The organism is Ureibacillus sp. MALMAid1270 (assembly GCF_049202975.1).
GTDB lineage: Bacteria > Bacillota > Bacilli > Bacillales_A > Planococcaceae > Ureibacillus.
This window is the reverse complement of record NZ_JBMIRP010000046.1, coordinates 1-50027: the sequence shown is the minus strand read 5'-3', so window position 1 is coordinate 50027 and position 50027 is coordinate 1. Positions and strand designations below refer to the sequence as shown.

Below are 50027 nucleotides of genomic sequence, written 5' to 3'. Positions count from 1 at the left end.
TCTGTGGTTATTTCATCGTTGCTTTAACCATATCAGAAATGGATTCTTTTTTCATTTATTTGATGCATGGACCATTTAGCTCAATACCTTGATAGATAAGCATTATTTGGTTATCAAAGATTTTTTATGAATAATTCAGGTAAAATTAATATATAGAAGGAATTTTTGGAACTATCTAGAAATACATATATGAAATGTAAGAATACTTTTAGGAGCTGAATATTTTGCATAAAAACAAAGAGGAGCTATTAATCCATCTTGAAGACTCTATTGATTTTGCAAAAAAATTAGGACGAGTATCAGAAGAACAATGGAGAACACCAATTGCAAAAGATAAGTGGACTATTGCTGAAGTATTCGGTCATCTTACACCATGGGATGAATTTGTATTAAATGACCGTCTGCCGTTTTTTCAATGAGACAACATTGCCAAAGGGACCAGATGTAGATGAGTTAAATCGTCAATCTGCTGAAATTAGCAGAAATAGTAGTAAAGAGGATACTATTGCAAACTTTATCAACGTCAGAAGAAATCTTATTATAGCCATTAATAACATTGATGACGAATTATGGGATAAAGAGAAATCGTTAGGTGATCGTACTATTACGCTTTATGAATATCTTGATGGTTTCAAAGAGCATGATTTACATCACTTTGAACAGATAAATAAAATCAATAATGTTAAACAACATTTATAATATACAACTATGAAGGAGGTTATAAAAATGGATGTTAGATTTCCAATTGGACCGTTAGAGGTTCCAGAAAATGTAACACTAGAGAATGTTCAAGAATGGTTAAAAGATATTGAAACTTATTCTACTCGATTAAGTGAAACGGTCGGTTCTATAAATGAAGAAGATTTTAGTAAAACATATCGAGAAGGTGCTTGGACAGTTCTTCAACTTGTTCATCACATTGCAGATTCTCAACTGAATATGTATCAACGTCTAAAACTAGCTTTAACAGATGAAAATCCATCGATACCACCATTTGATGAGGAAAAGTGGGCGATTCAACCAGATACAAAACTACCTGCAGAAGTTTCTATTAAAATGTTAGAGGGAATTAATGCACGAATCGTTTATTTAGGACAAAGCCTAACTGAAGATCAGTTAAAACGAGTATTTACACATCAGACAAATGGTGAAATAACAGTAGCAAGTAAGCTTGCCAAACTAAGATGGCATGAAGAACATCATTTGGCACATATCAAACTTGCATTAGCAAAATAAACTACTTCCAACTAAGAATGACTTGTCAGCTTTGATAAGTCATTTTTAGTTTAGGGAAAAGAAGTAGATTTAATAGTAGTTCGCATAGATTAATTCGGGGGGTTAGAGAGTGGATACAAGCATTACGTATTGGATTCGTAAAAGAGCTTATATTACACCTGATAGGGTTGCTCTAATAGGGGAGAATAAAAAATTCACGTATCAAGAGTTATTACTAGAAATTGAGCGAGTATCTAGTTTTTTGGATCACGTCATGCAACTTAAAAAAGGTGATCGCATTGCGATACTATCGCAAAATCGAGCAGAGTATTTTATTACATACTTTGCAATTGCTCAGTTAGGTTTAATAGCTGTTCCGTTAAATATCCGCTTAAGTGCATCAGAACTAGCTTATCAAATTCAAGATAGTGGTGCTAAGGCGATTATTTACGAAAAAGAACAAGAAGCATTATATAAACAATTAAACGATCTTGTTCATTTTGAAAATTCACAAATATTTGAGGGTGGTTTTTCATCATTCTCTACAAAAAAAGTAGAGGTAGATTTTGAAATTAATAGTTCAGAGGATCCTTATATTATTTGTTATACTTCAGGCACTACAGGTAAACCAAAAGGTGCTGTACTTACACAAGAAAATATGTTTTGGAATGCTCTAAATAACCAGTATGCCTTAGACTTAACATCTTCCGATAGATGTCTTGTCATTTTGCCACTATTTCATATAGGAGGTATTGGATTATTTGCTTTTCCTACTTTCCTTGCTGGTGGAAGCGTTATCATTCCTGGAAAATTCCAACCGAAACAAGTATTAAAGCTAATTGAGGATTTAAAAGTAACTGTGATGATGGGAGTTCCAACTATATATAATGCATTAATAACTGAAGAAACATTCAAAAAGACGGATTTTACATCGTTAAGAGTGTTCTGTAGTGGTGGCGCACCATGTCCAGTTGAATTATTACATGCTTATCATGAACAGGGATTGCCGTTATACCAGGGATTTGGAATGACAGAAACATCTCCGACAGTGTTTATGCTTTCAAAAGAAGATTATAAGAGAAAAATAGGTTCCATTGGCAAACCAGTAATGTTTTGTGAAATTGACCTTATCGATGATCATGGCAACTCCGTTAAGCAAGGGGATGTTGGTGAGTTAATCATCAAAGGTAAAAATGTATTTAAAGAATATTGGGGATTACCAGACAAAACAGCAGAATCGATCAAAAATGGTTGGTTTTATACAGGTGATCTCGCATATAAAGATGATGAAGGATTTATCTATATCGCGGGAAGAAAAAAAGACATGATTATTTCGGGTGGAGAAAATATTTACCCATTGGAAGTAGAGCAAATTATAGGGGAAATGAAAGAAATTAATGAAGTGGCCGTCATCGGCATTCAGGACGAAAAATGGGGAGAAGTACCGGTTGCCATGATTTCACTAAAGGCAGGACATCAATTATCAGAGATTGATATTCAAAATTACTGTGCTAGTAAACTTGCAAAATATAAAGTTCCAAAAAAAGTTGTATTCCTAGAAGATCTACCGAAAAATGCGACAGGAAAATTAGATAAAAAAGTCATGCAACTACAAATTGAAAAGGTGGAATTAACATGATCGGGGTAGAACATACAAGTATTTTTGAACCAGAAACAGTTGTAAGTGCAAGGGAATTAGAGGGATTAACAGGCATTCCGGAAAAAGTGATAATTGAAAAGTTTGGCTTAATTGAAAAAAGAGTAGCCTCTCAAACAATGCACGCCTCTGATTTAGCAGTAAATGCAGCAAAGAATATTTTAAAGAATGTGGATCCTAAATGTATCGATGTAGTCATTTACTTTGGTAGTCCTTATAAAGATTACCAAGTATGGACAGCATCTTCAAAAATTCAATATGAATTAGAAACTACTAATGCATACGCATTTGAACTAATGAATGTTAGTTCTTGTTTCCCGATTGCTCTAAAAGTTGCTAAGGATATGCTTGTTTCAGATGAAAGTATACAAAAAATTTTACTTGTAGGAGGATCTAAGGAATCAGGATTGATAAATTACGATAATCCTAGATCAAGATTTATGTTTAATTTTGCGGATGGTGGTGCTGCAGCGTTAGTTACAAGAAATGCTACCAAGTCTCGTATACTAGGTTCCTACATTATGACAGATGGTTCATTTTCAAAAGATGTGTTAGTTCCTGGGGGAGGTTCTGTACATCCTGTAAGTAAAGAAGTTGTAGAAGAAAAAATGTACTTTTTAGATGTACCTGATCCGTTAAGTATGAAAGAAAGACTAGACCCAGTTTCTATGCCAAACTTTATAAAAGTCATTACGAAAGCACTAGAGAAGAGTGGTAAGCAACTGGAGGATATAAAAATGTTACTCCCTCTCCATACAAAACGATCAATGTATTTGGAATTACTAAATAGTTTAGGACTTAAAGAAGAACAAAGTATCTATTTAGATCGCTACGGTCATATGTCTGCATTGGACCCTTGTTATGGGTTGTATATTGCAGAAAATGGAAATCGACTAAATAAAGGGGATATCATCGTAGCTGTTTCAGCAGGTACAGGATATTCATGGGCTGCAACCGTTATAGAATGGTTAAAATAGTCGACTTCACACTTTATTGTGAGTGTGTTAAACTGTTTTTAACTTATGAATGAAGGGAAGATGGGCGGACGATGGATAAATAATCTTATTTTTATGCTTTGAAATAGAATAAAAATTTATTTCAAATTAAAAATAGGATTAGTCTGCCCATTTTTCTAGCTTTACTTGGGTTCATTTAATATATTCTTTATGACAATTACTTCAGCAACGCCTAGCTGGGGTATGGATTGTTTGGCTCATAATTTTAATGAGCCAAACAGATTTGTTATGAAGTTAAAAGACTAATCCTTCCGAAAAATCAGGAGGATTTTTTTCTCCCTTCAAAAGGAGTTGTCGTTTAACATCGTTGATAATAGTGATAGTTTTTCATACAATAATAATTGGTAATGTTTTGCATTATGTAGAATCATTATTAGAAGGATGTGATGATATGGCTCATAAATACAATGCGCCAGATACTGGAAAAACTCATGCAAAGCCTATGAATAATATGGCGATACTTTGTATGAGATAAGAACCTAATCATCGCCAAGTAAACGTCTATTATTCATGTACGCTTTGCCCTTAGCTTAATTAATTAAGAAAAGGAGAGTTCCAATGCGTTACGTGAATGCAAATGATATTTTACCGAAACATCTTCTTGAAGAATTACAATCGTATGTACAAGGAGATTTAATTTATATTCCAAAACCAGAAGAACAAAGAATTAAATGGGGAGCTGCTTCTGGAGAACGGAAAAGGTTAGATGAACGAAATAAAACCATTAAAACGTTATTTAAAAATGGTACTTCTTTAGAAACACTTTCTATAGATTTTTGTTTATCAATCGAAACAATTAAAAAAATAGTTTACAGAAAATGAAAAGGTTGGTTAAAATCCAACCTTATTTTTATCCTGGAAGATTCACTTATGGCAAGTTTAATTATAAAAAAAGTAGTCAATTGAACTTGAGAAGCTTTTTCTGTAATCTATAGCGGAAGGAGTGTACGCTATGAAATTTATGAATGTAGAACAGTTTCAGTTCGTTAAAAAACAAGCCAAAAAGATATTAAATGCCAATACAACATCAAAAGATCAAAATGTCATTCAAGCAATCCAAGCAATGGTGCAAGAAGAGATAAATAATAAAATAACATTTCAAGATATCAAACAGCAACTTGTACTTCAACGAATTTTCACCCTACAAACGAAGGAACAATTGGAACAATTTTTAGAATCGATTAAACAATACGTTGAGCCATATAAAGTTCCAACTGACAATCAAATCAAAAAGTTATTCCCAAAAGATAAAAAAGTAAAACTTCCTAATTTAGATACAATCGATTTACAAGAAATTTCCTATTTAAGTTGGGTCGACTCAGGGACTAATCGAAAATATATAGTCTATTATGATGAGGGTACTCTGGTTGGAGTGCGCGGAGTTTTTAGCCATTCTGAAAAACAAGGAGTTTGTTCAGTTTGTAATCAGCATGCAAAAGTTGGTCTATTATTAGTATCTAAAAGTGGTACAGTACAAGGTACTTATACAAAAAGAGGAAACTATTTATGTGAAAATAGCGAAACATGCAACGAAGCATTAACTGATATGAACAAATTAAAAGAGTTTGTAAATAATTTAAGGTAAGTTAACTGAGGGGTGTCATAAATATGATGATGTTATTATTTTATTAATATTTATTCCCGGGAAATAATTTAAACTATATTAAAAGAGGGAATAAATTATTATGTCATATACATCAACAGATCCAAAATCGAATTGGAAGAAAAATATTACACTTTTTTTAAGTAGTCAAACGATTTCAATGTTTGGTTCATCATTAGTACAATATGCGATTATGTGGTATATCACTTTATCCACACAATCGGGTATTATGATGACGATTTTTATATTGTGCGGATTCATACCGACATTTCTTTTATCACCATTTGCAGGTGTTTGGGCGGATCGCTACAATCGAAAAATGCTAATGATTCTATCGGATTCGATGATTGCCCTTGCAACATTAATACTAGCTTTTCTTTTTATGATGGGCTACGATGCCATGTGGTTATTTTTCCTGGTAGCTGCAATACGAGCGCTTGGAACCGGAATTCAAACTCCAGCAGTAGGTGCTGTTTTACCACAAATCGTACCTGAAGAACATCTTGTTAAAATAAATGGGATTAATGGCTCCATTCAAGCGGTCATTATGTTTATTTCTCCAATGGTTAGTGCAGCGCTAATCGTTGCAACTTCGATTGAAGTCATTCTTTTTATTGATGTAATTACAGCGATAATAGCGGTAGGAATATTACTCTTCTTCTTACGTATTCCTACACATAAGAAGGCTTCTGAAGCTCAAAATACTGGGTACTTTAATGACTTTAAAGAAGGCTTGGTTTATATAAAAAACCATAGCTTTCTAAAGATTTTAATGAGTATGTTTGCTGTATTTTTCGTATTAATGGCTCCGGCTGCATTTTTAACACCAATACAAGTGGCTCGAACTTTTGGTAGTGAAGAATGGTTACTCGCTGCCATTGAAATTGCTTTCTCTATTGGAATGATGCTTGGTGGAGGACTTATTGCGGGATGGGGTGGCTTTAAGAATAAGATTCATACGATGGCATTTGCCGGTCTAATAATGGGAGTTTGTACAGTTGCTCTAGGCATTGTACCAAACTTCTGGATTTACCTAATCTTTATGGGAATCTTCGGAATTGCCATGCCATTATTCAATACACCTACAACCGTTCTTATCCAAGAAAAAGTGGACCCTGATTATTTAGGAAGAATATTTGGTGTTTTTGGAATGATCTCTACATCGATGATGCCAATTGGTATGTTGATTTTTGGACCAATTGCAGATTATATCGAAATAGAGTGGCTCTTAATCGCTACCGGATTAATCATGACGTTTTTATTAATCTTCCTTGTAAAAAGTAATACATTAATTGAAGCAGGGAAGCCAAAAGCAATAGAACAAATAATAGAAGAATAAAAATAAAAGACGTACAGTTTGAAGTAAATACTTTCAGACTGCACGTCTTCTTTATTTTAAGAAAAATAATCGTACGCATTTTTTGCAAGTAGAAGAATAGTAACGACTATAAATAGTACTCTCACATAACTACTACCGCGTTTAATAGCATATTTTGAGCCACAAATAGCTCCTAATACTTGGGCTACCCCCATGATCAAACCGTAGACGTAATTGATTTGGCCTAAAAACATAAACATCAATAATGCACCAATATTACTTCCGAAATTTAAAAATTTCGCATTACCTGCAGCTTTTAAGAAGTCAAACCCAATCATTAGAAAAGCAAATATTAAAAAGGAGCCTGTTCCCGGCCCTAGAAAGCCATCATAAAATCCAATCGCAAAAATCAGAAGGAAAAATCCGATATATTTTAAAGTCGATAACTTTTTATATGTAGAAATACTTCCCCAATCTTTCTTGATCAACGTGTAGACTAAAACGCCTGCAAGCATCAATAACATTAATGGTTTTAGAACCGATGGATCCATTAAATGGACAATCCACGCCCCAATACCTGCAGCTATAAATACGATTGGGAATAACCCCATAATACTTTTCAATTCTATTTTTCCAGAACGATAGAAAGTAATAGTACTTGTTAATGAGCCCATTGTACCGGCCAATTTGTTCGTAGCGACTGCAGCAGACGGGCTTAACCCAGTAAACATTAAAGCTGGTAAAGAAATCAGTCCTCCACCACCAACTACAGAATCAATAAAGGCAGCCAAAAAACCAAATAAAAATAATAACAATACAATCGATAAATCTATGTCAATTAGCATAATTAGTCCTTCTTTCTTAGTGAGCACAACAACCAAATATTATCTGAAAAAAGTAATAATGTAAATAACATTTGAAATGAAATGCCTTTAAGTTAAGCGTGGAAAATCCTTGCCGAACTCTTTATAACAATAGAAAAACTATGGAACTAAAAATCTACAAAATTTACGCATAATATTGTTTGTTTTAAAATACTGTATCATATATACTGTATGATACATAGTATGTATTGTATAGCATGGAGGTGTACGATGAGCAATCTGTTAGACTCATTGATTATCGAGTTAAGAAGAGGGACGTTAACATTGGCGGTTTTGAGTCAATTGCAAACAAAGCAATATGGTTACTCGCTTGTTCAATTATTGGAACAATCGGGGATTTCGATCGAACAAAGTACCTTATATCCATTATTACGTAGGCTTGAAAAACAGGAATTGGTTGAAAGTATTTGGGATACGACGGAGTCTAGACCGCGGAAATATTATGTATTAACTGATTTTGGTATAGAGATTTATCAGAAATTGAGAACGGAATGGTTAGTCAATACAAAACAACTTAACGAATTATTGAAAGGAGAATGAACATGAATTTAATTGATATATATATTCATGAAGTAACTCGTCGCTTGCCTGAAAAAAGTCGAGAGGATATTGGGTTGGAGCTAAGAAGTACTATAGAAGATATGCTGCCGGATGACTATACGAAGGAAGACGTTGAAGAGGTATTGAGTCAGTTGGGGAACCCAGCGGTGTTAGCTAGTAATTATAGTGAAAAGCCAATGCATCTAATCGGTCCACGTTATTACGATGTATATGTTACTTTATTAAAAATGATCATTCCAATTGCAGCTACTATTACATTAATCTCATTGTTAGCAAAATATATATTTAGTTATAGTGAAAGTCAATCCGTGCCAAATGTTGGACTAATGATAATTGGAGAAGGTATTTGGAGTATCCTTGATGTAGCAGTACAAACATTCTTCTGGTTAACACTTACTTTTGCAATTATTGAACGAGTAGAAAATTCAAAAGAACGTGATCCGCTTTCGATAAGTGGAAAAAAGTGGTCACCAAAGGATTTGAAGAATGTCACTTTCATTCCAAAGAAAAGAGCTATTTCTAACGTATTTGTTTTCGGAATGTTATTTTGGACAGCAATTTGGGCTACCGTTTATTTTAATGCAGACAAACTTGTTGGGATCTATACAAAAGGAGAGAACGGGCTTCAATTTGTAATTCCGGCATTTAATCAAACAGTATTAAACTCCTATTGGCCATTAATCATACTTAGCGTTGGTTTAGAAATTGCCTTGGCACTATTAATGTTGTTAAAGAAACAATGGACGAAAAATATTGCATTGTTAAATGTACTAAAGGAAGTTGTAGGGACAATTTCAGTAATTATCATTGTGATGAATGTAGCAATCTTTAACCAAGAATTTTTAACATATATGGGTCATTTGTTCAAACTTGATGGGATGAAGGTTGTAGGGTTTATTCAATGGATTACAATTATTCTCTATCCAATATTTGCAGTTTGGAATTGTATTGATGGTTTCTTAAAAACTAAAAAAGTTTAACATAAGCAAAAAGCAAATGGTTTTCTATTTCTTAGAGCCATTTGCTTTTTGTTTTTCATATATTAACGCATTGAAGTAAAAGAAATTGAAATTAAGTTTAGTAATATTTTCTTACCCAACAGAATAAAAAGTAAATAGATTCAAAATTAACAAAGAAATAAAGTGTTTCAAGTAATATTTATTGAAACATTAATTAAGGGAGGTCAATTAATAGTAGAATACGCAAAAGTGAAGGGTCGTTTTGTTTTGGTTAACTTCTGTTTTCAAGATTGAAAAAATTTGACGTGGAGGTTATGTATGAAAAAGCTTAATCGTAATATTTTTCTTTTATTTATGTTATTAATACTATCGGCTGTATTAGTAGCGTGTAACTTTGGAGGGGAACAAACGACAACAAAGCCAAACGAAGAACAAACTAATACTGATACTGAAAATAATACGGAAGATCCAGTAACAAATGAAACGACTGAGCCGAAAGAAATCAATTTAGTTATTGCCTCTGAACCACCATCTTTACATCCACAATTAGCTACAGATACAACATCTGGAGCAATTTTAAATAATACTTTTGAAGGGTTAACTACTGTTATTGACGGGGAAGTAGTAATGTCTGCTGCAAAAGACGTTAAAATCAGTGATGACTTATTAACGTATACATTCACATTACGGGATGCAAAATGGACAAACGGCGACCCTGTAACAGCTGAAGATTTCGAATACGCATGGAAATGGGCGTTAACAGCTGAAAACACATCTGAGTATGCTTCTATGTTATATCCGATTAAGGGAGCGAAAGCATTCCATGAAGGAACAGGCTCTGAAGCGGATTTAGGCATTAATGTAATTGATGCGAAAACAATAGAAGTAACACTTGAAAATCCTACACCATATTTCTTAGAATTAACGGCATTTAAAACATATTACCCAATCCATAAAGCAACAGCTGAAGCGAATCCTGAATGGTATACAGAAGCAGGTGAAGGGTATGTATCAAACGGACCTTTCAAATTATCTGATTGGCAACATAGTGCATCCATTACTTTAGAGAAAAACGAAAATTATTGGGATGCAGAAAATGTAGCCCTTGATAAAGTGAATATTTCAATGGTTGAACTCGAGTCAACGATGGCGACAATGTTTGATGCTGGAGAGATTGATTTCTTAGGTTCACCATATGGTTCGATTGGTTTAGATGTCATTGATCGTTATAAACAAGAAGGTATCTTAACAATTGCTGACTACTCTGGATTATACATGTATAAATTCAATACAACAGATCCACTTATATCGAACGTAAATCTTCGTAAAGCATTAACTCTTGCAATTAATCGAGAAGGGTTAATTACAAACATAACAAAAGGTGAACAAAAACCGGGAGTATCTATGGTTCCTTCGGGAGTAACTGGATTTGAAGAAGAACGTGGTTATTTTAAAGATAATGATGTGGAAGGTGCAAAAGCTGCTTTAGAACAAGCGATGAAGGAACTTGGAATAGCTAGTCCAAGCGATATTAAACTTAACTTATCCTATAACACTAGTGAAGCGCATGCTACCATCGCTCAATATATTCAAGAAAACTGGAGAACTACTTTAGGAATTGATGTGACTCTTGATAATTCAGAGTGGCAAGTATATCTAGATAAACTAAGTAACCTAGATTATCAAATTGGGCGTTTAGGTTGGATTGCTGACTATAACGATGCATACACATTCTTAGAAATGTACGATTCTGCAACTAACGGTAATAACGATACTGGATGGGAAAATGCAGAATATACAGCATTGCTACAAAAATCCAATACAGAAACGGATCCAGAAGCACGTCTTGACCTATTAAAACAAGCTGAGGCAATCTTTATGGCAGAGTATCCAATTGCACCAATCTATTACTATACAAATCTATCTGTTAAGAAAGATTATGTAAAAGGAAGCATTGAGCCAGATGGATTGGGTAATATTTATCTGAAAAACGTAGATATAGAAAAATAAGAATCAATTGTTGATCTGAAACTTCGTATTAGAAAAGGCTGCTGATCGTCGAGTAATCGATTCAAGCAGCCTTTTGTTCTTTAAAACTATGACAAGGTGGGGTACGCTTTGCTCAAGTACATTTTAAAAAGATTTCTATATATGTTTATTGCGCTTTTCGTCATTATTACGGTTACCTTTTTTCTAATGCGCTTAGCACCTGGAAGTCCATTTGCAAGTGAAAAAGAGTTTCCTCCACAAATTGAGGAACAACTTAATGCTAAATATGGTTTAGACAATCCTTGGTACATCCAATATATGGACTACGTTATCGATTCATTTACCTTTGATTTTGGTGAATCGATGAAATATAAAGGACGTTCAACAAATGATATTATTTTTGAAAGTTTCCCTATTTCCTTCACTTTAGGAATGGAAGCGATGTTAATTGCCATTGGTTTTGGTGTTTTATTTGGCGTAATAGCAGCTCTTTACCATAATCGATTCCCTGATTATTTAATTACGACAATAGCTGTTTTGGGAATATCAATACCATCGTTTATATTGGCGGGATTAATGCAATACTTCTTAGCATTTAAATTAGGAATGTTCCCGATTAGTGGGTGGAAAGGGTTTATCTATAGTATCTTACCAGCACTTGCAATCGCGACAACTCAAATAGGGTTTATTGCAAAATTAACGAGGTCGAGCATGCTAGAGCAAAGGAATAGTGAATATGTAAAACTTGCAAAAGCAAAAGGATTAGGAAAATGGACAACTGTATTTAGACATACACTCCGAAATGCTTTGTTGCCTGTTGTTACATATTTAGGTCCGCTTTCAGCTGGTGTATTAACAGGGAGCTTTGTTATTGAACAAATTTTTTCAATCCCTGGGTTGGGAAGACACTTTGTAACTAGTATAGGTAATCGTGATTACACAGTAATTATGGGAACGACTGTGTTCTACTCTATTATTCTATTATTTGCTGTATTTATCGTTGATATTTTATACAGCTATATTGACCCAAGAATTAAGTTGAAAGGAGCGAAAAAATAATGACGCAATCCGATCAACAATTTGAAAAAATAAATCGAAAATTATTTAAAGTAGTTGGTGTAAGAGAAAGTGAGTCTGAAAAACTTGCTGAAAAATCTATTTCTTTTTGGAAAGAAGTACTCCTGAGATTTTCGCAAAATAAAGTCGCGATTATTGGATTACTTCTATTATTAATTATTGCGGTTATGGCAATTGTTGTACCGATGACTTCACCTTACAATTACCGAGAACAATTGGGAATTTATAACGCAGCCCCTTCAGCAACTCATTGGTTTGGTACAGATGATTTAGGACGAGATATGTTTGTACGTGTATGGGAAGGTGCGCGGATTTCATTATTTATTGGACTAACAGCAGCAATTATCGATTTAATAATTGGTGTTTTATGGGGCAGTATAGCAGGTCTTTCAGGTGGTCGGGTAGATAACATCATGATGCGTATAGCTGATGTTTTATATGCTGTACCGTATCTATTAGTTGTAATTATTCTGCTTGTTGTTATGGATAAAGGAATCTTGCCAATGATTATTGCTCTATCTATAACTGGATGGATCAATATGGCAAGGATTGTTCGAGGGGAAGTATTATCCATAAAAAATCAAGAATACGTATTAGCAGCGCGAACCCTGGGGGCTAATACTTGGCATTTAATAAAAAAACATTTAATACCAAATGCATTTGGTGCCATTTTAGTAACTATGACTTTAACCATTCCTACGGCGATATTTACGGAATCATTTTTAAGTTATTTAGGTTTGGGGGTACCGCATCCAGATGCGAGTTGGGGAACGATGGCAGCAGAGGGAAATAAAGCACTGACTTCTGCACCTTGGCGACTATTCTTCCCAGCATTTTTTATCTCATTAACTATTTTCGCATTTAACGCAGTTGGTGATGGATTGCGAGATGCATTAGACCCTAAATTACGTAAATAAGAAGGTGAAAGTGATGAGGAAAAAGCTGTTAGAAGTGAAAGATTTAGAAATTAACTTTAAAACCTTTGCAGGTGTTGTACAAGCGGTCCGCGGTGTTTCTTTTGATTTGTACGAAGGAGAAACGTTAGCTATAGTTGGTGAATCGGGCTCTGGAAAAAGCGTAACATGTAATGCAATTATGAAATTAATACCTGAGCCTCCTGGGGTTTATGCAAACGGGGAAATATTGTTAGAGGGGAAGAATTTAATACCTCTAAAAGAAAGGGACATGACTAGAATAAGAGGAAATGATATAGCCATGATCTTTCAAGACCCCATGACTGCACTGAATCCCACAATGAGGATTGGAAGACAAATTACAGAAGTGATCTTAAAGCATACTAAAGTTTCAAGAGCAGAAGCGAACGCGAGAGCTTTAAAATTATTAGAACTTGTTGGAATTCCAATGTATGAAAAAAGATTTAGACAATATCCCCATGAATTAAGTGGTGGTATGAGGCAAAGAATTGTCATTGCTATTGCACTAGCAGCTGACCCGAAATTATTAATTGCAGATGAACCTACTACAGCGCTTGATGTAACAATTCAAGCTCAAATCCTTGAATTGATGAAGGATATTCAAATGAAAAGAAATACATCCATTATCTTTATTACCCACGATTTAGGCGTTGTTGCAAATGTAGCGGATCGGGTTGCAGTAATGTATGCAGGTCAAATCGTGGAGTATGGAACAGTAAATGATATTTTTTATAATCCAAAACATCCTTATACTTGGGGACTATTAGGTTCAATGCCTGATTTAAAAAATAACTCTAAAGAGTTGTTAAGAACTATTCCTGGAACACCACCAGATCTAATAAATCCTCCAAAAGGGGACTCCTTTGCACCTAGGAATGAATTTGCATTAGCAATTGATTTTGAAAAAGAACCACCAATGTTTAAAGTATCAGAAACTCACTATGCTAAAACATGGACTTTGCATCCTGAGGCACCAAAGATTCCAATACCTCAAGAAGTAGCAGATAGAATTGCAGGCTATTTAAGGGAGGAGGAGGCCGGTGTCTGAAAAAATCCTTGAAGTAAAAAATTTGAAACAGTATTTTGGCACTTCCAAAAACCCGATTAAAGCGGTTGATGGGATTAGTTTTGACATATATGAGGGGGAGACACTTGGATTAGTTGGAGAATCAGGGTGCGGAAAATCTACTACCGGTCGCTCTATCATTCGACTATATGATATTACTGAGGGGGAAGTTCGATTTAAGGGAAAAAATGTACATGGTACAAAATCACGCAAAGAAATGAAACAATTTAATCGTGATATGCAAATGATTTTCCAAGATCCCTATGCCTCACTAAATCCTCGAATGACTGCTGGTGAAGCAATAAGTGAAGGATTTGAAATACATGGTCTATACAAAAGTAAAGCAGAACGTAAAGAAGTTGTCGATTCACTTCTGGAGGCAGTTGGGTTAAATAGTGAACATGCAAATCGATATGCTCACGAATTTTCAGGAGGACAACGCCAACGAATTGGAATTGCTCGTGCACTAAGTTTGAATCCTAGCTTTATTATTGCTGACGAGCCAATTTCAGCATTAGATGTCTCGATTCAGGCACAAGTTGTAAATCTACTAAAAAAATTACAATATGAACGAAATCTAACATATTTATTTATCGCACATGATTTATCTATGGTGAAATATATTAGTGATCGAATAGCGGTAATGTATATGGGGAAAATTGTTGAGCTTGGACGTGCTGATGAAATATACAATCACCCGATTCATCCATATACTAAATCCCTACTTTCTGCAGTTCCACTTCCTGATCCTTTATCAGAAAGAAAACGAAAAAGAATCATTTATGTACATGAAGAAGCAGATGATAGTGCGACACTTCAAGAAGTATATCCAAACCATTTTGTATATGGAACAAGTGAGCAAATTGATAGATGGAATGTATAGTTATTATATAAGAAGAAAATGCCTTGAAGAGATAAATTTCAAGGCATTTTCTTTTAATTTTTTTATGAATGTGAAATTATTGCTCACGATTTATTTAATAACAATTACACAAAAAAGGTGTCATGTTTAATGAGTTAAAAAGGCTGATTTTTTTTCGAGATTAAAGTATATTCAAGTGAAAAAATCAAACAATAATAACAAACCAAAAAACAATATTGAAAAAACATTTGAGTTGAGTTTTCATTATTTTCTAAAAAATAAGAAGAATTAGAAAATATTAAAAATTAGTATATTTATAAAAATGTATACGCTTTAATAACAAAAAGTTAAAATATTCAAAAATAAAATAATAGTTTAATAATATGATATAATTATATTGAAAAAACTAAAAATTTCTGATAACATTACAAATGCTACTTCACATATATATTTTCAGAAAAATTGGAAATGTAAAACAACAAGAGATAGGGGGACAAATAATGAAAAAAAATAGTTTTTTACTATTAAGCATGTTATTAGTATTATCTATCGTTTTAGCAGCATGTAATACTGGCGGCGATAAAGATAACACTGCAACAAAAGAAGATGGAACAACAACAAAAGAAATTAACTTAGTAATTCCATCTGAACCACCATCATTACACCCAGGTTTAGCTACAGATAGTACTTCTGGTGTGATCTTACAAAACGTATTTGAAGGTTTAACAACAATTAAAGACGGTGAAGTAGTAAATGCAGTAGCAGATGATGTACAAGTTAGTGAAGATCAATTAAAATACACATTCACATTAAAAGATACAACTTGGTCAAATGGTGACCCAGTTACAGCAGAAGACTTTGCATATGCATGGACTTGGGTATTAAACCCAGAAAACGCTTCTGAATATGCTTCAATTCTTTACCCAATCAAAGGTGCTGAAGCTTATAACTTAGGCGAAGGTTCTGTAGATGATTTAGGAATTAACGTAGTAGATGAAAAAACTTTAGAAGTAACGTTAGAAAACCCAACACCTTACTTCTTAGAGTTAACAGCATTCAAAACTTATTTCCCAGTTCACAAAGCTACAGCTGAAGCTAACCCAGAGTGGTACACTGAAGCTGGAGAAGATTATATTACAAATGGTCCATTCACATTAGCTGATTGGCAACACAGTGCTTCAATTACTTTAGAAAAAAGCGACAGCTATTGGGATAAAGAAAATGTAGCACTAGACACAGTAAATATATCTATGGTTGAAAACGAAACAACTGCAGTAACAATGTTTGATTCAGGAGAAATCGATTTCTTAGGTGCTCCTTTCCAAACAGTATCACTTGACGCTATCGACCGTTATAAAAAAGAAGGAATTCTTAATATCGAAGATTACGCAGCAATCTACTGGTACAAATTTAATACAACAGGCGAGTTCACAAAAAATGCTAACATTCGTAAAGCATTAACTCTTGCAATTAACCGTCAAGAATTAATCGACAATATTACAAAAGGTGAACAATCACCAGCATTAGGTATGGTTCCAGCAGCAGTTAAAGGATTTGAAGAAGACCGCGGTTACTTCAAAGACAATGACATCGAAGAAGCGAAAAAAGCTTTAGAATTAGGTATGAAAGAACTTGGAATTACTGATCCAAGCCAAATCGAAATTGGATTATCTATCAACACAAGTGAAGCACACTCTGTAATCGCACAGTTCGTTCAAGAAGGTTGGGCTAAAAACTTAGGTATCACAGTATCAATTGATAACTCAGAGTGGCAAGTTTACCTTGATAAACTAAACATTTTAGATTACGACGTTGCACGTATGGGGTGGATTGCTGACTATAACGATGCTTACTCATTCTTAGAGCAATATAATTCTGCTGACAATGGTAACAACGATACAGGTTGGGAAAACGCTCAATATACTGAATTATTAAAACAATCAGTTGTTGAAACTGATCCAGAAGCTCGTATTGCGTTATTAAAAGAAGCTGAAGCAATCGCGATGACAGAATTCCCAGTTGCGCCGGTTTACTACTATACAAATCTTCATGTGAAAAAAGACTTTGTAAAAAATATGGCACCTGATGCACTAGGTAACGTCTATTTAAAATATGTAGATATTAACAAATAATAAATAAGTTCATTTATTAGAAGTTACTATTTACTTTGATGTAATAGTACAAAGGCTGCTTTATCGTGAATACGATGACAAGCAGCCTTTGTTTATTCGAAAAATCAGAAAATTTCAATTGCGTAAGGGGAAAGCTGTTCAGATATATTGAACAGTATTTTTCAACATTTTTAATAATTACAAAGGAGGGGAAAGTATGGTTAAGTATATTATCAATAGATTAATCTATATTCTAATAGCATTATTTATTATTGTAAGTGCAACATTCTTCTTAATGAGACTTGCACCTGGGAGCCCATTTGCGAGTGAACGTGAACTCCCACCAAAAATTGAAGAGCAATTGAATGCTAAATATGGATTAGATAATCCTTGGTACATTCAATATAAGGATTATTTAATCGATACTGTTACGTTTGATTTTGGTGAATCAATGAAGTATAAGGGGCGCTCTACAAATGAAATCATTGCAGAAAGTTTCCCTGTATCTCTAGCATTAGGTATACAGGCAATGTTTTTAGCGGTAGGGTTGGGAATATTATTTGGAGTTATAGCAGCTCTTTATCATAATCGTTTCCCTGATTATGTAGCATCAACAATTGCAGTTTTAGGTATTTCTGTACCATCGTTTATATTAGCAGGTTTAATGCAGTACTTCTTATCTTACAAATTAGGTCTTTTCCCGGTAAGTGGATGGAAAGGATTTGCTTATACGGTCTTGCCGGCGTTTGCAATTGCCATCTCTCATATGGGATTCATCGCGAAGTTAACTCGTTCTAGTATGTTAGAACAGAATAGTAGTGATTATGTAAAAATGGCCCGTGCAAAAGGTCTTGGTAAATGGACAACTGTATTTAAACATTCTTTAAGAAATGCATTATTACCAGTTCTTACTTATTTAGGTCCATTAACTGCTGGGGTAGTTACAGGTAGTTTCATTATAGAACAAATTTTTGCTATCCCAGGATTAGGGAAACACTTTGTAACAAGTATAACCAACCGTGATTACACAGTTATTATGGGGACTACTGTTTTCTATGCAATCATTCTGTTGTTTGCAGTATTAATAGTAGATATTCTGTACAGTATTGTTGATCCACGAATTAAATTGAAAGGAGCGAAAAAATAATGACAAAACAGAACGAACAGTTAGAAAATCTGTCACCCGAGATGTTTAAAGTTGTCGGTGGACGTAATGCAGATACCGACAAGTTAGCAAAAAAATCAGTGTCGTTTTGGAAAGAAGTTATGATTCGCTTCTCTCAAAATAAATTATCTATTTTCGGGATTTTTATATTAGCTATCATTACTTTAATGGCCATTTTTGTTCCTATTTTTTCTCCTTACTCTTTTAGTGATCAATTAGGAAATTACAATGCGCCACCATCGGCTGCACACTGGTTTGGAACTGATGATCTTGGTCGTGATGTCTTTGTACGTGCTTGGTACGGTGCTCGTATTTCACTATTCATCGGTATTGCTGCTGCATTAATCGATTTAGTTATCGGTGTTTTATGGGGTAGTATTTCAGGATTAGCAGGTGGACGTGTAGACAACATTATGATGCGTATTGCTGATATTTTATCGGCTGTACCTTATTTACTTGTTGTTATTATTTTACTTGTAGTTTTAGAGCCTGGTATTACAACAATGATTATCGCTCTTTCTTTAACAGGATGGGTAAACATGGCCCGTATTGTACGTGGTCAAGTACTATCTATTAAAAGTCAAGAGTATGTACTTGCTGCGAGAACTTTAGGTGCAAACACATGGCATTTAATTAGAAAGCATTTAGTACCAAATGCAATGGGAGCAATTTTAGTAACAATGACATTGACAATCCCATCGGCTATTTTTACTGAATCATTCTTAAGTTATTTAGGGCTAGGCGTTCCACAACCAGAAGCAAGTTGGGGTACGATGGCGTCAGATGGTAACAAAGCAATTATTACTGCACCATGGCGTTTATTCTTCCCTGCATTTTTAATCTCAATTACAATTTTTGCATTTAACGCTGTTGGTGATGGCTTACGAGATGCACTAGATCCAAAACTACGTAAATAGAGGAAGGTGAGAAAATGAGTAAAAAATTGTTAGAAGTAAACGATTTAAAGGTAAACTTCAAAACATATGCGGGTATCGTCCAAGCAGTTCGCGGTGTTAGTTTTGACCTACACGAAGGTGAGACACTAGCAATTGTTGGTGAATCGGGATCAGGTAAAAGTGTAACGAGTAACGCACTCATGAAGTTAATTCCTCAACCACCTGGTATTTACGCAGGAGGAGAAATTTTATTTGAAGGGAAAGACATTCTTCCACTTTCCGAAAAGGAAATGTCTAAAGTTCGCGGGAATGACATTGCGATGATCTTCCAAGATCCAATGACTGCCCTAAATCCAACAATGCGTGTTGGTTACCAAATTACTGAAGTAATTTTAAAACATAAAAAAATATCCAAACAAGAAGCAAAGGCCCGTGCAATTGAACTTCTACGTCAAGTAGGTATTCCAATGCCTGAAAGACGTTTTAGACAATACCCACATGAATTTAGTGGTGGGATGCGTCAACGTGTAGTAATTGCCATTGCATTAGCAGCAGATCCAAAGTTATTAATCGCTGATGAGCCAACAACTGCACTTGATGTAACGATTCAAGCACAAATCCTTGAGTTAATAAAAGATATTCAAAAACAACGTAATACGGCTGTTATTTTCATTACCCATGATTTAGGGGTTGTTGCTAATATTGCAGACCGTGTAGCGGTTATGTATGCTGGTCAAATTGTGGAATATGGCACTGTAAACGAAATCTTCTATAATCCAAAACATCCTTACACTTGGGGATTATTAGGATCCATGCCAGACTTAAAAAATGATGCACAGGAAGATTTACGTACAATTCCGGGTTCGCCACCAAACTTATTAGATCCACCTGTTGGTGATGCGTTTGCGCCTCGTAATGAGTATGCGTTAGCAATTGATTATGAAAAAGAACCACCTATGTTTAAAGTTTCTGACACACATTATGCAAAAACGTGGTTATTACATCCGGATGCACCGAAAATTCCGGTGCCAGAAGCAATTAAAAATAGAATTGAAGGTTATTTGAAGGAGGCTGAATCAGGTGGCAAATAAAATACTTGAAGTAAAAAATTTGAAACAATATTTCGGCTCTTCTTCAAATCCAATTAAAGCAGTAGACGGTATTAGTTTTGATGTTTATGAAGGGGAAACTCTTGGACTAGTTGGTGAATCAGGTAGTGGGAAATCAACAACTGGTCGTTCGATTATCAGACTATACGATATTACTGAAGGAGAAATTTTATTTAAAGGGAAAAACGTGAACGCAGCTAAATCACGTAAAGAACTTAAAGAGTTTAACCGTGAAATGCAAATGATTTTCCAAGATCCTTACGCATCTTTAAATCCTCGTATGACTGCGGGAGAAATTATTAGTGAAGCCTTTGATATCCATGGTCTTTACAAAAATAAAAAGGAACGCCAAGATCGAATTGGATTTTTACTTGAAGCGGTTGGATTAAATAGGGAACACGCGAATCGTTATGCCCATGAATTCTCTGGTGGTCAGCGTCAACGTATCGGTATAGCACGTGCATTAAGTTTAAATCCAAGCTTTATTATTGCGGACGAGCCTATTTCTGCCCTTGACGTATCTATTCAAGCTCAAGTAGTTAACCTATTGAAAAAACTACAAAGAGAACGAAACTTAACGTATTTATTCATTGCCCATGATTTATCTATGGTTAAATATATTAGTGATCGAATTGCTGTAATGTACCGTGGTAAGATTGTTGAACTAGGAGATGCGGATGAAATTTATAATAATCCAATTCATCCTTATACAAAATCACTATTATCAGCAGTACCACTTCCAGATCCACTTTCAGAAAGAACGAGAACACGTATACCTTATGAACATGAAGAAGTAGATGGTACAGCTAGTGTTCATGAAGTTTTACCGAATCACTTTGTTTATGGAACGGATGCTCAAATTGCGAAGTGGAAATAACTTGTCAATTCTTTATAAAAGTTGATAGAAACGTATAAAATCACATAGTAAAAAGCACACATTTGATTATAAAAAGCCAACAAGAATGTCTTGTTGGCTTTTTATTCGTAGAGAATTGAAATACAATATACTTCATTGGAATATAAATAAGAGAGGATTTATTTGATTTTTGTCATTCTTTTATGGCAAAGTCACATTGTAAATACTTTTTGGAACATCAAAAAATTATTGAATTTAAGGAGTAGGATAGATGGAGAGTTGGATTATTAATATCATGGAGGATTTCGGATACATAGGAGTCTTTCTATTAATCATGTTAGAAAACATATTTCCACCCATTCCATCTGAGGTTATTTTAACGTTTGGTGGCTATATGACAACAAGGTCCAACCTAACGTTTACAGGAGTTGTTATTGCATCAACGCTTGGATCAGTAGCAGGAGCGGTTGCTTTATACGATATAGGGAAAATTGTTGGTATTAAACGAATCGGTAGATTTGTAGATAAATGGGGACGCTTTTTAAGACTAACAAACGAAGATATTTATAAAGCAAATGAATGGTTTAAAAAATATGGAGTGTGGACAGTATTCTTTTGTCGATTTATCCCATTAATTAGAAGTCTAATTTCATTGCCTGCTGGGATGTCTAAAATGAATTTCTGGGTCTTTTTATGTTTAACAACAGTTGGCACACTTATTTGGAATATCGTATTAATTTACTTAGGGACACAGGTAGGGGAAAACTGGGAAGCAATTGTAGAATATATGGATACTTATTCAAATATTGCTTATGCTGCAATTGCAATTTTGGGTGTTCTTTTTGTAATTTGGTTATTTAGAAGGAAAGCAAAGAAAAGGTAAAATAAAATGAGGTTGTTTTGATATAGATTCAAAACAACCTCATTTATTTTACGCGGTTTTCTCTACTGTATCTTTTGGTAAGAAGAAAGATACGACTAGTAGTAAAGGCAATATAGAGACAATTTGCATTGTGAGTGTAATACCTATGATATCTAGTAACTTTCCAATGATCACTCCACCTACTGCACCCATTCCAAAGGCAAAACCAGTTGTTAAGCCAGCCATTGTTCCAATTTTTGTTGGGACAAGTTCTTGGGCATAGATGACCGTAACTGAGAAACTGATCATAATTAAAGTTCCGATTATTATTAAGAAAACAGGAACAAGCCAAAGTGGAACGTATGGTAAGGCTAAACAAAATGGCATAGGTACAACGACTGAAAGTAGAATAACATTTTTACGACCAATTCTATCTGAAAGAGAGCCACCAAAGAATGTCCCTACAACTCCTACAGCCATAAATATGAAAATGAAAAGTTGCCCCATTTGAATAGTTAAACCATAATGATCTATCAGGTAAAAGACATAGAAACTTGAAATATTCGTTGTATAAAATGAGCGAGCAAAAATAACGATAAATAATAACATAAGTGCAATGCGAACTTGTTTACTAGTTAAAGGTGGCAAAGAAGATACAAGTAATTTCTTCTTTTTTGTAGATGTTTTTTCTACTTCTAACTGACGGACATACCATCTCGATATTTTATATAGTATGAAGATGCCGACTGTAGATAATAGTAACACAATGGCAGCACCACGTTGACCCAATGCATCTAAAACGAACGCACTAATAAGTGGAGCTAGAGCTTGTCCTGAATTACCACCTACTTGGTAAATGGATTGGGATAGCCCTCGTTTATTTCCAGCTGCCATAAATGATACTTTGGAGCCTTCAGGATGGAATATAGCAGACCCAAATCCTAAAAAGATTACTGCTATGAGAATTACCCAATACTGTTTTACGAAGACGAGCATTAATATGCCGATAAATGAACTAATCATCCCAAGTGGTAATGCATAGGGCATCGGCTTTTTATCACTAACGAACCCTACTACTGGTTGTAATGTAGAGGCAACAATATTTAGGATAAATGTGATGATTCCAAGTTGTGTGAAGGATAATCCTAAATCTCTAGAAAAAATAGGGAACATAGCAGGTACGACAGATTGCATAGTATCATTTATTAGATGAGCTATTCCTATAGCAATCATAATAGGATAGATTGGATTATTTTGAGTAGCTTTCGACTCACTCATGGAAGTACCACCTTTGTGTCTATTCTCGACGATTTGGTCTTTAATAAGTATAACCAATCAAGAAAAGTGCTGATTCATTTGAATCAGCACTTTTAGCAATTAAATCGCATATTAATAAGCTAAACCAAATAAAGCTTTAATATGTGTTAAGTAACGTACATGGCTAGCTTCTTTCATTAATGAAGCTGGTAAACCTTTAAGTGGAATTTTGTTTCCACCAACAGTGGCAACGCCATCTTTACGTCCTAAACTTGCAAGAGTACCTGAGTCAATTGGTGAGAATTCTTTTAATTTTTGACCTCTAATTGTAGCGAAGATATTGTATCCACAGAATTCACCCATTTGCCAAGCGTTTTGAGCTGTTGGCGCATATAATGGACGACCACCATCTGCTGGAAGTGATACAGAAGCATCTCCAACAACGAATACGTCTTGATGAGATTTAGAGCGTAAGTATTCATCGATTATCGCTTTACCACGGTCACATTCAAGACCAGACTCTTGAACTACAGGAAGGGCTGCAACGCCACCAGTCCATACAAACGTGTTAGCAGTAATTGTTGAACCGTCTTTTAATGAGATTACGTTTCCTTCAACACCTGTAACAGGAAGACCAGTTAAGAATTCAACGCCACGTTTAGATAATGATTCAGTTGCACGTGCAATTAAGTCATCTGGTAAAACAGGAAGAATTTTTGGACCAGCCTCAACTAATTTAATTTGGATATCTTTTGGATCTACACCATATTTCACAGTAATATTTGGAAGGTTATCAACGATTTCACCAACTAGCTCAACACCAGTTAAACCGCCACCGCCGATAACGATCGTGCCATCAGCTGCATCTTTTGATCTTGCAAAAGCAGCGATTTTACTTTCGATATGGTTGTAAATTTTGTTTGCATCTTCAACAGATTTTAATACCATACTGTTTTCTTCTAATCCTGGGATTCCGAAGTAACCAGTTTGGCTTCCTAAAGCAACAACTAAAATATCATAAGAAAGGTTAGCTCCGTTAGCTAAAAATACTTCTTTATTAGCAACTGAGAATGATTTAACTTCTTGAACAATCACGTCAATGTCTTTACCTCTGAAAAGTTTTTCAAGTGGGAAAGAGATTGCTTTTTCAGCAATTGTACCGCCTGCAAGACGATGTAATTCAGTAATAAGTTGGTGAGTTGGATATTTGTTCACCACAGTAATTTTCGCTTCATCTTTATTTAAGTATTTACGTAATGTTTGAGCAGTTAGTAAACCGCCGTAACCTGCACCTAAGATGACGATTTCTTTTGACATATATATCCTCCGTCCTTGACTTTAAATTAAATTATCTAAATGTACTATTGTTGATTTTTACGCTCTGCTGATACTTGTAGAAATGCATTAACAAAACGTAATACATTTTGAACTTCAGGATCTTTTAATAATTTTAATAAGCCAAAAATACCAACTGCTTCATTCGTAGATTCCGCACGTTCTTTTGCTTCAATCGCGTTAGCAGCAACATTTTTTACTGCTCCAATAACAGGCTCTGCAACTTCTTTTACTGCAGTTACAGTATCATTTTTAAGTACATCGTCAGTAGCAACTAATTGCGCAAAATCATAAGCTTTTGTTAATAGAGTTACAACCTCAACTAATTTTGGTAATTGTTCTACTAAAGTAGTAAGTGATTGCTGAACTTCAGGTTTTAATAATTGATCAAGTAGATCCTGAGTGCTCGTTCCTGTTGTTTGAGCTTGGCTAATCAATTCTTCTGACATTTCCATTCTCCTTTTCTTTTACCATTATGTCCCTATTGGACACTTTTTTGTAAGTTTGTAGAATATTTCACATAGAGTCACACAAAATGATACAAAATACATAATTAAATGAAATATTTATAGCAAAGATGTTTATCCATTTCATCATAATATAAATAATATTTTTATCAACTGCTGTTTGTAAAAAAAGTGTGATTTTTAGTTACCTATACGTATGTAAAAACATATTTTGCGCGAAATTGTATAAAAATAAATAATAAAACATTTCTTTGAAGTTGTGTAAAATTAAAATTTAAAAAATATCGAATATTGTGTGACATACATTTATAATTATACGGCTTTTCAATCAAAAATTCTATTATTCGAATGATTTTTAACTATATAAGTATTTTGGGAATTTTTTATAACAAAAAGCTTCTATCAATTAATAGAGAACTAAATTATGAAGGTGAAATTCTCCTCTTAAATATATGCGTATAATTTGTTGCTTCCATTAATGCTTTTTCTTCTACTGGAATTCGAACAGATAACATTGCTAAATTAAGTAGTGTAAATATAATCACAGTAAAGTAAGCGTTAAACATTAGCGGTAATAGTAAAATTTCTGAACAGACAACGAAATAATTCGGATGACGGAGAAATTTATAAGGACCTTTCTTTACAACTTCTGCTCCAGGTAAAATAATAATTTTTGTATTCCAAAAAGATCCTAGAGAAGCTAGGCACCATATTCGAATAAATTGGACAAGTAGAAAGCAAAGAAACAAGAATGGAAACAGAACTGAAAGTGTATGTCTAAAGAACAATACTTCGAATAGTAAACTAATAAAAAAAGAAACGTGTAGGGCAATCATAAATGGATAATGCTCTGCACCTACTTCATAGGCACCTTTAGATAACATGGTCGTTTCGTTTCTTTTCGCAATGACCAATTCAATCAATCTTTGCAATATAACGAACGTAAAAATGAATATAAAAATGTACATATTTAATCCCTCCATTGAAGAATAACCGCTTCTCCGCTAAATCCAGGGCCTAAAGCAATCATTAATCCGTAATCTCCTGCACGGCATTCACTTAACATATATTTTTCAAGTACATAAAGTACTGTAGGTGAGGACATATTTCCGTGTTTTTTTAATATTTCACTAGAAAAGTTAATATGCTGTTCGCTCAAGTCTAATGCCTCTAGATAAGCACTTAATACTTTTTTTCCACCTGGATGTGCAACAAAATGATTAATATTTGTTTGCTTCAAGTTATTTTCCTTTAAAAATTGCTGGATAAACGGACCCAACCATGTAGATATAATAGAAGGAATACTTTTGGAAAAAATAACGTGCAATCCATCATTTTTAATATCCCATCCCATTACGTCCTCAGAGTTAGGCATCCATTTTGATGCTGTGTTGACGATATAGGGAATAGTTTTTTTACTATTTATATGGACATCATCCCCCCACACTAACGCACACGCAACGCCATCCGCAAAGAGGGAGGCACCTACAAGATTACTTTTGGAGTAATCATTTTTTTGAAAAGATAGGCTACAAAGTTCGAGGCAAACAACGAGAACTTTTTCTTTCGGATGTGCTGTGCAGTAATCAAAAGCACGACTTATGCTTGCTGCCCCACCTGCACATCCCAGTCCCCAAATTGGAATCCGTTTAATACGATCTGAAAATTTTAAGTGATTCATTACTCTTGCATCGATAGTAGGAGTAGAAAATCCAGAACTACTTACGAAAATAATGGCGTCAATTTCTTCAGGTAAAATTGTTCTTTCAATAAAATTAGTATTACTTAGACATTTATTAATAACTTCAACACTATATTTTGTAGCGAGTTCAATATAGAGATTGTTCCGTTCCTCAAAAGTATGATCTTCTTTATACCATTCAACAGGCACACAAAATTGTCGTGATTGGATATCACCGTTTTCAAATACATGTAACAATCTATCTAGCTGTTTAAATTTACCTTTAAATAGTTCTCTCGTTAACTGTTCCAAATTAGATTGTTTCATATTACATGGAGGTTCATATGTACTAACAGAAACTATTTTAGGCATAACAAACAACCCCTTTTTGTGAAGTAAAATATGATAGTTGGGTGGTAACTGAGTTCAGTTTTATTGGTAGTTTCTCCAGCCAAATTGTAAATATGCGTGAGCTATTGGAAAGGTATGAGACAAAGAAAAAGAAAAAGTGTTCAAATCAACGATTGCTTGAACACTTTAGTTTTTCAACGTTTTTTCAGTTTTAGCTTGGTTATTTAAAGAATACGTTTTTAGTAACATTTCTAAATAAAGTAAAAAATAATTAATACAATCTTTTACGAGTTCTGAAGACGTATGAAAATCAGGTGTCTTGTAATAGTAAAGGTAGTCATTTTTTAAAATCTCTAACAACTTCTTGGAAAATAGATGCATATTTGTTGAATGAAACTGTTCTAAACAAGTATTTAAGTTTGAAAATAAAATAACATCCTCTGATTCGGGGTGTTGAAATATCGCAATTTCCTTAATTAAGATTTCAAGAGATTTTACATAACCAAAAAAGGCGAGATCTAAATGACCCAATAGTTCTGAATTAATGGATTGCATGTAAAGCTGTTGAAATTTTTGTGAAGTGTTTTTTACGAGCGCATTTTCATTAAAACTATATTTCGGAATCGACATGATAAATCGTTCATTCGGTGCACCCACATTATCAAAGTGATTGATAATAAAATAATCCCGTTTACAAGAAGGACAGGATAGGGATAAGGTTGATATCTTATAAGTGTTATTTTCAAAATTATAACGATTTTCAACAGTCGGATGAATATCTAAATTACAATGAGGACATTTGTTGATAATTATGTATTCCTGATTGTCATATTCGTATTGGATTTTCATCAATTTGTTTTCATTGTTTTGCATAGTATGATGCTCCTTTAGAAAATTGATGGTACATATAAACACTCAGGTATGTTCTCTTTTATGTTTACCAATATGTAAAAAATCATTCGAGGGGACTACAATCGTTTTCTCTAGAAATAAAAAAACATGGTGATATTTATTCAAATTCACCATGTTTATGGAAGTATTTTATTTTGCAAAAATATTGATCGCATCTCTTAAAAATTCAGCTGCGCCGTCTTTTACTTTATCGTAATAGGCTTTAAAGCGTTCATCTGCAACATACATTTCACCCAGGCCTCTGTGAGCTTCTTTTGAATAAGACGGCCATGTGAATGTAAGCCATTGTTTATGTTTTGCTGCGAGTTCTTGTGCTAGCGGAGATGCAGGGTCGCCTGTTTCCATTGCTTTTGGTAACAGCTCAAAAATTTCTTCACCAATTTTCACCATTTCATCGTATTGTTCTTGCGACATATTTTTAAACTTCGCATTGGATTCTTCTACTGTCCTTTTTCCGTATTTATCACGGATTTCCTCACCATATTTTTCTTCGTTTTCTTGGATTAATTTATCTTTAAATGCTTCAAATTTTTGTTGATCTGACATTTGAATTTCTCCTCTCTCATAAGCGATTGTTTTTTCAACCGTTTCAATTAATTTTTCCAGTCGGGATTTTTTTTGTTCTAACTGATATAAATGTGATTCTAATGCTTTAGTTTTATCGAACTCTGGATTGTTCATAATAGAAGTAATTGTTTCAAGCTCAACACCTAGTTCTCTAAAAAACAGTATTTGCTGTAGACGATCTACTTCATTTTGACCGTAAATTCTATATCCAGAACTATTTATTCTTGTTGGTTTAAGTAAGTTGATTTCATCGTAATAGCGTAATGTTCGCGCGCTAACATTCGCTAATTTGGCAAGCTTGCTAATGGTGTACTCCAATTGAATCCCTCCTGTATTTACATCATAAAGGTTAACGTAACGTAAAGGTCAAATAGTTTTTATAAATTTCTTTGATTTTTTTGATGAACTTTTCAATTTGTCAGATCGAAATAAGTAATCTAAGTTTTACTAGTAACTTAACTTAAACTGTCTTAATATGTATAAAGTATGAAAAATAAACGGTATTGTAATTCCGTGCGAGGTTATGAAAATGGATCACAAAAAAGTACAATTAAATCAGCCTAAATATGCAAAAATTGCAGCTGATATCGCATCAAAAATTGTAGAAAAAAAGTATCAAGTAGGAGAAAAAATTTATGCACGTTCTTCTCTTGCAAGTCAATATGGTGTATCTGCGGAAACGGCTAGAAGAGCCATTGCAGTGCTTCAGGATTTAGAAATTGTTGAAGCGACTAAGGGTAGTGGAGTCATGATTAAATCCTATGAAAAAGCAGCCCAGTTTGTACATCAATTTTTAGATGTACAGTCCATTCAACAAATTCACATAGAAATGCTTGAAAGTATGAAACGCCAAAAAGAGGAACTAAATTTTTTACAGGAAATTACTGAACGCCTTGTAAGTAGGACAGAAAGATTTCGTTTTGTAAATCCATTTGTTCCTTTTCAAATAGAAGTTTTAGAACATTCCCCATATATTTCTCGTTCCATTGGGGAAATTAATTTCTGGCAAAACACATCTGCGACAATCGTCGGAGTTAAACGTGGACAAGAATTATTTATTTCACCTGGACCATATATAACAATTGAGCCAAAAGACATCATTTATTTCATCGGAAATGACGAAAGTTTAGAGCGAGTGGAAAAATTTTTACATTCCTAATAAAGAGCCCTTGAATACCGAAATAATGGTATTTGTGGGCTTTTTCTATATGTTTTTATAAGGTAGATTACAAGATTGGCAGTTTGACACAAGTAACAACCTTTTGTTACGATTAAGTTGTTACTTGGAGGGGAGATGTGGTTTTATCCAACTAATGGAAAGGAGAATGGTATGGAGAAGATCAAGATAGAGAACGTATCGAAAATTTTTGGAAGACATTTAAACCAGGCTTTAAAACTAGTTGAACAGAAAAATAGTAAAACGGAAGTCCTAAAACAAACTGGTGCAACAATCGGGGTTTACAATGCCAATTTTACCGTCAATGAAGGTGAAATTTTTGTTATTATGGGGCTTTCAGGTAGTGGTAAATCTACATTAGTCCGTTTATTAAATCGCCTCATCGAACCCACGAGTGGAAACATCTACATAGATGGCGAAAACATCTCCAAAATGAATAAACAGCAACTCATAAAAGTCCGCAGAGAAAAAATGAGTATGGTTTTTCAAAACTTCGGCTTATTCCCACAAAGAACTGTACTAGCAAATACGGAATACGGATTAGAAATCCGTGGTATTCCAAAAGAAGAAAGACGATTGAAAGCAGAAAAGGCTTTAGATAATGCGGGGTTATTACCATATAAAGATCAATACCCAAGCCAATTATCAGGTGGTATGCAACAACGAGTAGGATTGGCAAGAGCATTAGCTAATGACCCTGACATTTTGCTGATGGATGAAGCTTTTTCTGCGCTCGATCCATTAATCCGTAAAGATATGCAAGATGAATTACTGGATTTACAACAAAAGATGAAAAAAACCATCATTTTTATCACCCATGATTTGAATGAGGCGCTGCGTATAGGAGACCGTATCGCATTAATGAAAGATGGAGAAATTATTCAAATTGGTACTGGGGAAGAAATTTTAACGAATCCAGCAAATGATTATGTAAGAACGTTCCTTGAAGATGTTGACCGTTCGAAAGTATTAACAGTTGAGAACGCCATGATTCGTCCGATTTCTATCAATATTGATGTAGACGGTCCTAAAGTTGCATTACAAAGAATGCGGGAAGAAGAAGTAAGTGTGGTTCTAGCTGTTAATAAATTAAGAGAGTTCAAAGGTTATATAACTGCTGATGATGCACTAGAAGCATCTAAGCGTGGGGAAGGTAGCCTTGTAAATTATTTAAGAACTGATATGCCAACAGTTGAAAAAGATATGTACATTCAAGATGTTTTAAGTATTATTTCTGATTCTAAAACTCCACTAGCTGTTGTGCATGATGAAAAATTAGTAGGAGTCTTAATAAGAGGCGTGGTCATTGAAGCACTCTCTTCAAGTGATGAGAATGAGGGGGGGAAGGAAAATGTACCAACTACTTGATTTTATACCATCAATTCCAGTTGCAAAAAGCACTGAAATTGTGATGGATTGGCTAACAGATACATTTGCAGGATTCTTTGATGTTATTAAAGAAAGTGGAAAATTCTCAATGGAGTGTGTGACGGATATCTTAGAATGGATTCCTCCAATTCTATTTATCTTAATCATTGCAGTTATTGCCTTTTTTGCAACAAAAAGAAAATTTGGTTTAGCGATTTTTTCAATTGTAGGACTTTTATTCATTTATAACCAAGGTCTTTGGGAAGAGTTAATGAATACAATAACGCTTGTATTATTTGCAAGTATTCTAGCGATAATCATCGGGATTCCTTTAGGGATTCTAATGTCTAAAAGTAAGTTTGCAGAAGCAACTATTCAACCACTACTAGACTTTATGCAGACAATGCCAGGGTTTGTTTATTTAATTCCAGCAGTGGCATTCTTTGGTATTGGAGTAGTACCTGGTGTATTTGCCTCTATTATCTTCGCATTACCACCCGTTGTACGCTTTACAAACCTCGGAATTCGTCAAGTACCAAAAGAGCTTGTAGAGGCTGCGGACTCTTATGGTAGTACAGGTTGGCAAAAATTATACAAAGTAGAATTGCCAATTGCAATGCCAACGATTATGGCGGGAGTAAACCAAACTGTCTTATTATCTCTTTCTATGGTAGTTATTGCCTCAATGATCGGGGCTCCAGGTTTAGGACGCGAAGTATTATCTGCATTGCAACAAGCAAAAGTAGGTAATGGATTTGTAGCAGGTGTAAGTTTAGTAATCTTAGCAATCATTTTTGACCGATTAACACAAAGCATAATTAAAAAGCGTCAAGAGTAATGTGAATCGTTTTTATATATAAGATTTTAATTCAAATGAGTAGTCTGAAGCCGAGGCTGTTTGTTTACAAACTTAGGGGGACGAAAAAATGAATAAATATAAGAAGTTAGGACTGACAGCAGGATTATCCTTCACTTTATTATTAGCTGCTTGTGGCGGAAGTGGTGAGACATCGGTGGATAATGGTCAATCAAGCAATGATAATGATCTAGGTGAATCTTTAGATTACACCATTACCGGTATAGAACCAGGTGCAGGAATAACTGGTCAAGCGAAAAATACATTAGCAGAATATGAAAACTTAGAAGGTTGGGAGCTTCAAGAAAGTTCAACAGCTGGTATGCTAGGTGCCCTTGAGTCGGCTATTAAGAACGAAGAACCAATTGTTATATTAGGATGGACACCACACTGGATGTTTTCAGCATATGATTTGAAATTTTTAGAAGACCCTAAAGGTACTTTTGGTGGAGCTGAAGATATTCAAACAATCGCTAGAATCGGTCTAGAGGAGGAGCTACCTGAAGCATATACGATTCTTGATCGATTCCATTGGGAACCAGCTGATATGGAATCGGTAATGTTTGAATCGGAAGAAAATGATATTCCAATAGAAGAAGCAGCGAAAAATTGGGTAGAACAAAATCCCGATAAAGTAAAGGAATGGACAGATGGCGTGGAAAAAGTAAATGGTGAAGAAATTGAATTAGTAACAACTCAATGGGATTCAGAACTTGCATCTGTCTATGTAATGGAAGAAGTATTATCACAACATGGATTTGATGTTTCTATCACGCCTGTTGATCCAGCGGTTGTGTTTCAAGCAATTGCTACAGGGGAAGGAGATGCCTCTCTAGCACCATGGTTGCCAAGTACACACGGTGCTTTTTATGAAGAATATAAAGAAGATATTGTTGACTTAGGACCAAATTTAACGGGTACTCAAAATGGGTTCACAGTTCCAGCATATATGGATATTGACTCTATCGAGGATTTACCAGCTAAAAAATAATAAATGACTAGATACCTATAAATAAGGGGGAAGATCCAATTGAAATTTAAAAAATTTAAAATGTTAGGTTTAACACTAGGAGTTGGAGTATTACTTGCAGCTTGTGGTGGAGAAGAAGGAGCTACATCTAATAATGGTGGAGCCGACAAAGAAGTTAATTTAGCCTATGTTGAATGGGATAGTGAAATTGCTTCAACACATGTAGTAGGAAAAGTTTTAGAAGATTTAGGTTATGATGTTACACTAACTCCTTTAGATAATGCAATTATGTGGGAAGCTGTATCAAATGGGGAGGCAGACGCAATGGTTGCTGGATGGCTACCTGGGACACACGCTGCTCAATATGAAAAATATAAAGATGGCTTAGTAGAACTTGGCGAAAACCTATCTGGTGCAAAAATTGGTTTAGTCGTACCGTCTTATATGGATGCTAATTCAATTGAAGACTTAACAGATGAAGCGGACAAGAAAATCACAGGTATCGAAGCCGGTGCAGGGGTAATGGCTGCAACTGAGAGAGCAATTTCTGAGTATGAGAATTTAGATGGTTGGGAACTTGTACCGTCATCATCTGGAGCAATGACAGTAGCATTAGATCAGGCTATTAAAAATGAAGAAGATGTGATTGTAACAGGTTGGTCGCCGCACTGGAAGTTTGCTGCATATGATCTGAAATATTTAGAAGATCCTAAAGGTGTGTTTGGTGGAGAAGAAACAATTAATACATTTGCTCGCCAAGGATTAGAAGAAGATTTACCAGAAGCATTTAAAGTAATTGATGCATTCCACTGGACAAGTGAGGATATGGAAGAAGTAATGTTAGATATCAATTCAGGTACAAGTCCAAAAGAAGCTGCTGCAAAATGGGTAGAAGCTAACCCAGATAAGGTTGCTGAATGGACAAAAGATGTAGAAAAATAAGTAAAAGAGCTTGCTATGACGACAACTCATAGCAAGCTTTTATTTTGTTAAATCATATCCAACAACTGTCCAAATTCCTGTTTCGTCTTGACGAATAAGTCTTTTTAGATAGACCATTTTAATAGGAGAATCAATATCGTTCACTTCAACGACTGCGTCTTCATTATTACTAAATACAAGCTTCAAATTTTCATACTCAATAGGATAGTCACCCACAATTCCTTCAGGAAATAAGTGTAGACTAGCGAAAACTTGAGCTGTATATAATGGGTCGAGTCTCCAAGGTGAATGTCCTTCATCGACACTTTTTTGAGTTGCTTCTTCTATTTTTAAGTCAACATTTACATCAACTTGTGGATTTATCTTATAATCGTCGGCCTGTACAGGAAACATGATATGCTCATAACCAACTACTGTTTCTAATTCGAATGTTAATTCATTAGATTCCAAATAAGCAGGTATTGAATATTCATTGATAATGTCCATTCATAAAACCTCCGAATTTTTGGCCTTATAGATTTCAAATTTATTATTCACAATAATATATATTTTATCCAACAATATCAGAAAGTTAGTTTTATTAAAGGATTAGTAGCGGATAAAATAAAAAATAACCGCAAAAAGTGATCATCCACTTGTTCACGGTTATCATTATTAATTTATTGGAATCCAAACCTCAGAATAATAATCCGGACTAGATGGATTACCATTCGAATATACTTCTAATTCAGGATCACCAGTCGGTTTATATGGATTAGAAGGAAACCATTCGGAATAAATTTTTTTCCAAGTTTCTTGGATAGCATGTGGCATTGCTCCATGAACTTCAAAAACAACCCACTTTGAAGCTAGAATTTGATAAGATAAAAAACCTTCAGGAACTTCGCCATTGTGCGCGGTAGCAACCCAATAATCCATCAATCCAGTGCCTTTTTGATTTTCAACAACGATACAAACTCCTAAAACCCCTTCAACTTCTCCATTATTTAAAGCAAACAAATGGTCATTTGTACCGTCCATATGAACGTCTTGCCAAAACTGAGGAATTTCTCGTGTATTTTCTCCATTCTGACAATTATAAGTTCTTTTAACACCTACAACTTGAAACGCATCCTTTTCAATAATCTTGTAATTCATTGGTACTGCCCCTTTCAATTGTATTTGAATGACTAGGCGATTATATGATTGGATTGAGCCCATTTTTTTACGAGCTTCTGATGGTGTAACTCCATGCTGTTTTCGAAAAGCCTTTGTAAAAGCCTCAGGTGTCTCGTAGCCGTACTTAAAGGCAATATCTATCACCCTATTATCAGTATTTATTAACTCTTGTGCAGCCTGTGTTAAACGTCTTCTTCTTATATAATCACCAACCGTTTGATCAGTTAAAATCGAAAACGTTCGTTGAAAATGAAATACAGAGGAATTCGCTGAAGATGAAATCTGTTCAATGGTTAAGTTTTCATCTAATAAATTATTTTCAATATAATCAATTGCTTTTTGAATCGACTCAATCCAACTCAATCTTATCACCTCGTAATTTATTGTATTTTGTTACAATCGGATCATCTTGTTTTTAAATGCGGTCATTGGACAGTATGATGATATGGGTATATAACTTTAACTCTGATTTTAACAAAAGTATAAAAAGTAATGATATGATACAAATAATAAGCATCTAAGGAGTTTAAATTTTCATGAAACTTTCTAAAAGAGAAGCGGGTATTTCCTATTTGAAAGAACAACAACAGTTGTTTCGTTGTCCCATTTGTAAGAGTGAAATGAGGCTCGATGATAATGGTACATTACGTTGTATTGAACAACATTCATTTGATATTGCGAAACAAGGGTATGTGAACTTTTTAACTAAACCTGTTCATTCTATGTATAGTAAGGAATTATTTGAATCTCGCAATGAAATTATTAATAGCGGTTTATATGACCCGGTGCATGAGAAAATTGCACAATTATTAACTTCAAATATAAATTATATTTTAGATACTGGATGTGGGGAAGGTACGCATTTAGTAAAAATAACTGACAAACTAAATTCTGAAATCGTATCCGTTGGGATTGATATCTCAAAGGAAGGCATTCAAACGGCAGCTAAACACTATGAACAAAAAATATGGTGTGTAGGAGATTTAGCCAATAGTCCATTTCAAAAGGAATCGTTTGATTGTATTCTCAATTTCTTGTCACCTGCAAATTATGATGAATTCAAACGGTTGTTATTACCAAAAGGAAAAGTCATAAAAGTTGTACCTCAAGAAGGTTACTTACAAGAGTTAAGAAAACAAGCATTTGCTCAATCGGAAAAAGAAAAGTATTCGAATGAACAAACCGTCCAACGATTTAAAGATTTCTTCTCAAAAGTGGAAGTTCATCGAATTACTTACACAAAACAACTGGCGCATACACTTGTACCAAAACTTCTTGAAATGACACCACTTGGATGGCACGTAACCAATGGGAACGAAATGGATATTAACGAAATATCTATCGATCTTGATATACTTGTTGGAGAATGATCATAAAACATCAATTGAATCGACTATAGTTTATCGATTACAATAACTATAAGACAAATAGTATAAGGTAGGAGACATTCGTGTTATATAATTTTGGAGCAAGATTAGTTAATGCTTTTTTAACTGTTAATGGTTCAAAAGCAAAAGTATATGGAAAAGAAAATTTACCAAATGAAGATGAGGGCTATATCGTAGCATGTACTCATAATGGGTATGTAGATATCTTAAACCTAGGTGTTTCTATTTTTCCGCGTCAAATACACTTTATGGCGAAAAAACAATTATTCGAAGGGAAGGTATTAGGACCACTAATTACTAGGTTAAATGCCTTTCCGGTAGATCGTGATAACCCAGGTCCTAGTGTTATTAAAATTCCAAGACAATTGATAAAAGAAGGAAAAATCGTAGGGATTTTCCCAAGTGGTACAAGATCCTCTGAAAATTTAGAGCTTAAACAAGGTGCTATTACAATTGCACAACTTTCTAAAGCGAAAATCGTACCAGCAGCTTATATTGGTCCACGTAATATAAAAGAAGTATTTAAACGTCAAAAAGGTTATTTAATTTATGGGGAGCCATTTACTGTAGAAAGTGGTAAGGAAGGCCGCGAAGCTGCAACAGAGTTTTTAGAAGCAGAATTAAATCGACTTACGCAAGTATTAAAAGATATGCAATCTAAGTAAAGTGACCAACACTCTCCCAAAATGGAGAGTGTTTTCTTTAAGGAGGAAAACTAGCATGATCAAAGTATTATTTGTTTGCCTAGGTAATATATGCCGCTCTCCAATGGCAGAAGCAGTTATGAGAGACTTAATTGAAAAGAATGGACAATCGGATAAAATTAAAGTAGATTCTGCTGCCACAAGTTCTTGGCACATTGGAGAAAGTCCGCATAAAGGGACATTATCAAAGTTACGAGAGTTTAATATAACTACATCAGGCATTAAAGCGAGACAATTACAAAAAGATGATTTTGAGAAGTTTGATTATATCATCGGAATGGATTCGAACAATGTTCGTAATATCCGTGATATGCTTGGCCAACCAGATCATCCAAAGATTTTTCGTTTTTTAGATTTAACCGATCATAAAAAAGATGTACCAGATCCTTATTATACAGGTGACTTTCAAGAGACTTACGAGCTAGTATTAGACGGCTGTCAGGCTCTATTAAAAATTATTCTTGATAATTTGAAAGATTGATTTCTATTCTATCTTTTAACTTTTAAGGTTCTTGGTGTATAATATTACAGTCTCATTTACTTAAAATAGGTGAACATACCTTAATGTATATCCATAAACAATGAAAGAGAGTGATCCCAATGGGTCGTAAATGGAATAATATTAAAGATAAAAAAGCAGAGAAAGATAAAAATACCAGTCGTATTTATGCGAAATTTGGTGTTGAAATCTATGTAGCTGCAAAAAAAGGTGAACCAGATCCAGAATCAAATGCAGCTTTAAAAGCTGTACTTGAACGTGCGAAAACTTACAATGTACCAAAGCATATTATCGATAAAGCAATCGATAAAGCAAAAGGTGCTGGCGGCGAAGATTACGATGAGTTACGTTATGAAGGATTTGGTGTTGGCGGAACTATGGTAATTGTTGATGCATTAACAAATAATGTTAATAGAACAGCTTCAGATGTTCGTGCTGCATTCGGTAAAAACGGCGGAAACATGGGTGTAAGTGGTTCTGTAACTTATATGTTTGACTCAACTGCGGTATTTGGGATCGAAGGAAAATCTGCTGATGAAGTATTAGAAATATTATTAGAGGCAGATGTAGACGCTCGTGACGTATTTGAAGAAGAAGATATAACAATCGTTTATGCTGAACCAGATCAATTCCACACTGCTCAAGAAGCGTTTAAAGCTGCGGGAATTACAGAATTTACTGTAGCAGAGTTAACTATGCTACCTCAAACTGAAGTAACATTATCTGAAGAAGATAAAGTGAAATTTGAAAAAATGATCGATGCATTAGAAGATCTAGATGATGTTCAACGTGTATATCATAATGCAGATTTAGAAGATTAATATTGCTCTTAACAAAATCCAGTAGCGTTGGCTACTGGATTTTTATATTGTTTTTAGTTCAAGTACTCGTTTATTCTACTAGATTGCTAGATTTTGCAAATCATTATATAATTAAAATTCGAACTATTCAAAAAATGCGAAATGGGGTAATATTATGGTTACTTTTAAGGAATATGATTACAAACGACCTACACTTGATGCTTTATCTAATGAAATGCGTAAGTTAATTGAACAGTTTAAAAATGCCGACTCTGTTGAAGTTCAGACAGAAGTGATCGAACAAATAAATAATTATCGCAATGATTATAGTACAAATGCAAGCTTAGTTTATGTTCGTGCCTCAATTGACACGAATGATGAGTTTTATCAAAAAGAAAGAGATTATATCGATGAAATTTCACCTCAATTTGAGGAAATCATTTTTGAATATTATCAAGCGTTAGTGAAGTCACCATTCCGTCCTCAGCTTGAGGAAAAATGGGGAACACAACTTTTCTCATTAGCTGAAAATCAAATTAAATCTTTCTCACCAGAAGTGATTGAGTTATTGCAAAAACAAAACAAACTTACTTCTGAATATAGTAAGCTTGTTGCTTCAGCACAAATTGAATTTGATGGTAAAACATTAACATTAGCACAATTAGCTCCATATGGTGAATCGACTGATCGCGAAGTGCGTAAAAAAGCGATGATTGCTCGCTTCGATTTCTTTAAAGAAAACGGTGAGAAGTTTGATGAAATTTATGATTCACTAGTTAAATTACGCCATCAAATTGCTACAACATTAGGATATAAAAATTATGTTGAACTTGGTTATGTGAATATGAACCGAGTTGATTATGACGCTGAGATGGTAAAAAACTTCCGCGATCAAGTAAGAGATTATATTGTTCCTGTTGCTACAAAGCTATATGAAAGACAAGCAAAACGAATTGGTGTAGAAGACTTTAAATATTATGATGAAGGCTTAAATTTCCTTACAGGTAATGCAAATCCACAAGGTGATGCAAAATGGATTCTTGAAAATGGTAAGAAAATGTATGAAGAGCTTTCACCTGAAACAGGCGAATTCATCAACTATATGATTGATCATGAGTTAATGGACTTAGAAGCGAAAAAAGGAAAAGAAAGTGGAGGATATTGCACATTTATCGAAAATTACGAATCTCCATTTATCTTCTCGAATTTCAACGGTACTTCAGGTGATATTGATGTACTTACACATGAAGCTGGACATGCTTTCCAGGTGTATTCTAGCCGTAACATTGGAATTCCTGAATACCTATGGCCAACATATGAATCAGCAGAAATTCATTCAATGAGTATGGAGTTCTTCACTTGGCCATGGATGGAATTATTCTTTAAAGATCAAACGGAAAAATATAAATTCACACATTTAACAAGTGGATTATTATTCTTACCTTACGGAGTTGCTGTAGATGAGTTCCAACATGTTGTCTATGAAAATCCTAATATGTCGCCTGCTGAACGAAAACAAGCATGGAAAGAAATTGAGAAAAAATACTTACCACATAGAGACTATGATGGTTATGACTATTTAGAACAAGGTGGATTCTGGCAACGTCAAGGACATATCTACAACAGTCCATTCTATTATATTGATTATACACTTGCTCAAGTTTGTGCATTCCAATTCTGGAAACGTTCAAGAGAAAACTTTGAGGAAGCATGGAAAGATTACCTTCACCTATGTAGTTTAGGTGGGTCAAAATCCTTTACAAAACTTGTAGAAGAAGCTGGCTTAATTTCTCCATTTAAAGACGGTTCTATTGAGTCTATTATTGCATCTATAGAAGAATATATTTCATCAGTAGACGATTCTAAACTTTAATATCAAAAACCTCTCGACTTTCGAGAGGTTTTTGATTTATATAAATGGAATTTTTGTTAATATATAGTCATATATGTTTTAATTGTTTAATTTTGGTGAAAACTAGTGAAAGATTTATAGAAGGGAGTGAGTCTTGTTATGACAAAAAAGGTTTGGTTTCAAGTAGGCATCGGACTTTTACTATTACTATTTATTATTAAATACACCATTGAAATACACTGGATTTTTAATCCGCTTTTCATTATTTTGCAAACTATTTTTATACCTTTACTTATTGGTGGCGTTCTTTACTATGTAACAGAACCAATTCAAAGAGTTTTAGAAAAGCGCGGAGTTCCAAGATGGGGAAGTATTATTACGATCGTGTTATTATTGTTAGGCGTTTTTACAGGTTTGGCAATATTAATCGCCAATCCGATTTCAACGCAGATTAATAACTTAGTAAAAAATGCTCCATTTATTGGGGATAAGATCATGGAAGCAACAGACTTTATAATGGCTAACAAGGACAATTTACCACCTCAGGCTCAGCAAATGATTGATTCTATAGTGGATTCAATTCAAGGAATAGCCGTAGCTGGTAGTCAAATGATTGTTTCGTTTATTAGTGGTGCTGTATCTGCAACATTTACGCTAATTTTAATTCCGTTCTTCTTTATTTTTATGTTAAAGGATCACGAGAAGTTTGCACCACAAATTTATAACATTTTTAGTGGTGAACGCCGTCGTTGGGTAAAAGAAACGTTAACGGATATTGATACTGTGTTAAGAAATTATGTGCAAGGTCAAGTAATGATTAGTGCAATTTTAGCCGTTTCAATTTATGTAGGATATCTATTTATTAGACTGGATTATTCATTATTACTTGCTATTTTCGCGTTCTTTATGAATATGATTCCGTTTATAGGACCGTGGATTTCTTTAGCACCTGCTGTTGTAGTTGCCCTAGCGGAAGATCCAATATTAGTTGTTTGGGTTTGTGTCATTACCCTTGTTGCACAACAGGTTGAAAGTAACTTAATCACTCCAAATATTATGGGGGAAAAGTTAAACATCCATCCATTAACGGTTATCTCGATCGTTCTTGCTGCCGGAAACATTGCCGGATTTATCGCAATTATTATTGCAATCCCAACATATGCCGTGATTAAAGCAATTGTGATCAATATTTACGAAGAACGTAAAAAGATAAAAGAAGCAGCAACGAAATCTGTTTAATTAGTAAAGGAAGTAAATCGATTTACTTCAAAAATTAGTAAGAGTTAGTTGGAATTGACGAACAGTATGCCAAATAGGTGTGCTGTTTTTCACTGTAGGAATAAGGTATACTGAAAAACGATAAGGTGAAACTTCAATCAGTAGGTTTTGTCCACCACTGATTGTTAGTTATACATGGATAAATCGTATTAAAAGGGGCTTATTAATGTTAACATTTGAACAAAAACAAAAGATTATTGAATCATTTCCTGAATTAGCAAAAAAAGAAATTTCCTTAAATAGAGTAAATTATCATTTTGAAGGTAGTTTACATGAAAAGACGATTGTCGTAGAGAAGCTTCATCCAAATGGGAATGGTTTTGTATACGTCGGAGACTTATTGAAATATCAAACAGAAGCGAATGATAAAGGGCTTGTTAATATTAGAGACTATAATGAATCTGAATTAAGAGAAATCGTGGAAGATGCGATTTTTTACTTATCTGAAGACCCTGATCAGCCTATTGAAGAAAGATGGCGCTCTAAAGAGGGTACTACCATTGAATTAGTTTATGAAAAACGTAGTTGGAATGTATATTTCCAACAAAACTTAGAAGAAAGCTTTGGAACACGAGAAGCCGCAGTTTCTTATTTAAAAGAAGAAGGATTTAATAAAGAATAAAAGTAAAAGAAATTTGAGGAGTTACATATGAGTGGGAAAAAGGCAGCTATTGCTGTGGTAAGTATTTTAATCATAGCGATCATTTTAATCGTAATAGCATTTCAAGCATTCTTTGCAACATATGAACCAAAACAAACCGAGCAAGAACAATCATCATTTGAACGAATCGAAGTAATCGATGCGACTGACCTATTGTAGGTTGATCGTTTTTTTGATTAATTGCAAAACAAAAAGTTGAGTGGCATGCATGTCCACTCAACTTTTTTAGAAGAATATATTTAAAATAAAGTAAATAATGGCAGCCATAATAGCCGATATTGGCATTGTGATAAGCCATGTTAACACGATTTTACGTGCAACTCCCCATTTAACTCCCTTAACTCGTTGTGCAGATCCAACACCCATGATAGCTGAGGAAATTACGTGAGTTGTAGATACTGGTAAATGGATAAGTGTCGCCCCGAAAATAATTGCTGCAGATGATAAGTCAGCAGCTGCCCCGTTAACAGGACGAATTTTCATAATTTTACCGCCAACTGTTTTAATGATTTTATATCCACCAATCGATGTTCCTAATCCCATCGCAATCGCACAAGCAATACGTACCCAATCTTGTACGGAATCATCTGTTTGTAATCCAGAAGCAATAAGTGCCATTGTAATAATCCCCATTGCTTTTTGGGCATCGTTTGTACCATGTGTAAAGGACTGGATAGCAGCCGTGAATATCTGGAAAGTACGGAAACCTCGATTTGTTCGATATAAGTTCAAGTTTTTAAAGATTACTTTAAATAACGACATGATAATAAAACCAACTGCTAGTGCAAGGAATGGAGATAATACCAGACCAATCAGAATACTTGAGAACCCACTGTAATTTAAAATTCCAAACCCAGCTGCAGCAATAGCAGCACCAGCAATAGAACCGATTAATGTGTGTGAGGAACTAGATGGTATACCGAAATACCACGTTAGTAAGTTCCAAGTTATTGCAGATATTAATGCAGCTAAAATAACAATCGTTCCTGTAGTATCATCAGGGGTTGTATTTAAAGCAAATGGATCAACGATATCTTTTGCAATTGCTTTTGCTACTCCAACAAAGGTAATGGCTCCTAGAAAGTTCATCACAGCTGCTAATAATACAGCTACACGTGGTGGTAGAGCACGCGTTGAGACGGATGTAGCGATTGAATTTGCCGTATCATGAAATCCGTTGATAAAGTCGAACGCAAGTGCAAATATGACAACCAAAATAGTAATGATTAATATTGTATCCATAAAAGTCCACCCTACGCGTTTCGCATAATAATCGTTTCAAGAGTATTCGCAACATTTTGGCAGTAATCTGCAATATCTTCTAGTTGGTTGTAAATATCTCTGAATTTGATTAAGCGAATAGGATCTTTTTCTTTTAGGAATAATTGTTTGATGGAAGTACGGGAAACCTCATCACACTCACGTTCGTAATCTTTAATAAGGATGATGTGTTTACGCATTTCCAATAAATTTTTTCTATTCAATAATTCAATTGCTGAAACAATTTCATCTGCACTTTTTGTAATGAACTTTAAAAATGTGCGCATTGATTCATCAAGTTCTGTGAATGAGAACATTTCAAAATGAGCGATACAATGTTCCATTCCATCTAATACATCATCTAAACGATTAGCTAAAGCTAAAATATCTTCTCTCTCAATTGGTGTCATGAACGATTTGTTTAACATAACAATTAGTTCGTGGATTAAATGGTCACCATCTGTTTCGTACTGTTTTAATCTAATTGAAACATCTTTTAAGTCCGCAATCGATTCGTATTTAGCGTTATTTGCATAATGAACCGCTTCTCTCATATTTTCAGCGATTTTATGTAATGACGAGAAAAATGGATCTGGTTTTCTAGAACTAAACATGTAATGCCTCCTGGTTTACGCGAGATTTTATTCAAAAACCTTAACTATAATAACAAAATTTTTAAAAAATCTATACACAAATAGTGTTGAACTATACAAAATTTACATTCTTGTAATATTTCTGTTTATTACAACAACAAAAGGCAAGTATGAACTTTGTCAATTGCTTTACCAGTTGTACAAAGTTTACTTGCCATCTAGTATATGTTGTTTTGCTCTAACTATTTAAGTAATCCTGTAATTCGTTTTGTAAAAATGGTTTTGCCGATAAAAACTGAACAAATTCATCATAACGTTTACGTTGTTCAATGGTAGGTTTTTGACCATGATAATAAGCACGTAACAAAATATTCTTTGGTGTATGTTCGATATCAATAAATTCTAATACTTGAGTTTCATACCCCACCAAAGTTAATATTTCAGCACGTATTGAGTCTGTAGCAAGTGCAGCGAAGCGTTCACGAATTAAGCCATGTTGCGTCATAATGTTGAGCGCAGGGGAATTTAATTGGCGATTTAGTTCATGCTGGCAACATGGAACACTTAAAATTACTTTTGCGCCCCATTTTACCGCTCTTGCTAAAGCCATGTCAGTAGCTACATCACAAGCATGCAATGTCACGACCATATCTACCACAGTTTCTTCATTATAATCATTTATATCGCCTACTAAGAACTCCAGATCTTCATATTGTAAGTCAGAAGCAATTTCACGACACTCTTCAATAACTTCCTTCTTTAAATCTAACCCAGTTACTTTTATATTCAATCCTTTTTCAATCTTTAAATAATGATACAAAGCGAAGGTTAAATAAGATTTACCTGATCCAAAATCTAAAATGCGAATTTGTTTATTTTTTGGTAAGTGGTCTAAGGAATCATCGATAAATTCAATAAATCGGTTAATTTGTTTAAACTTATCATATTTTTGCTTTTTGACTTTACCATCTTCTGTTTGAACACCTAATCGTATTAGGAAAGGATAAGGAGTTGCATCATCCAGTAAATACTGTTTTTTACGATTATGTGATAAGTTTACTTGCTTTTCCTTACTCTTCTCACTCTTCCATAAAACCTTGTTCTTTTTTGAAAGTTGTATTTGAACGATCTCATTTACAAACTGAATGTGTAATTGGCGGAATTGTTCTAAGATTTCATCTAATGATTCACTAAATTTTTCCATGGGGATATTTTCATGTTTCAAGATACGTTCAAATTGGTACTCTAATTGGATATGATAGATCCCTTTTAGTTCAATCGGTTTTAGTTTAATTCTTTTTAGTTCATTAGATTTTTGACGAGGTTGACTAACTGTTGCATTTACAAGTTGTTTATTATTTATACGTTGTAAAAGCTCTTCTTTCATTTGTTCAAACTGCATGAAATTTTGACCTCCATAAAGATGTTGAAAATAGTGTAGCACAAATATACTTGAATTGTTGTTTGAGAATTCTTGAAATACTTAAGTTTGGATAACAAAATCCTTTTTTCAAAATAAAAATATTATAGAATTTTTTAAAAATAAATAGTCACAAATTGTTCAAAATATGATAATTTAGTAATATAAATAAAGTGTTATTAATATTTTTATTTTCCAAATTAATATTAAAACACTATTTTACTATTACTACATAAGGGGGAAACATCATGAGTGATTATGTATTTCAATTGTTAGCAATTATTATATATATGCTTGCAATGGTTCTAATCGGTTGGTATGCGTTTAAAAGAACCTCTAGTTTAAATGACTACATGTTAGGTGGACGTGGATTAGGACCAGCTGTAACGGCGTTAAGTGCTGGAGCAGCAGATATGTCTGGTTGGTTATTGATGGGGTTACCTGGGGCAATTTATTTAACTGGTATGGTTGAGGCGTGGATCGCAATAGGTTTAACAATTGGGGCTTGGTTAAACTATATTTTAGTTGCGCCACGTTTGCGTGTGTATACACAAGTTTCAAAAGATTCCATTACGATTCCAAGTTTCTTGGACAATCGTTTACGTGATAAAACAAAACTAATTCGTATTGTATCAGGGATTATCATTTTAGTATTCTTTACATTCTATGTATCATCAGGGATGGTGTCTGGTGGTAAGTTCTTTGAAAGTGCGTTTGGTCTTGATTATTTAACAGGTATGTTAATTGTATCGGCTGTTACAGTAGGTTATACACTATTTGGTGGGTTCTTAGCTGTTAGTTATACGGACTTTTTACAAGGACTTATCATGTTCTTAGCATTAATTTTAGTACCGATCGTTGGTATTTTTATTACAGGTGGTTTTGGTGAAACAGTTGCTTCGATTCAAGCTGTTAACCCAGAACATTTAAATATATTTGCATCAACTGCTACTGTAGCAGGTGTTGTTTCATCTGTAGCTTGGGGACTTGGTTATTTTGGACAACCTCACATTATTGTACGATTCATGGCGATTAAGTCAGTAAAAGAAATGAGACAAGCTCGTCGTATCGGTATAGGTTGGATGATTTTAAGTTTAGTTGGGGCGATGGGTACTGCTCTTGTAGGTTTAGCCTATTTCCAACAAAATAATATGATAGATGAAAACTTTGATCATGAAACAATTTTCATAGCAATGGGCCAGATTTTATTCCACCCATTCATCGCTGGAATAATGCTAGCAGCGATATTAGCTGCAGTAATGAGTACTATCGCTTCACAATTGATCGTCACATCCTCTGCTTTAGTAGAAGATATTTATAAAGCTTTATTTAATAAATCTGCTTCAGATAAGCATTATGTCGGGGCTGGCCGTATAGCGGTGTTAGTGGTATCGGTTGTTGCAGCGCTTTTAGCCTTAGATCCAGAAAACTCAATCTTAAAGTTAGTTTCATTTGCCTGGGCAGGATTCGGTGCTGCTTTTGGTCCAGTAATCCTACTTTCTCTATACTGGAAAAAACTAACAAATATCGGTGCGTTAGCTGGTATGATTGTAGGGGCAGTAGTAGCATATGTTTGGGGAACTGTACCAGCAATTAAAGAATCATTCTTCAACTTATATGAAATTGTACCAGGTTTCGTCCTTGGGTTAATTGCAGCAGTTGTTGTAAGTTTAATTACTTATAAACCAAATGCAGATATCGAAAAAGAATTCGATAAAACCCTTGAACTTTTGAAATCTGAAAGAGAATAGTATATTTTTCCAAATAAGACCTGTAGCATTCAATTGTTACGGGTCTTTATTTTTATGCTTAAGGATATAATAGGATAAGATAAGATAAGATTAAAATTTACCTTTTTGGAGGAAAGTCTGTGAGTGAAATGAAAGAGATAGAAGTAATAGTAGAAAAAGGGATACTTGTCGGAGTAAATATACAAAACGATTCAAATTTCGAATACTCAATGGTTGAGTTAAAAGAATTAGCAAGAGCACTTGAAGTGGAAGTTGTTGGAACAATTACACAAAATTTAGAACGTGTTACTCCTTCACATTATGTCGGAACAGGAAAAATAGAAGAAATTAAACGGTTCTATGATGAATCTGAGGCAAATTTAGTCATATTTAACGATGAGTTATCACCTTCGCAAATTCGTAATTTAGAACGTGATTTAGATACGAAAGTAATCGATCGAACGATGTTAATACTAGATATTTTTGAAAGACGTGCAAAAACTAGAGAAGCTAAAATGCAAGTAGAATTAGCACAACTACAATATATGTTACCAAGACTTGTTGGCCTACATGCTTCTTTATCAAGGCAAGGTGGAGGCACTGGTGGAGGATTTAGAAACCGTGGTGCCGGTGAAACGAAGTTAGAACTAGACCGCCGAAAAATTGAAGATCAAATAGCGAAACTTCGAAAAGAATTAGAAGGAGTAAAAGAACAACGAGAAACACAAAGAAAACAACGTAAGAAAAACGCAATACCAGTAGTTTCGTTAGTTGGTTACACAAATGCTGGTAAATCCACAATTATGAATCAGCTGTTGCAGAAAACTGGCCAATTAGAGAATAAACAAGTATTTGAAAAAAATATGTTATTCGCAACATTAGAGACTTCTGTTAGAAATATTGAACTAGAGGATAATAAATCTTTCTTACTAACAGATACAGTCGGATTTGTTAGTAAGCTTCCACATCATTTAGTAAAAGCATTCCGTTCAACGTTGGAAGAAGCTAAAAATGCGGACTTGCTACTTCATGTTGTAGATGTATCGAATGAAGAATATGAATTTATGATTGAAGTAACAAATCAAACTTTAAAAGAAATTGATGTAGTAGACGTTCCAACAATTTATGTATATAACAAGTCAGATCAGGCGAATGTAAACTACCCATTAGTTAGTGGAAATAATATATGGATATCTGCAAAAGAAGGAGAAGGTCTAGACGAACTAGTTCAAATGATTCGACAACGAATTTTTGCGAATTATGTTAAATGCCAAATGTTAATACCATTTGATAGAGGGGAAATTGTATCGTATTTAAACAAAAATGCAACAGTGCTCTCTACTGAATACGAAGAAGAAGGTACGGTATTGTCTTTAGAGTTAAGAGAATCGGATTATAAAAAATATGAAGAATTTGTATTAGGTAAGTAGAAAACTATATACTAATTACCTATGTAAAAAATTGGATACTATTGTCCTATGTAAATCAACTCGTCTTTTACAATATAATTACATTGTAGGAAAAACGCTACAGTTTATATGATGCAATTTATTAAATTGTATTATGCCTAAATTACTGAACAGCCTGAAAGGATTGAAAAAGATGAGAAAATGGACAGCTTTTTTGCTTACGTGCTTATTTGCTCTTGTATTAACAGCATGTAATAGCACTGCAACGCCAATAGAAAAAGAAGAAGATACTTCTAAAGAAACTGCAGGCGAAACAACAAAAGATGAGAATGAAGAACCAAAAGTTTCTAATTTAACATTAGAAGAAGTCTATCAAAAAGCAATGGATAGACAAAATGAAATAGAAAGTCTTTCATCTGAAGTAACAATGGAACAGTTAATGACGATTGATGGACAAGAAATCAACGTTAAAAGTGACATGACTATTGACATGACGATGAATCCAATTGCTATGTATGCGATCGGAAATTCAACTATGTTTGATCCAACAATTGGTGAAGAAGTTCCAATGGGATATGAAATGTACATGGTGGAAGATGGATTCTTTATCTATGATGAAATGTCAGATACTTGGATGAAGCTACCTGCTGATAGCTATGAACAAATGATGGGACAAACTGCTAACCAAGCAGATGCATCTCAACAGTTAGCTATGCTTCAATCATTCATTGAAGATTTCACTTTTGAACAAAATAATGATCAGTATATCTTAACTTTAGATGCCTCTGGTGAAAAGTTTAACGATTTTGTTTTAGAACAAGCGCTAGGTACTGGTGCAGTTTCTACTGAAGATCAAGCAGTTTTAGAAAGCATTAAGTTTAATGACATGAAATACGTTCTATTTATTAACAAAGAGACTTTCGATACAGAAGAAATAACGATGAATATGGAAATGACTGAAACAGCTTCAGGTGAAACTGTCGTTATGAATACTTCAATGGTCTTCACTAATATTAATGGAATTGATGCAATCGAAGTACCACAAGATATTATTGATAATGCTATTGAACAATCATTCTAATGGTTTAATGACTCCCGTGTATAACGGGGGTTTTTTTATTGTGCGCCCGGCATGGGCTATAACTTGGTGGTGAAAGTCCACTACAGGCTTGGCAGTAGGAACTGTTAGCTAATGGCAAGGGTGTCCACCGTGAGGTGGAATCTGAAGGAAGCCGGAGGCAAATTCCCGAA

The 50027-nt window shown here is 34.3% G+C and carries 50 protein-coding genes; 37 read left to right on the top strand and 13 right to left on the bottom strand.

The genetic code is table 11. The features are described from left to right. The first annotated feature begins 224 nt into the window (after nt 1-224). The 8 genes from ACOQFO_RS05850 (at nt 225) to ACOQFO_RS05815 (ending at nt 6830) form a co-directional block, all read left to right on the top strand. Nucleotides 225-419: a maleylpyruvate isomerase N-terminal domain-containing protein gene (locus tag ACOQFO_RS05850; RefSeq protein WP_421688762.1), complete on the top strand. Its 195-nt coding sequence runs from the start codon at nt 225-227 to the stop codon at nt 417-419. A 7-nt stretch (nt 420-426) separates the two neighbouring features. Continuing rightward, nucleotides 427-699: a hypothetical protein gene (locus ACOQFO_RS05845; protein ID WP_421688761.1), complete on the top strand. Its 273-nt coding sequence runs from the start codon at nt 427-429 to the stop codon at nt 697-699. A 27-nt stretch (nt 700-726) separates the two neighbouring features. Continuing rightward, on the top strand, nt 727-1236 hold the full coding sequence (locus ACOQFO_RS05840) for a YfiT family bacillithiol transferase (RefSeq protein WP_421688760.1): 510 nt from the start codon (nt 727-729) through the stop codon (nt 1234-1236). Between the two features lie 109 nt (nt 1237-1345). Continuing rightward, nucleotides 1346-2854 (top strand): o-succinylbenzoate--CoA ligase, encoded by a 1509-nt coding sequence (menE, locus tag ACOQFO_RS05835; protein ID WP_421688759.1) that lies wholly within the window; start codon nt 1346-1348, stop codon nt 2852-2854. Further along, a complete protein-coding gene (locus tag ACOQFO_RS05830) occupies nt 2851-3849 on the top strand; it encodes a 3-oxoacyl-ACP synthase (RefSeq protein WP_421688758.1) in 999 nt (332 codons plus the stop codon). The genes menE and ACOQFO_RS05830 overlap by 4 nt, the downstream gene beginning before the upstream one ends. 597 nt (nt 3850-4446) lie before the next feature. Then, entirely contained in the window at nt 4447-4710 is a 264-nt protein-coding gene (locus tag ACOQFO_RS05825; RefSeq protein ID WP_421688757.1) for a CD3324 family protein, read from the top strand. A gap of 130 nt (nt 4711-4840) precedes the next feature. Then, entirely contained in the window at nt 4841-5473 is a 633-nt protein-coding gene (locus tag ACOQFO_RS05820) for a FusB/FusC family EF-G-binding protein (RefSeq protein WP_421688756.1), read from the top strand. Between the two features lie 100 nt (nt 5474-5573). Continuing rightward, nucleotides 5574-6830, top strand: coding sequence for an MFS transporter (locus tag ACOQFO_RS05815; RefSeq protein WP_421688755.1), 1257 nt, complete (start codon nt 5574-5576; stop codon nt 6828-6830). 56 nt (nt 6831-6886) lie between these two features. On the opposite strand, the gene ACOQFO_RS05810 is transcribed toward ACOQFO_RS05815, so the two are convergent. Continuing rightward, nucleotides 6887-7654, bottom strand: coding sequence for a TSUP family transporter (locus ACOQFO_RS05810; protein ID WP_421688754.1), 768 nt, complete (start codon nt 7652-7654; stop codon nt 6887-6889). A gap of 249 nt (nt 7655-7903) precedes the next feature. Between ACOQFO_RS05810 and ACOQFO_RS05805 the strand changes: the two genes are divergently transcribed. The 13 genes from ACOQFO_RS05805 to ACOQFO_RS05745 all read left to right on the top strand — a co-directional run bounded on the left by ACOQFO_RS05805 (nt 7904) and on the right by ACOQFO_RS05745 (nt 22162). After that, the gene (locus tag ACOQFO_RS05805; protein ID WP_421688753.1) at nt 7904-8233 is read left to right on the top strand and encodes a PadR family transcriptional regulator; all 330 of its coding nucleotides are present in this window, start codon (nt 7904-7906) and stop codon (nt 8231-8233) included. Between the two features lie 2 nt (nt 8234-8235). Further along, a complete protein-coding gene (locus tag ACOQFO_RS05800) occupies nt 8236-9234 on the top strand; it encodes an HAAS signaling domain-containing protein (protein WP_421688752.1) in 999 nt (332 codons plus the stop codon). A 297-nt stretch (nt 9235-9531) separates the two neighbouring features. Then, nucleotides 9532-11223 carry a peptide ABC transporter substrate-binding protein gene (locus ACOQFO_RS05795; protein WP_421688751.1) on the top strand — a complete coding sequence of 564 codons (1692 nt, stop codon included), beginning with the start codon at nt 9532-9534 and terminating at the stop codon, nt 11221-11223. A gap of 108 nt (nt 11224-11331) precedes the next feature. Beyond that, nucleotides 11332-12261, top strand: a complete 930-nt coding sequence (locus ACOQFO_RS05790) for an ABC transporter permease (protein ID WP_421688750.1) — start codon at nt 11332-11334, stop codon at nt 12259-12261. Then, complete coding sequence (locus ACOQFO_RS05785) at nt 12261-13196, top strand: ABC transporter permease (RefSeq protein ID WP_421688749.1); 936 nt, start codon at nt 12261-12263, stop codon at nt 13194-13196. The genes ACOQFO_RS05790 and ACOQFO_RS05785 overlap by 1 nt, the downstream gene beginning before the upstream one ends. A 13-nt stretch (nt 13197-13209) precedes the next feature. Then, nucleotides 13210-14262, top strand: coding sequence for an ABC transporter ATP-binding protein (locus tag ACOQFO_RS05780; RefSeq protein WP_421688748.1), 1053 nt, complete (start codon nt 13210-13212; stop codon nt 14260-14262). After that, nucleotides 14255-15163 (top strand): ABC transporter ATP-binding protein, encoded by a 909-nt coding sequence (locus ACOQFO_RS05775; protein WP_421688747.1) that lies wholly within the window; start codon nt 14255-14257, stop codon nt 15161-15163. The genes ACOQFO_RS05780 and ACOQFO_RS05775 overlap by 8 nt, the downstream gene beginning before the upstream one ends. Before the next feature lie 479 nt (nt 15164-15642). Next, nucleotides 15643-17274, top strand: coding sequence for a peptide ABC transporter substrate-binding protein (locus ACOQFO_RS05770; RefSeq protein WP_421688746.1), 1632 nt, complete (start codon nt 15643-15645; stop codon nt 17272-17274). A 196-nt stretch (nt 17275-17470) separates the two neighbouring features. Next, nucleotides 17471-18400 (top strand): ABC transporter permease, encoded by a 930-nt coding sequence (locus ACOQFO_RS05765; protein ID WP_421688745.1) that lies wholly within the window; start codon nt 17471-17473, stop codon nt 18398-18400. Next, entirely contained in the window at nt 18400-19335 is a 936-nt protein-coding gene (locus tag ACOQFO_RS05760; RefSeq protein WP_421688744.1) for an ABC transporter permease, read from the top strand. Before ACOQFO_RS05765 ends, ACOQFO_RS05760 begins: the two co-directional genes overlap by 1 nt. A gap of 14 nt (nt 19336-19349) precedes the next feature. Then, nucleotides 19350-20405 (top strand): ABC transporter ATP-binding protein, encoded by a 1056-nt coding sequence (locus ACOQFO_RS05755; RefSeq protein ID WP_421688743.1) that lies wholly within the window; start codon nt 19350-19352, stop codon nt 20403-20405. Further along, nucleotides 20395-21300, top strand: coding sequence for an ABC transporter ATP-binding protein (locus ACOQFO_RS05750; RefSeq protein ID WP_421688742.1), 906 nt, complete (start codon nt 20395-20397; stop codon nt 21298-21300). Before ACOQFO_RS05755 ends, ACOQFO_RS05750 begins: the two co-directional genes overlap by 11 nt. 250 nt (nt 21301-21550) lie before the next feature. Then, on the top strand, nt 21551-22162 hold the full coding sequence (locus tag ACOQFO_RS05745; protein ID WP_421688741.1) for a DedA family protein: 612 nt from the start codon (nt 21551-21553) through the stop codon (nt 22160-22162). Between the two features lie 48 nt (nt 22163-22210). Here the strand turns inward: ACOQFO_RS05745 and ACOQFO_RS05740 are convergent, their stop codons facing one another. The 7 genes from ACOQFO_RS05740 to ACOQFO_RS05710 all read right to left on the bottom strand — a co-directional run bounded on the left by ACOQFO_RS05740 (nt 22211) and on the right by ACOQFO_RS05710 (nt 29029). Further along, a complete protein-coding gene (locus ACOQFO_RS05740; RefSeq protein WP_421688740.1) occupies nt 22211-23419 on the bottom strand; it encodes an MFS transporter in 1209 nt (402 codons plus the stop codon). Between the two features lie 111 nt (nt 23420-23530). Next, nucleotides 23531-24715 (bottom strand): NAD(P)/FAD-dependent oxidoreductase, encoded by a 1185-nt coding sequence (locus ACOQFO_RS05735; RefSeq protein WP_421688739.1) that lies wholly within the window; start codon nt 24713-24715, stop codon nt 23531-23533. Between the two features lie 44 nt (nt 24716-24759). Beyond that, on the bottom strand, nt 24760-25188 hold the full coding sequence (locus ACOQFO_RS05730; RefSeq protein ID WP_421688738.1) for a DUF1641 domain-containing protein: 429 nt from the start codon (nt 25186-25188) through the stop codon (nt 24760-24762). Nucleotides 25189-25622: 434 nt separating this feature from the next. Beyond that, nucleotides 25623-26168: an isoprenylcysteine carboxyl methyltransferase family protein gene (locus ACOQFO_RS05725; RefSeq protein ID WP_421688737.1), complete on the bottom strand. Its 546-nt coding sequence runs from the start codon at nt 26166-26168 to the stop codon at nt 25623-25625. A 2-nt stretch (nt 26169-26170) separates the two neighbouring features. Then, on the bottom strand, nt 26171-27253 hold the full coding sequence (locus tag ACOQFO_RS05720) for a type III polyketide synthase (RefSeq protein WP_421688736.1): 1083 nt from the start codon (nt 27251-27253) through the stop codon (nt 26171-26173). 165 nt (nt 27254-27418) lie between these two features. Then, nucleotides 27419-28105, bottom strand: a complete 687-nt coding sequence (locus ACOQFO_RS05715) for a hypothetical protein (RefSeq protein WP_421688735.1) — start codon at nt 28103-28105, stop codon at nt 27419-27421. 168 nt (nt 28106-28273) lie between these two features. Then, nucleotides 28274-29029 carry a MerR family transcriptional regulator gene (locus ACOQFO_RS05710; protein WP_421688734.1) on the bottom strand — a complete coding sequence of 252 codons (756 nt, stop codon included), beginning with the start codon at nt 29027-29029 and terminating at the stop codon, nt 28274-28276. 211 nt (nt 29030-29240) lie between these two features. On the opposite strand from ACOQFO_RS05710, the gene ACOQFO_RS05705 reads away from it, so the two are divergent. From ACOQFO_RS05705 to ACOQFO_RS05685, 5 genes are all read left to right on the top strand, one after another. Beyond that, the gene (locus ACOQFO_RS05705; protein WP_421688733.1) at nt 29241-29870 is read left to right on the top strand and encodes a TrkA C-terminal domain-containing protein; all 630 of its coding nucleotides are present in this window, start codon (nt 29241-29243) and stop codon (nt 29868-29870) included. Between the two features lie 171 nt (nt 29871-30041). Next, the gene (locus ACOQFO_RS05700; protein ID WP_421688732.1) at nt 30042-31256 is read left to right on the top strand and encodes a quaternary amine ABC transporter ATP-binding protein; all 1215 of its coding nucleotides are present in this window, start codon (nt 30042-30044) and stop codon (nt 31254-31256) included. Next, nucleotides 31240-32094 carry an ABC transporter permease gene (locus tag ACOQFO_RS05695; RefSeq protein WP_421688731.1) on the top strand — a complete coding sequence of 285 codons (855 nt, stop codon included), beginning with the start codon at nt 31240-31242 and terminating at the stop codon, nt 32092-32094. Before ACOQFO_RS05700 ends, ACOQFO_RS05695 begins: the two co-directional genes overlap by 17 nt. An 88-nt stretch (nt 32095-32182) precedes the next feature. Further along, a complete protein-coding gene (locus tag ACOQFO_RS05690; RefSeq protein WP_421688730.1) occupies nt 32183-33103 on the top strand; it encodes a glycine betaine ABC transporter substrate-binding protein in 921 nt (306 codons plus the stop codon). Nucleotides 33104-33142: 39 nt separating this feature from the next. Then, complete coding sequence (locus tag ACOQFO_RS05685; RefSeq protein ID WP_421688729.1) at nt 33143-34024, top strand: glycine betaine ABC transporter substrate-binding protein; 882 nt, start codon at nt 33143-33145, stop codon at nt 34022-34024. A gap of 39 nt (nt 34025-34063) precedes the next feature. Here the strand turns inward: ACOQFO_RS05685 and ACOQFO_RS05680 are convergent, their stop codons facing one another. Together ACOQFO_RS05680 and ACOQFO_RS05675 are read right to left on the bottom strand one after the other, a co-directional pair. Continuing rightward, nucleotides 34064-34510, bottom strand: a complete 447-nt coding sequence (locus ACOQFO_RS05680) for a hypothetical protein (RefSeq protein ID WP_421688728.1) — start codon at nt 34508-34510, stop codon at nt 34064-34066. Nucleotides 34511-34678: 168 nt separating this feature from the next. Continuing rightward, nucleotides 34679-35545, bottom strand: coding sequence for an AraC family transcriptional regulator (locus ACOQFO_RS05675; protein ID WP_421688727.1), 867 nt, complete (start codon nt 35543-35545; stop codon nt 34679-34681). Nucleotides 35546-35718: 173 nt separating this feature from the next. Between ACOQFO_RS05675 and ACOQFO_RS05670 the strand changes: the two genes are divergently transcribed. The 8 genes from ACOQFO_RS05670 to ACOQFO_RS05635 all read left to right on the top strand — a co-directional run bounded on the left by ACOQFO_RS05670 (nt 35719) and on the right by ACOQFO_RS05635 (nt 42523). Continuing rightward, entirely contained in the window at nt 35719-36552 is an 834-nt protein-coding gene (locus ACOQFO_RS05670) for a putative RNA methyltransferase (RefSeq protein ID WP_421688726.1), read from the top strand. Nucleotides 36553-36632: 80 nt separating this feature from the next. Next, entirely contained in the window at nt 36633-37235 is a 603-nt protein-coding gene (locus ACOQFO_RS05665; protein ID WP_421688725.1) for a lysophospholipid acyltransferase family protein, read from the top strand. 55 nt (nt 37236-37290) lie between these two features. After that, nucleotides 37291-37755: a low molecular weight protein-tyrosine-phosphatase gene (locus ACOQFO_RS05660; RefSeq protein ID WP_421688724.1), complete on the top strand. Its 465-nt coding sequence runs from the start codon at nt 37291-37293 to the stop codon at nt 37753-37755. A 119-nt stretch (nt 37756-37874) separates the two neighbouring features. Further along, the gene (locus tag ACOQFO_RS05655) at nt 37875-38594 is read left to right on the top strand and encodes a YebC/PmpR family DNA-binding transcriptional regulator (protein ID WP_421688723.1); all 720 of its coding nucleotides are present in this window, start codon (nt 37875-37877) and stop codon (nt 38592-38594) included. Between the two features lie 154 nt (nt 38595-38748). Further along, a complete protein-coding gene (locus tag ACOQFO_RS05650) occupies nt 38749-40446 on the top strand; it encodes a M3 family oligoendopeptidase (RefSeq protein ID WP_421688722.1) in 1698 nt (565 codons plus the stop codon). A 138-nt stretch (nt 40447-40584) separates the two neighbouring features. Next, nucleotides 40585-41664, top strand: a complete 1080-nt coding sequence (locus ACOQFO_RS05645; protein WP_421688721.1) for an AI-2E family transporter — start codon at nt 40585-40587, stop codon at nt 41662-41664. 205 nt (nt 41665-41869) lie between these two features. Next, the gene (locus ACOQFO_RS05640; protein ID WP_421688720.1) at nt 41870-42325 is read left to right on the top strand and encodes a hypothetical protein; all 456 of its coding nucleotides are present in this window, start codon (nt 41870-41872) and stop codon (nt 42323-42325) included. Between the two features lie 27 nt (nt 42326-42352). After that, on the top strand, nt 42353-42523 hold the full coding sequence (locus tag ACOQFO_RS05635) for a hypothetical protein (protein ID WP_421688719.1): 171 nt from the start codon (nt 42353-42355) through the stop codon (nt 42521-42523). A 66-nt stretch (nt 42524-42589) separates the two neighbouring features. Here the strand turns inward: ACOQFO_RS05635 and ACOQFO_RS05630 are convergent, their stop codons facing one another. The 3 genes from ACOQFO_RS05630 to ACOQFO_RS05620 all read right to left on the bottom strand — a co-directional run bounded on the left by ACOQFO_RS05630 (nt 42590) and on the right by ACOQFO_RS05620 (nt 45619). Further along, nucleotides 42590-43606 carry an inorganic phosphate transporter gene (locus tag ACOQFO_RS05630; RefSeq protein ID WP_421688718.1) on the bottom strand — a complete coding sequence of 339 codons (1017 nt, stop codon included), beginning with the start codon at nt 43604-43606 and terminating at the stop codon, nt 42590-42592. Between the two features lie 11 nt (nt 43607-43617). Then, nucleotides 43618-44238 carry a DUF47 domain-containing protein gene (locus tag ACOQFO_RS05625; RefSeq protein WP_421688717.1) on the bottom strand — a complete coding sequence of 207 codons (621 nt, stop codon included), beginning with the start codon at nt 44236-44238 and terminating at the stop codon, nt 43618-43620. Between the two features lie 217 nt (nt 44239-44455). Beyond that, nucleotides 44456-45619, bottom strand: coding sequence for a class I SAM-dependent methyltransferase (locus tag ACOQFO_RS05620; RefSeq protein WP_421688716.1), 1164 nt, complete (start codon nt 45617-45619; stop codon nt 44456-44458). A gap of 266 nt (nt 45620-45885) precedes the next feature. On the opposite strand from ACOQFO_RS05620, the gene putP reads away from it, so the two are divergent. The 3 genes from putP to ACOQFO_RS05605 all read left to right on the top strand — a co-directional run bounded on the left by putP (nt 45886) and on the right by ACOQFO_RS05605 (nt 49857). Continuing rightward, nucleotides 45886-47388, top strand: a complete 1503-nt coding sequence (gene putP / locus ACOQFO_RS05615; protein WP_421688715.1) for a sodium/proline symporter PutP — start codon at nt 45886-45888, stop codon at nt 47386-47388. Between the two features lie 128 nt (nt 47389-47516). Beyond that, nucleotides 47517-48797, top strand: coding sequence for a GTPase HflX (hflX, locus tag ACOQFO_RS05610; protein ID WP_421688763.1), 1281 nt, complete (start codon nt 47517-47519; stop codon nt 48795-48797). Between the two features lie 172 nt (nt 48798-48969). Further along, a complete protein-coding gene (locus ACOQFO_RS05605; RefSeq protein ID WP_421688714.1) occupies nt 48970-49857 on the top strand; it encodes a DUF6612 family protein in 888 nt (295 codons plus the stop codon). The last annotated feature ends 170 nt before the right edge of the window (nt 49858-50027 follow it).

Excerpts from the sequence above, each read along its gene's own strand:
- ACOQFO_RS05840 (WP_421688760.1), top strand. The coding sequence starts at position 727 with ATGGATGTTAGATTTCCAATTGGACCGTTAGAGGTTCCAGAAAATGTA.
- ACOQFO_RS05830 (WP_421688758.1), top strand. The coding sequence starts at position 2,851 with ATGATCGGGGTAGAACATACAAGTATTTTTGAACCAGAAACAGTTGTA.
- ACOQFO_RS05825 (WP_421688757.1), top strand. The coding sequence starts at position 4,447 with ATGCGTTACGTGAATGCAAATGATATTTTACCGAAACATCTTCTTGAA.
- ACOQFO_RS05820 (WP_421688756.1), top strand. The coding sequence starts at position 4,841 with ATGAAATTTATGAATGTAGAACAGTTTCAGTTCGTTAAAAAACAAGCC.
- ACOQFO_RS05815 (WP_421688755.1), top strand. The coding sequence starts at position 5,574 with ATGTCATATACATCAACAGATCCAAAATCGAATTGGAAGAAAAATATT.
- ACOQFO_RS05810 (WP_421688754.1), bottom strand. The coding sequence starts at position 7,654 with ATGCTAATTGACATAGATTTATCGATTGTATTGTTATTATTTTTATTT.
- ACOQFO_RS05805 (WP_421688753.1), top strand. The coding sequence starts at position 7,904 with ATGAGCAATCTGTTAGACTCATTGATTATCGAGTTAAGAAGAGGGACG.
- ACOQFO_RS05800 (WP_421688752.1), top strand. The coding sequence starts at position 8,236 with ATGAATTTAATTGATATATATATTCATGAAGTAACTCGTCGCTTGCCT.
- ACOQFO_RS05795 (WP_421688751.1), top strand. The coding sequence starts at position 9,532 with ATGAAAAAGCTTAATCGTAATATTTTTCTTTTATTTATGTTATTAATA.
- ACOQFO_RS05785 (WP_421688749.1), top strand. The coding sequence starts at position 12,261 with ATGACGCAATCCGATCAACAATTTGAAAAAATAAATCGAAAATTATTT.
- ACOQFO_RS05780 (WP_421688748.1), top strand. The coding sequence starts at position 13,210 with ATGAGGAAAAAGCTGTTAGAAGTGAAAGATTTAGAAATTAACTTTAAA.
- ACOQFO_RS05770 (WP_421688746.1), top strand. The coding sequence starts at position 15,643 with ATGAAAAAAAATAGTTTTTTACTATTAAGCATGTTATTAGTATTATCT.
- ACOQFO_RS05765 (WP_421688745.1), top strand. The coding sequence starts at position 17,471 with ATGGTTAAGTATATTATCAATAGATTAATCTATATTCTAATAGCATTA.
- ACOQFO_RS05760 (WP_421688744.1), top strand. The coding sequence starts at position 18,400 with ATGACAAAACAGAACGAACAGTTAGAAAATCTGTCACCCGAGATGTTT.
- ACOQFO_RS05755 (WP_421688743.1), top strand. The coding sequence starts at position 19,350 with ATGAGTAAAAAATTGTTAGAAGTAAACGATTTAAAGGTAAACTTCAAA.
- ACOQFO_RS05745 (WP_421688741.1), top strand. The coding sequence starts at position 21,551 with ATGGAGAGTTGGATTATTAATATCATGGAGGATTTCGGATACATAGGA.
- ACOQFO_RS05740 (WP_421688740.1), bottom strand. The coding sequence starts at position 23,419 with ATGAGTGAGTCGAAAGCTACTCAAAATAATCCAATCTATCCTATTATG.
- ACOQFO_RS05735 (WP_421688739.1), bottom strand. The coding sequence starts at position 24,715 with ATGTCAAAAGAAATCGTCATCTTAGGTGCAGGTTACGGCGGTTTACTA.
- ACOQFO_RS05730 (WP_421688738.1), bottom strand. The coding sequence starts at position 25,188 with ATGGAAATGTCAGAAGAATTGATTAGCCAAGCTCAAACAACAGGAACG.
- ACOQFO_RS05725 (WP_421688737.1), bottom strand. The coding sequence starts at position 26,168 with ATGTACATTTTTATATTCATTTTTACGTTCGTTATATTGCAAAGATTG.
- ACOQFO_RS05720 (WP_421688736.1), bottom strand. The coding sequence starts at position 27,253 with ATGCCTAAAATAGTTTCTGTTAGTACATATGAACCTCCATGTAATATG.
- ACOQFO_RS05715 (WP_421688735.1), bottom strand. The coding sequence starts at position 28,105 with ATGCAAAACAATGAAAACAAATTGATGAAAATCCAATACGAATATGAC.
- ACOQFO_RS05705 (WP_421688733.1), top strand. The coding sequence starts at position 29,241 with ATGGATCACAAAAAAGTACAATTAAATCAGCCTAAATATGCAAAAATT.
- ACOQFO_RS05700 (WP_421688732.1), top strand. The coding sequence starts at position 30,042 with ATGGAGAAGATCAAGATAGAGAACGTATCGAAAATTTTTGGAAGACAT.
- ACOQFO_RS05695 (WP_421688731.1), top strand. The coding sequence starts at position 31,240 with ATGTACCAACTACTTGATTTTATACCATCAATTCCAGTTGCAAAAAGC.
- ACOQFO_RS05690 (WP_421688730.1), top strand. The coding sequence starts at position 32,183 with ATGAATAAATATAAGAAGTTAGGACTGACAGCAGGATTATCCTTCACT.
- ACOQFO_RS05680 (WP_421688728.1), bottom strand. The coding sequence starts at position 34,510 with ATGGACATTATCAATGAATATTCAATACCTGCTTATTTGGAATCTAAT.
- ACOQFO_RS05670 (WP_421688726.1), top strand. The coding sequence starts at position 35,719 with ATGAAACTTTCTAAAAGAGAAGCGGGTATTTCCTATTTGAAAGAACAA.
- ACOQFO_RS05660 (WP_421688724.1), top strand. The coding sequence starts at position 37,291 with ATGATCAAAGTATTATTTGTTTGCCTAGGTAATATATGCCGCTCTCCA.
- ACOQFO_RS05655 (WP_421688723.1), top strand. The coding sequence starts at position 37,875 with ATGGGTCGTAAATGGAATAATATTAAAGATAAAAAAGCAGAGAAAGAT.
- ACOQFO_RS05650 (WP_421688722.1), top strand. The coding sequence starts at position 38,749 with ATGGTTACTTTTAAGGAATATGATTACAAACGACCTACACTTGATGCT.
- ACOQFO_RS05645 (WP_421688721.1), top strand. The coding sequence starts at position 40,585 with ATGACAAAAAAGGTTTGGTTTCAAGTAGGCATCGGACTTTTACTATTA.
- ACOQFO_RS05640 (WP_421688720.1), top strand. The coding sequence starts at position 41,870 with ATGTTAACATTTGAACAAAAACAAAAGATTATTGAATCATTTCCTGAA.
- ACOQFO_RS05635 (WP_421688719.1), top strand. The coding sequence starts at position 42,353 with ATGAGTGGGAAAAAGGCAGCTATTGCTGTGGTAAGTATTTTAATCATA.
- ACOQFO_RS05630 (WP_421688718.1), bottom strand. The coding sequence starts at position 43,606 with ATGGATACAATATTAATCATTACTATTTTGGTTGTCATATTTGCACTT.
- ACOQFO_RS05625 (WP_421688717.1), bottom strand. The coding sequence starts at position 44,238 with ATGTTTAGTTCTAGAAAACCAGATCCATTTTTCTCGTCATTACATAAA.
- ACOQFO_RS05620 (WP_421688716.1), bottom strand. The coding sequence starts at position 45,619 with ATGCAGTTTGAACAAATGAAAGAAGAGCTTTTACAACGTATAAATAAT.
- putP (WP_421688715.1), top strand. The coding sequence starts at position 45,886 with ATGAGTGATTATGTATTTCAATTGTTAGCAATTATTATATATATGCTT.
- hflX (WP_421688763.1), top strand. The coding sequence starts at position 47,517 with ATGAAAGAGATAGAAGTAATAGTAGAAAAAGGGATACTTGTCGGAGTA.
- ACOQFO_RS05605 (WP_421688714.1), top strand. The coding sequence starts at position 48,970 with ATGAGAAAATGGACAGCTTTTTTGCTTACGTGCTTATTTGCTCTTGTA.